Genomic DNA, 57,671 nt, shown 5'->3' with positions numbered 1-57,671 from the left:
CATAGGAATAATTGGAGGAGCAGACGGCCCCACCACCATATTTCTGGCATCCAAAATGGCTCCGCAGCTTCTTGGGGTCTGCGCTGTTGCTGCCTACTCATACATGGCTCTGGTTCCAATTATTCAGCCTCCGGTGATGAAGCTTATGACAACAGAGGCAGAACGAAAAATTCGCATGAAAAAAAGCCGTAAGGTTAAAAAACTTGAAAAAATCCTATTTCCATTGATATCCACCTTTGTGATTATACTTCTGGTGCCTGCTTCTGCACCGCTGATTTCCATGTTTATGCTGGGGAATCTCTTCAGGGAGTCAGGTGTTGTGGAGCGTCTTAACAATGCTGCCCAGAATGAGCTTATGAACATTGTAACAATTTTCCTTGGAGTACCTGTTGGAGCCACAATGAATGCCGAAAATTTTCTGCAACCCAAGGTTATTTTTATCTTTGTGCTTGGGCTTTTTGCATTTATCATCAGCACAATGACAGGTGTGCTTCTGGCAAAGCTTATCAATCTTTTTTCAAAGACAAAAATCAATCCACTGCTTGGTGCAGCCGGAGTATCTGCTGTTCCCATGGCAGCAAGGGTTGTCCACAAGGTTGGCATTGAGGCTGACAAGAAGAACTATCTTTTAATGTATGCCATGGGGCCTAATGTGGCAGGGGTTATCGGCACTGTCATTGCTGCTGGTATCTTTCTAACGCTGCTGGGATAATATGCAAATGGGGTGTACCATTTTAACGCTGTCGAGGTGATGCTAATGGAATTCATAATTTTATCCGGCAACAACAAGAATTTTATCCAACAGCAACAAGAGTTTTATCCAACAACAACAAAAATTTTATCCAACAGCAACAAGGGTGATAATATCATTGAATAATGTCCGATACCTGATATGATGACGTAACATCATATCAGGTAACTTTGCAGGAGGCACATTATCATGCAGGATATTCTCACACTTTTAAAACCCCGTTTCCAGTCTGTTTATAACCAGGGACGCATCTCCTCGGGAGGCATCGGCAAATACAAATATCTCTTTATAACTCTTCTGGGTATCATTTTCTGGGGAGGTGCCCTTTACATCTCATTGCGGGTTCTGAGATACTTCAGCAATATTGAGGATCTTGGGAACATTCTTGCCTGGAAACTTCTCTCCATGGTGATAATCACCATTTTTTCCCTTCTTATTTTCAGCAGTATTTTAAATTCGCTGTCAAAGCTATATCTTGCAAAGGATCTTAAGCTAGTACATGCCATGCCTGTTTCAAGCTATAAAATCTTTATGGCCAGATGGATTGAGACCACACTTGACAGCTCCTGGATGGTTATTCTTTATACTTTGCCTGTTTTTGTTGCCTATGGCTGGATTCATACCACTGGCATATCTTTTTACCCTGTTATGCTTCTCTCCCTTGTTTTGCTTGCACTTGCAGCCTCTTCCATTGGTGCCATTGTTGTAATGATTGCTGTTGTGCTTGTTCCTGCCAGCCGGATTCGCACCATATTTGTTTTTCTTGGACTTTCTCTGTTTATAATGCTCTACATTGCTTTGAGAATATTAAGGCCTGAAAGGATGGTTGACCCCGAAGTATTTTCAGTCACGCTTTTTTATATAAAATCCATGTCAACCCCATCATCTCCGTTTCTGCCCAGTACATGGTGTTATGATGCTCTTATGGCAGCCATCGAAGGATTTTCCGGTGTTGCCTGCTTTCATATGCTTCTGGCCTTGAGCTTTTCGGTTTTCATGGGATTTGTGCTTATGGCGGTGGCGGATATTCTCTATTTTAATGGAGTATCAAGGGCACAGACATCAGCAGCTAGGCTTTTTTCGGCAAGAAGGCTTGATCTTCCCCTTATAAAAAGGCTTTCGGGCCCTGTCAGAGCACTTGTGGACAAAGAGATAAAAACATTTTTCCGGGATCAGACCCAATGGTCACAGCTTTTCCTCATTGCAGCTCTTATAGGCATCTATATCTACAATTTCAAGGTTCTTCCCCTTGACAAAGCCCCCATACGAACCCTCTATCTCCAGAATATGCTCTCATTTCTCAACATGGGACTTGCATTTTTTGTTCTAACAGCCATAACAGGCCGGTTTGCCTTTCCGGCTGTGAATATGGAGGGTGAATCCATCTGGATTATCCGGTCAGGCCCTGTCTCCCTTAGATCTTTTTTGTGGATTAAATATATGATCTACCTTTTTCCTCTGCTTATAATGACACTGGTGCTTATTATCGGAACAAATCTGCTTCTTGATGTGGTACCTTTCATGATGGCGCTGTCATGCATTAATACCCTTCTTATGGTTCCGGGGGTTGTGGCTCTGGGAATTGGCTTTGGTGCTGCTTTCCCAAGCTTTAAATCAGAGAATCCGGCACAGACCATAACAAGCTATGGAGGAATGATATTCATGATTTTAAGTGCTGCATTTATTGGAGCTGTTATTGTGCTACAGGCAGGGCCTGTTTATCATATTCTCCGTTCCCAGTTCAAATCCCGTGCATACAGCACCTTTGACATTACCTGGATGATCTTTTCATTTGGGGCAGCTCTTGTTATATGTATTCTGGTTACTTTTCTTCCAATGCGATATGGCGAAAAAAAGCTTTCAAAAAGTCTTTTTGAGTCATAACAATGGCATCTTTCATTTGCCAGTTTACATTTACCTGAACACAACTCCGGTTTTTCTGGTGGCCTGTTCCGGAAAGTGTAAAGTACTTTCTGCATGATATGAAGGATGCCATAACAATGATGAAAATCTGGAGTTCATGAAACAATAACATTGACAATCATTACCACATCCAGAATATCAACATTTCCGTCACCATTTAGATCGTGATTGAGGGGATTTTGGCCAAGCACGCTGTTAACGCACTCAATCACATCCAGAATATCAACATTTCCATCACCGTTAAGATCATAAATATTTGTTGACTCAGCATATTCATATGCTCCGATATCCGCACCGCTGCCTGAAATATGACGATCATCATACAACTGATCTTTCCTGTAGCTGTAGATAACAGGATGCTCTAAGGCAGCATCTGCATTTTCATATGCATTGTCCACGCAATCTGAATCTGAACTCAATCCAAAGTCATCTGCCCAAATATCAATAAAACCAGGATCTATGCCGGTAATGTTGCCTGTTGACCACAATATATCTGCGGAAGTTGACTCAAATGAGTTGCGGTAATCCTCGGTGATCCAGTTATGAACAAGATTCAGTTGCCCCAGACCATTGGTGAGTGCAAGACGCCCTGGAGATGCTTCAGTATAAATGATGTTGTTGCGGATATCTGCTGTCACATCGCTTGTGGAAAGTCTTATAAGTGTTGTATTGCCTGTCCTTCTTGAGATAACTGTATTGTGATAGAAGTAGAGAGTCCCTCTTCTGTAGAGGCTGGTATCCCCACTGTCACCACCATAGTGAATGATCTGGCTGTTTCCGGCGTCATTAGGTTCTATAAGAATGTTGCCATAGACAAAAGTTTCACTGTAGGATGGATCGTTAAAAAAGGATTCATAATCCGTATCCACAAGGTCAAGCTGCCTGTTTCCCCCTTCAATCCAGTTGTATCGAATAACTGTACCGGCTGACCTGTCTTTTAAATTGTTACCTCCACAACCATCCCTAAGTTGCCCAAAATGGTTGTATTCATATGTAATTCCAAGGCTTTCTGTATATGTATTATGTTCATAGTACCTTCCCTCAATACCGTTATCATAAATATAATTGCCGCTTATAACAATCTGTCTCGTCAGATGGGAGGTGAAAAGTCCGTTTCCACAATCATGGAGTATGCATCCTTTAAGGGTTATTGAATCGCCCTCCTCAATATGCACGGCAGCAGCATTGTTTCTGTAACCTGTTACATCCCCGTATCTGTTGATAAACTGATAGCCGGGTCTGGCTGTTCGTATATCAAGATTTTCAATAAAAATATGGGCTGGTATGTCAGTGTCTGATGAACCGGTATAATTTCCAACTTTTACAATGGAGCGGTCTTCATTTAGATAATAAAGACCAGAAGGAGTCACAGCATCATCACCTGATATTACAGGCAACTTACCATCTTCTGAGACACCTGTAACCACTACAGGTCTGTCAGATGTTGCAGTTGTTGTAATAACCCATTTGCTCTTATAGGGTTCCGCTCTCCAGTGAATTCTTACTATGGTTGAGGGAAGAAGTGTATTCCATGGGATATCAGTTGGTGTTTCAAATTCATAACCAGGGCCGACTTCATAGATATAGTCAAAATCGTTTACATTCCATGATGATGCAAAAAGTGAGGCTGCAATAAACAGTTGAGCAAAGGCTGTAAAAATACAAATATAATATTTACCTTTCATTTTCCCCTCCCCGTGAATTAAAATATAGTGCATTGTCAAAGCTAAAAATTAGGGTTCGTTTAATTGTAGAGACAGGCATGCCTTGCCTCTACGTTGCATATAACCCTAAAATTAAGTCTTGACAGTGCAATAGCCTATTTTGGGAATAACACGAAACGACAACTCAATATACGGATATGCATACCTTGTTTACAAAAAACTGAGCGTTCCTGCACAAAACCCATATGGAGCATTGTTATAACCTCAAAATCGACAGCTACAACCTTTTGAGCCTTGTCAATAGTGTCTGAATCAGGATTCCCAAGATTAACAGGATAAGGCAGGATTATCTATCCTGAGCATCCTATCCATCCTGGTTATCCTGGTTCAGACAACTGCAATAACTTATGCAAAAGCAATAAGATGTCGATTTTGAGTATAACAGGTTTTAGAGAGGGGTTATTGCAAATTGTGTACCGCAACTCATTTGCGATAAAGCCTCAAGCTGTTGCTCACCACGGAAATACTTGACAAAGCCATGGCAAGGGCAGCCAGGATTGGATGCAGTTGACGCAGAAAATCCGGAAAAACTTCAAATGGAGCAAGAACTCCGGCAGCAACCGGAATCAGGATAATATTGTAGAAAAAAGCCAGAAACAGGTTCTGCCTTATTGTTTGCAGGGTCTTACGGCTTATCTCAATGGCTTTTGGAATTCCTGAAAGAGAACCACTGGAGAGTATAATATCGCCTGTCTCTATTGCAATATCTGTCCCTGTGCCAATGGCAAAACCAACATCAGCACAGGCAAGGGCAGGTGCATCGTTAATCCCATCGCCAACCATTCCCACCAGAAAGGGGCGGGATTTTCTGCTTTCAATGGAATGATTGAGATTTGTAGCTACAGTTCCATCCTCATCTTTTACCGTGAAAACACATTCTGTTTTCATGATCGGGGGTGGCCGAAATCTCATTTGGTCATGAGTTTTTAGCATGGTGGATGACTGCAAAGCCTTGATTTTGTCTGCCTTTTCTTCAGGACGTACCTCTGCCTCAATATTTTCTTCATGGATTCCGGCCTCTTTTGCCACAGCTTTTGCTGTTTCAATATTATCCCCTGTCAGCATGACTACCTTCAGTGACTTTTTATGAAGTGCTTCAACAGCTTCTTTGGTTTCTGGCTTGAGAGTATCTGAAACTGATATTATTCCAATAATATTTTCCTTAAGAGGTGAATCATCTATATCTTTTTTAAAAGTTAGATGGTCTATATTTTTTATAAAAGAAAGACGATCTGTATCTTTTGCTAAAGAAAGATGATCCATATCTTTTGCAAAATACAAATGACCTGATTTTTTTATCGAAGATTGTTCTCCAAGAAGCATTACTGTTCTGCCTTTTTTCTGCAGTTCAAAAACCTTTCTTTGGATTTCAGATGGCTTATTATCATCACCATCAACAAAAAACAGTTGTGGCTTGCCAAAAAGAAATCTTCTGTTGTTTACAGTGGCTTCAACCCCTTCTCCACTGCGGACTTTAAAATCCCTGACAGGGTAAAGATCCAATTTTTTTTCCTCTGCAAATTTTACAATGGCCTTTCCAATAGGATGCTCCGAAGCTTTTTCAATGGAAGCAGCATAAATTAGAAGCTCAGACTCAGGATCAATGGCAGATGTTTGAATAAGAGTATTGCTTAGAGTGTTACCTGGGGTGGTGCTTAGAGCATTTTTTAGAGTGTTGTTTAGAGTATTGCTTAAAGCATTCTTTTGACCTGTTTTTTTTGTAGATTCTGTGTCTGTTGCAAAAAAATCATTTTCAGAAGGCCCTTTAATTGAGAAGCCAGCTTGTTCAATCTGATTTATGGGTATGAGATCATTTACCTGCAAGTTTCCCATTGTCATGGTTCCGGTTTTATCAAGAACAATAATATCAAGTTCGGCAGCCTTTTCCAGAGCATCGCTTCTTTTGAACAAAACTCCGTTTTCTGCACCCTTACCGGTGCCGGCCATTATTGCCGTAGGGGTTGCAAGCCCAAGGGCACAGGGGCAGGCAATGACAAGAACTGCAACCATACGTATCATAGCCGGTACAAACTCTCCTGTCACGCCCCACCATATGGCAAAAGTTATAAACGCAATGACCATAACAGCAGGAACAAAAATTGATGCAACCCTGTCCGCCAGTGCCTGGATTGGGGCTTTGCTCCCCTGAGCTTCCTGTACAAGCCTTATGATTCCTGCAAGTACAGTATCTTTTCCAATATGCGTAGCCTTGAATTTAATGTACCCTTCCCCATTGACTGTGCCGCCTGTAATTTTATCTCCTCTCTTTTTTTCAACTGGAAGATGCTCGCCTGTAAGCATGGACTCATCAACGGTGGAGTTACCTTCAATTACAACACCATCCACTGGAATTCTCTCCCCTGGGCGTATAACAACAACATCTCCGATTTGCAGCATTTTCACAGGAACCTTTTTTTCAACACCGTTTTTTTCAATTGTAGATGTTACAGGTTGCAGCCCCATGAGTTTTTTGATGGCAGCTCCTGTTTTACCTCTGGTTCGTGCCTCAAGGAGTTTTCCAAGTTTTATAAGAGTTATGATCACAGCAGATGTCTCAAAATAGACATGAAGCCCAGATGATGGAAAACAGATAACAGCCACAGAATAAAAATATGCCACAGAAGAGCCTGAAGCAACAAGAAGGTCCATGTTAGGACTTCGATTGTAAAGACTCTTCCAAGCTCCAACATAATAATCGCTTCCGGTATAAAACTGCACCGGTGTTGCCAGGATAAAAAAGAGAAGGTTCACCCACGCTGCATGACTCCACTCTCCTGTTATGCCAAAATCCCTCATCATGCTGAGTGTAAAAAGGGGAAAGGCAAACAGCGCTCCAACTACGAATTTACGGGTCTGGGCAGCTATTTCAGCACGCCTTGCCATTGATTCAGGGTCGGAAATCTCCTGCATATCCTTTTCAGAAAGCTCTCCATCAATTTCGGAGAGTGAATCATCAAAGGTTTTATCCGGCAACACAAGATTAAAACCACTCTTTCTGATCTCTTCCGCCATCTCATCCGGTGTAACAACAGAAGGGAGATATTCAACTGTCACCTGTTCCGATGCAAGATTTACAGATGCTTTTATCACACCCTGAATTTTTTATTAAAGGTTCGCTCAACACCGGATGCACAGTTAGCGCAACTCATGCCTGTTATGGGGAAAATCTCTTTTTCACAGGGTATCCTGAATCCAAGCTCCTCAATTCTCTTAACAATGTCAGACAATTCAATCTCTTCCGGAGAGAACGTCAGATTTATCTGCTCTGCCGGAAAATTAACATTTATATTTGTAATGCCAGTAAGTTTACCAACATTCTTCTCAATATTTGCAGCACAATTTACACAGTGCATTCCTGTTACAGGAAGGATAATACTCTGTTTTTTTATAGTATTAAGTATCATATTCACCTGCCTTTATATGAATCAGTTTTTAGCTTTGACACAGAACTACAATGCAAAATCACATTTGCACGATAAAAGGTTAACTACAAAGCTGTGTTTTTCAAGGCACTCTACGCACAATAAAAGTTTTGTCATATTTTTTTTCATATGAAAAAAATCACGACACCATGGAGTTCTTAAAGGCGAAAATTTTTTTTCTTTTAAAAGCTAAGTCCCCCTCAATAACAAGCTTAATCGTATCGTAAAAAGTATCAGCAGAATTTTATTTTCAATGACTTTTTTACTTCAAACCCCTTAATTATTGGGCTTTTATCACTTTTTTTAAACAGATATTAAAAGCTTTTTCTCAAATCAACGGATAAGAATGGCATGTCATATGCATTTTAGCAATGGCATGTCAAAGGCAGTTAAAGATTGCTGAATCTGTAAAAAAAAACAGTGTGTAACTCATCCCTTGAAGAATCCCCTGAAGGGATGAGGGTACAACATATATTTTATAACCTTGTTTTACAGGAGTTTAACGTGTCAAATTCAATCGAAAAAACAAAACCATTTGATCCCATGGTATTCTGGGTGTCAGCCACGCTGACAATTATTTTTGTTCTCTGGTCTATTCTTATGCCGGACAACATGAGTGCTGCAGTCAACGCTGTTTTTAGCTGGACAACCACTTACTGGGGATGGCTCTATCTTCTTACTGCTTTTGCCCTTGTAATCGGGTGCTTTGTTCTGATGGGAAAAAGTTACGGCAATCTCAAACTTGGGCTGCCACATGAAAAACCAGAGTTCTCCAATTTTTCATGGTTTGCAATGCTTTTTGGTTCAGCCATAGCCGCAGGCATTGTTTTCTGGGGACCTGCTGAACCCGCATATCACTACATGAGCCCTCCTCCCTATTTTGGCGGCGAGCCAAACACACCGCAAACCGGTGCAAATGCAATGACATACTCATTCTTTCACTGGGGGCTAAGTGCCTGGGCAATCTATGCCATGCTGACAGTTGCCCTGGGACACGCATGTTTTACACGCAAACTCCCCTTAAAATTTTCCAGCGCCTTTTATTATGTAATTGGCGATAAGATTCATGGCACATGGGGAAAAGTCCTTGATATTTTTGCTGTGTTTGCTACCCTTGGAGGACTTGCCACAACAACGGGACTTGTCGCCCTTCAGCTCTCAAGCGGGCTGAAATATCAATATGGTATGCAGCTTGGCCCCGGAAGCACATACATTATAATAGGTGTGCTGACAGCAATCTTTACATTTTCAGTATATACAGGTCTTGAAAAGGGAGTTAAAATCATCGGCGACATCAATATGTGGGTATTTGTGGCTGTGTGGTTTTTCATACTTATCTTCGGGCCAACCATCTTTCTTATCAACTTGACCACCAACGCAATTGGTCAGTACCTTATCCATTTTATCCCCATGAGCCTTTTTACAGGTCCTGGTTATGAAGGTAACTGGATCGGAAGCTGGACTGTCTTTTACTGGGCATGGTGGATGAGCTGGGCACCTTTTGTCGCAGTATTTATTGCAAGGATATCAAGGGGAAGAACAATTCGTGAAACTGTTGCTGCAACACTTATTCTTCCAAGTATTGGCAATTTCTTATGGTATGGAGTTATCGGTGGTGTCGGTATCAAATATGATGTCACAGGAATTTTAAAAGAGCATGGCGTGGAAAGTGCCATATTTGCCATTGCCCAGCACCTGCCAATGTCCGGAATTCTTTCCATTGCCCTGATTTTTCTCATCGGTACATTTTTTCTGACAAGTGCCAATTCCGCAGCCATATCCCTTGCAATGTTTGTATCAGGCCATGAGAATCCAGGCAGAAACCTAAGAGCTTTCTGGGGTATTGCACTGGGAGCTGTTGCTGCTGTACTTGCAGGCACAGGAAGCCTTAAAGTTATCCAGACAGCATCCATTGCAACTGCTTTTCCATTGATGTTTCTGCTGCTTTTTGCCCTGTACGGCATATTCAAAGGGCTTAATCGCTATAAAAATGAAAATAATCTTTAAAAATTCCTTAAAGGAGAACAAACATGTACGACAGAATGCAGGAGTTAACAAAAGAGCAGATAGAAAAAATCCATGCAGCTTCAATGGATCTTCTGAAAACCACAGGAATTGCATTTAATGACGACGAAGCTCTGGAGTTTTTCAAGAAAAATGGTCAGCGTGTGGAAGGTACAACAGTTTTTTTTGAGGAATCTGATATCCAAAAAGCACTTGAGACAGTGCCTGAAAGATTTACTGTACATGCAAGAAATCCCGAAAACAATGTAGAGGTCGGCCAGGATGATTTTGTATTTGCTCCTGGTTATGGTGCGCCGTTTGTCATTGATCTTGATGGCGAAAAACGGGAAGCCACCATGGAGGATTATGACAATTTCTGCAAACTTATCCAGACATCAAAACATATAAACATGAATGGCTGGATGATGGTTGAGCCATCTGACATGCCACATGAGACAGTCCACCTTGACCTTAACCTTTCCAATCTGCTGCTTTGTGACAAACCTTTCATGGGAAGCCCTGTTTCAAGGCAGGGAGCCCTGGACGGAATTGAAATGGCAGCCATTGCATGGGGTGGCAAAGAGAATATCATGGACAAGGTGGTAACTGTTTCTCTTATCAACTCCCTCTCTCCTTTGCAGTTTTCCGATGAGATGGCAGCATCACTTATTGAACTTGCACGTCATGGACAGGCATGTGTTATTGCATCTCTTATCATGGCAGGTGCATCAGGGCCTGTGACCCTTGATGGGGTTCTTGCCCTTCAAAACGCGGAAATACTTGCTGGTGTTGCCCTTTCCCAGCTTGTAAGACCAGGCGCCCCGGTTATTTATGGATCAACATCATCTGCAATGGACATGAAATCAGGCGGTCTCACAATAGGTGCCCCTGAGCTTTCAAAAAACATTTCCTTTGTCACCCAGATGGCCAGATATTACAAACTTCCCTGCCGTTCCGGAGGCTCCTTGACAGATGCATTGACAGCAGATGCCCAGGCAGGCATTGAGTCTGCCCTTGCCCTTTATACTGCGGCAAGAAACGGGGTTAATTTCATTCTTCATTCATGCGGCATACTTGGTTCATATATAGGAATGAGCTATGAGAAGTTCATCATTGATGAGGAGCTTTGCGGGTTGATCAAGAACATGTTTAAACCCATACAGGTAACCGATGATGCAATTGATATTGAAATGATTAAAAATGTGGGTATTGGCGGACAATATCTCACCCAGCCCAAAACATTCAAGCTGTGCAGAACCGAATTTTTCATGCCAACAATAATGAATCGCATGAATCATGACTCATGGAGCGCATCAGGCAAAAAACGCCTTGACCAGGTAGCATACGACAAGGTCAGCCAGCGCCTTGCAACCTATGAAAAACCTGCAATTGATCCGGAAATTGAGCGTCAGCTCACAGAATTTGTAGAGAACCGGAAAAAAGAACTTAAACAATAAATAAGTCCTTAGTTATACTTCTGTTAAGTTCTCAAAATCGATACCTATAAAATCTTGAGCATTCTCAATACTGTCTGAATCAGGATTCCCAAGATTAATAAAGATAAGGCAGGATTATCTATCCTGAACATCTTTTTTATCCTGGTTATCCTGGTTATCCTGGTTATCCTGATTCAGACAAATGCAATAAATGCCAAGAAAGCCAATAAATGTCTATTTTGACTAAGTTGCCATTTTAGTGTTGTTTTGGCTCTTAACCCCCCACCCTATTCATGAAAATCAGACAATGGATTTTCATGATAATCCTGCCCACCCCATGAAGAGTGGCATCACCTGATGGCTTTATCTGTTTTTTTTAAGGGTGTCACTCTTCATTTTAATACCTTCTCAATATATTTGATATATCTTCAAAGCCGACACCTATGCTCTGTTGAGCCTTGTCACTGCTGTCTGAATCAGGATACCCAGGATGATAATGATTTACAGGATAAAAATCCTGGACATCCTGTAAATCCTGGTTATCCTGATTCAGATAAATGCAATAAATGCCAAGAAAGCCAATAAGATCTCGATTTTGAGTATATCATACACACATGTCAGTTCGCGATTTAAACCTCATAAAATCTTGACCGAAAATTGATGAACCTGTAAAAAGTCAGAAATAGTAAACTTGCTATTAATAATTTCAGCATGTTACAACTCAAAAAATGCTGAAATCTGGCTTTTTACGAGACCATCAAAATTAAGTTCTCCAAATAATTTTTAGATTCAATAACTTTTGAAACTAATGAATCTATAATGTTTTGCTCTTGACATGCTGTGACAATTAAAGTAATCCTGTTATTTAATTATACCACGGCTGCATGATCATCCGTCAATTCAAGGCATTTCATATTCCCGCAGAAAACAAAAAAACGGAGGAAACAAATGGCTATTTCATTAACCAAAGGTGGAAACATCTCTTTGGAAAAAGTGGCACCTGGTCTTACAAGTATTGCGCTTGGTCTTGGGTGGGACCAGATTGAAAAAAAGGATTTTTCGGAAAAAAAAAGGTCAGTGTTGACCTTGATGCATCTTGCCTGCTATTTGACGAAAACAAAAACCTTGTTGATGCTGTCTGGTTCAGGCAACTCAAAAGCAAGGATGGCTCTGTTGTACACACAGGAGATGACCTTACAGGAGGGGGTAAGGCTGGTACACCTAATGAAGAGATCAGGGTCAACCTGAAAACAGTTCCTGAGCAGATAAAATCACTGGCCCTTGTGGTTAACAGCTTCTCTTCTGAAACATTTGATGGAATACCAAATGCATTTTGCGTATTGACAAACCCTGGTAGCAGAGAAGAAATTGCAAGATATAACCTCTCTGTTGAAGGAGGAGGACACACAGGCCTTGTAATTGCAAAGCTTTACAGACACAATAATGAATGGAAATTTAAAGCCCTTGGAGAATGGGGACAGGGCAGAACATTTGACAAGCTGATGCCTGTCATTCTCCCTTGCCTGTAAAAACAAAATATTAGCGAACTCCCTCAGTGCTTCTTCAAGTTTAAACTGTCGGGTGATTTGCGACAGAAATCAAAGGTTAAAGGGATTTTCTACAAGACAATCAAACCTTGAAAGAATATTAAGAACATACGGCGTATCAATAAATCACGGCAACAACATGTCTCTTCTGAAATTTGGGTGGAAAAGACATTTATAACAAATTATTTAATAAAGGAGAAATACCATGGCAGTCTCTTTAAGCAAAGGCGGAAGAGTCTCATTATCCAAGGAAGCACCTGGATTATCTAAAATTCATATCGGGCTTGGATGGGATCAAAGGGCAACAGATGGTTCGGATTTTGACCTTGATGCATCTGTTTTCCTGCTCGACGAAGCAGGCAAGGTAAGAAGTGACAGTGATTTTGTATATTACAACAATCTAAAGGCTGTCAATGGTGCCATTGAGCATATGGGAGACAATTTAACAGGCGAGGGAGAGGGAGATGATGAGGTAATAAAGATCAACCTCAAGCAGCTTGAAACAGAAGATCCTGGTCTTGTTAAAATATCATTTGTGGTAACCATCCACGAAGCAGAAACCAGAAAACAGAACTTCGGTCAGGTTAACAATGCATTTATACGTATTCTCAATCAGGATGACAACAAGGAGATTGTCCGTTATGATCTAACCGAAGATTATTCAATGGAAACTGCCATGATTTTTGGTGAAATCTATTTTAAAGGCGGTGAATGGCGTTTTACGGCAGTTGGCCAGGGCTATGAAGGCGGCCTTACTGCCGCATGCAGGCAATTTGGTATTAATGTTTAATTTTTTCTGCAAATGAAAACAGGAAATTTTGGCATCATTAGATATTACTCAAAGTCGTAACTTCTCAAACATGCCACCATATATTGTGTTTTGATTTGCATCAAAAACACTTTAGGTGGTGGCACTGAAGAACTTATGACCTATGAGGCTATAAATTAAAAGTTAGCCGGAAGGTATAAACCGGAAAATAAAGTATGCCGGAATTTCCCTGATTCTAATTTTTTTTGTGGTCAGGTACTACATCCCGACATGTAAGCTGAAATTAGCAAATTATGTAATTGATTTTAATGATAACAAACCCATTTAACTTGTGAATTGGAGAGGAATTGGTAGAGTTTTGGGCGATTATGCCTCGTTTTTGACTAAACCACAAAACAAATTAGAATCAGGAATTTCCTGAAATAAAAGCAAAGGAGATTTTAAATGGCTGTATCTTTAAGCAAAGGGGGACGTCTATCATTATCAAAAGAGGCTCCTGGATTATCTAAAATTCAGATTGGACTGGGATGGGATGAAAGGGCAACAGACGGTTCAGAATATGATCTGGATGCTTCTGTCTTTCTGCTGAATGAAGCAGGAAAAGTTAGAAGTGACACCGATTTTGTCTTTTACAACAACCTGAAAGCCATTAACGGCGCAGTTGAGCACATGGGAGATAACCTCACCGGCGGCGGTGATGGAGATGATGAAGTTGTTAAAATCAATTTAAAACAAATGGAAAACGAGGCTCCGGATGTTGTAAAAATATCTGTTGTTGTAACAATCCATGAAGCAGAAGCTCGTAAGCAAAACTTCGGGCAGGTTAATAACGCTTTTATCAGGATTGTAAACCAGGATGACAACAAAGAGATTGTCCGTTTTGATCTCACCGAAGATTACTCCATGGAGACTGCCATGATTTTTGGCGAAGTCTATTTTAAAGGCGGTGAATGGCGATTTACAGCAGTGGGTCAGGGCTATGCCGGTGGACTTGCAGCAGCCTGCAAGCAGTTTGGAGTCAATATTTAAAAAAGCGGGGACAAATTTGAAATTTGTCCCCAAAGCAGGCAATCTTCAAATCATACCAAAGCAGAATAATGCCAGCAAATTACCATAACATTCGGGGATAAAAAAATGAGAAGACTTCCTGTGTATCTTCTGCTTGACACCTCCGGCTCAATGTCTGGAGAGCCTGTCAATGCATTAAAAAACGGTGTTCAGTTACTGGCTTCAACTTTAAGGCAGGATCCATATGCCCTTGAGACCGTTTTTGTAAGCGTAATTACATTTAACACCGAGGCCGAGCAAGTTGTACCGCTTACAGATCTTATCACCTTTCAACCTCCGGAAATCAACGCATCTGGCATCACATCACTTGGAGCAGCACTGAAACTTTTGAGTCAGAAAATCAAAAATGAAGTGGCAAAGACAACTCCTGAAAAAAAAGGTGACTGGAAGCCCCTTGTATTTATCATGACAGATGGTGCCCCCACAGATGACTGGAAATCTGGCCTTGAAGAGCTGAAACAGATTAAAACCGGCATGATTATCTCCTGTGCCGCAGGAGAAGGGGCTAAAATTGATGTTTTAAAACAGATATCTGAAATAGTTGTAAGCCTTGACACTGCCACATCAGAGACAATTCAGCAATTTTTCAAATGGATTTCTGCCAGTATATGCACCACAAGCCAGAAAGTTGATCTTACCAAAAAAGAGATTACAAAACTGGATGAACTGCCTCCACCCCCACCCGAAGTGAATATAGTTACATAATCAGGAGATGTTATGTCACGAAGATTACCTGTTTACATTGCCATAGATACATCAGGGTCAATGTATGGGGAACCTATACAGTCTGTCAATGTGGGGCTTCAGGCAATGGCAAGTGCATTGCGTCAGGATCCCCATGCTCTGGATTCAGTAGCTCTCTCTATAATTACCTTTGATATCAATGTAAAGGAACTTTTTCCCCTTACTCCACTTGAAGATGTCCAGATTCCGGAAATCAAGTGCCCAAGATCAGGCCCGACATACATAGGAGAGGCCCTTGCCCTTGTTGTTGACAGAGTAAAAAAAGACATTGTGCTGAGCACCAGTGACAGAAAAGGTGATTGGCGTCCCATGCTCTTTCTTATGACAGATGGCTCACCTTCCGACATTGCGCGATTCAATGAAATTATTCCTAAGCTTAAAGAGTGCCACTTTGCAAAAATTATCGCATGTGCTGCTGGCCCAAAGGCAAAAAAAGAATACATGAGACAGATAACAGATACGGTGGTAAGCCTTGACACAACAGACAGTACAGCCTTTGCAAGTTTCTTTAAATGGGTCTCAGCAAGTGTGGAGATGAGAAGCGCAAGTATCGGTGCCGGCACCAGCAATGAGCTGCCCCCACCGCCTGATGAAATCCAGATTGTAATATGAACTCAAACAATTACCAGTTTGCTATATCAAGGTAAAACATTCATGGTAAAAACCAACGATCATCCCTCCGTTCATGAAAACCATGAGGAATATTTTTACGGTAAACGGGCATGGCTGCCATCCAGCCACCCCCGAATATTGAAAATTGTATCCATTTCCACGGTAAAAAGTTTTTACATCAATAACTTTTAAATCAAGCAAAATGGTGTAATAAGCGAGGCAAAATGAGACGCTTACCTGTTTTTTTATTACTGGATGTATCAGATTCCATGATTGGAGAGCCCCTTCAATATCTTGAAAAAGGTCTGGATACCCTTATTTCAAAATTGAGACAGGATCCCAATGCAATTGAAACAGTTTTTCTTTCCATAATTGCGTTTGCCGGAAAGGTTAAAACCCTTGTTCCCCTTATGGATTTGCCATCTTTTTACCCGCCACGCCTTCAGGTTGGGGCAGGAACAGCTCTTGGGCTGGCGATTGAACACCTTATGAAGGAAATTGACAAAAATGTTGTCAAGACAACCCGTGACCGCAAAGGTGACTGGAAACCCCTTGTCTATCTCATGACAGATGGAAAGCCAACGGACAAATGCGATTCCGCAATTGAAAAATGGAAACGCCATTACTCCGTAAGAGTAAATTTGATAGCCATTGGCCTTGGGCCACATGCCTCAACAGAGACTTTCCTGAAATTTGCAGACCATGTCCTGAGCTATAACGGAGAGAATGAAACTGATTTTGCCCGTTTTATTGAGTGGATGACAATGTCAGTGAGATCCCAGAGTATCAAGGTTATGGACTCTTCAAATGAAGATAGTTTCAAAGTATCCCTTGAAAAAGCCGGCAATGTCATTGAGCTTGCCAAATTCAGGCCATCTCCAGATGATGACCATGTGATTCTTGTGGGCAGATGCCAAACCAGACACACTCCTTATCTGATCAAATTTGACAGAATGAATTATCCCCCTCCATTCCGCAGAAACCAGCTTTATCCATCTGAACATTCAGCAATAACATATATCATTTCAGGCTGTTTTCCTGTGGATGAAAGTTACTTTGAATGGTCAGGTTCCTGTGCAGATATTGACCCCAAGGTTTCAATCTCCTCACTTTATGGAAGCGCAAGTTGCCCATGTTGCGGAAACCCCATTGCCAATGGTTTTTGCGGATGCGGCAAAATGTTCTGTATTTCAGGAACAGGCCCTGCACTTTGCCCGTGGTGCGGCAGGGAAGCTATTATGGAGGTAATGGAGGATGGGGCAGATCTTGAAATTGCAAGGTCACGGGGATAAAAAAATGAAAAAAAATGAGACCTCAGCAGACAATATAAAATCTGATTCATCTACCCATAACAACCTTGAGAGATACCACAAATATCAATCCCTGTGCCATGAACTTTTAAACCTTCATGACCTTGAAGAAACTGATATTTCCGAGATAAAGAGCTTTATACAGGAGCCTTCAGCAACTGCCTTTTTTAAGAATATGGCCCAGCATTTCATTGAGCTTTGGGAAAGCTGGCAGAAAACATTTGACAATTACAGAAAATCAGAATCCGCTCTGGAGTTTAAGGATGCTCTTGATACAAAAAATAGAAAAAAATCTTACGAATCACAGAATAACAAAAAGCGTGACAAGAGCAAAGCTGTCAGAGAGATTGAGAGCATAAAAGAAAATCCCAATGTTAAAGACACTTCAAAAGGCGTTATTCAACCTGGCTTTTCAGCCCCCTGTAATAAAAAGACGGATAAGGAGACATCATTGGATACTCCTAAAGCAGATCATAATACAACATCTTTCCCTGCAACCGAGAATGATAAAAGTTCTTCCTCTTCAATTGAGGATGATAAAGACTCATCCACTGCAACCGACGATGACAAAAGTTCTTCCGCTGCAATTGAGGATTATAAAAACTCATCCCCTGCAACCGATTATGATAAAAGTTCTTCCTCTGTAATTGAGGATTATAAAATATCTTCCTCTGCAACTGAGGATGATAAAACCTCTTCAAATCGTTTGCTTATGCCTGCCTTAAAATTTCCAAATGCCACATGTGGAAAACCTTATAGTGAGAAAGTTGAGGTAAGCAGGCAAAGCGACCATGAAAAAGCTTTTGGAAAATCATCCGATTCTTCAGAAGATCATATTAAAATCCTTTCAATAAAAGGACTGGAAGCAGCAGGTCTTTCTTACAATGCAAAAGAGCAGCTTATCAGTGGAACACCATCTGCAAGCGGCGAAATCAAACTTGAAATAACTTTTGAACTCTCTTCATCAGAGTCAGAAAAAACCTGTACAACAGAATCAATTTTTATCGTAAATCCAGACCCAAGATCATTATGGCAAAACAAACCCTCTGATAAATCGGTACTTTTCTGGAAGGAAGATGAGTACAAAGAGGAGATTGTCACAGCAAAAGGATGGAGCATCACCGGAGCAAGCAAAAGGGGGCGCTCCCACGCCCATGAAGGCAAAACAAGGGATGATCATTTTTTCATATCAACCGACAGTTCAACAGAATGGGATATACTGGCCGTCGCAGACGGAGCCGGAAGCGCATCTTTATCCAGGGAAGGAGCCAAAACAGCAGTGATGGAGTCAAGTCGTATCCTTAAAGAAAAACTAAAGGAGTATGATACTGAAATTATAAATCTTCTTTTAGGGTTAGGTGATAATGATTTCCAAAAAGCTCAAGGGTCAGAAGAAGCTCAGAACTCCGGACAAACTAAGAACTCCGAAAAAGATAAAGGTTTTAAAAAAGAGGACGATTCTGCAAAAAACCAGGAAAAAAAGCTGAAAAACATTCTATACAATGTATTCAGCCGTGCTGTTTATGAACCTGTCAAAGTGATCCATGACACAGTGGAAAACCTGAAAAAACAAAAGTCTCTGCATGAGAAAACTACGTATGAGAAAACTACGTATGAAAAAACTGCGAATGGAAAAACTACGAATGGAAAAACTACGAATGGAAAAACTGCGTATGGAAAAACTGCGTATGAAAAAACTGCGAATGGAAAAACTGCGTATGGAAAAACTGCGAATGGAAAAACTACCTATGGAAACCCCTCTCATGAAATTGAGCCAGAAAATATAAAATTTCGGGATTTTCATACAACACTTCTTCTTGCAGCTCATAAAGAGATTGAAGGAAAACATTTTATTGCATCCTATTGGATAGGAGATGGTGCTGTTGCTGTTTACTGCGAGGGTAAATCAATAACAATTCTTGGAGAAGGAGACAGCGGAGAGTTTGCAGGACAAACACGTTTTCTTGATAACAGTGCAGTTACCAGCGAAGATATTTATAAACGCATCCAATTTGACTTCAAAGAGTCCATAACCGCATTGATTTTGATGACAGATGGCATCACAGATCCTTTTTTTGAAACCGACCACAATCTTAATCAGATTGATTTTTGGGATGATCTCTGGAAAAACCAGTTAAAACCCCAAATTTCAGGTATAAAAGGAGAAACTGCCCAAAACATTCTTAACTGGCTTGATTTCTGGTCACAGGGTAATCACGATGACAGAACAGTGGCAATGCTTTTCAAAAAATCAGAGTGACAAAAAAGCGGAGGTCAATTGAGATGAACAATATTGCCATTGCCAGGACAATGGACGGAACTGAAATTGAGTATGTGGATAACTTGATCGCTTCCGGTGGCATGAAAGATGTTTTCTTCACACCTGACAGACAACATGTTGTGGCTTTTTTCCGCGAAGATCAGAACCGACAGTCACTTGAACGCCTTGAGATGATCACAGGTCGTTACAGGGAAAATATCTTTGAGAAGGAGGGTGGCAAATTCTGGGAAAACTTTTTCAGGTGGCCAATACAAATTGTTGTCAGGCAAGATAATAAAGTGGGAATTCTGGTGCCGGTCTATCAAGATCACTTCTTCTTTTCCCATGGTTCTGTAAACGGTGATTTTCTAAATATTAAAGGAAAAGAAAAAGAGGGGAAATGGTTTGCATCCCCCACCAACAGAAACAAATACCTTGCCATTGAAGAGAGGGGTGACTGGTCAAGCTACATAAAAATTTCCATTGCCCTGAGCCGGACAGTAAGGCGTCTTCATGCAGCAGGTCTTGCCCATTCAGATCTCTCATATAAAAATGTGCTCATTGATCCTGTAAAAGGCAATGCCTGTATCATTGACATTGACGGCCTTGTTGTACCCGGAAAGTATCCGCCGGATGTTGTTGGAACACCCGACTTTATTGCACCTGAAGTTATTCAGACAGCTCACCTTGAAAGAGATGACCCATTACGTAAGCTGCCATCCATATATACTGACCGACATGCACTTGCTGTACTGATCTACATGTATCTTCTGCTGCGCCATCCTTTGAGAGGGGACAAGGTTCATGATATTGATGACCCCCAGAAGGATGAAGAGCTTTCCATGGGTAAAAACGCTCTTTTTGTGGAGCACCCCCATGATCACTCAAACCGCATCAAAAAAGAGTACCTGAAACCTTCTGAACTGCCATGGAAAGATACACAAGCTCTGCCATATGGTATCACAGGCCCTTATCTTTCCGCTCTTTTTGAACAGGCTTTCATTGATGGTCTGCATCAACCGGAAAAAAGGCCAACCGCTGATGAGTGGGAGCAGGCACTTATCAAAACTGTTGATCTTATACAGCCATGCAAAAATCCTGACTGTGAACAGAAATGGTATCTGTTTGATAATACCCGAAAGCCTGTGTGTCCTTTTTGTAAAACACCATACAATGGAAAGTTGCCGATATTAAACCTCTATTCATGTCATTTAAAGGGAAAATTTCAGCCAGATAACCACAGGCTTATGGTATATACAGAGCAGTCTCTTTTTAAATGGCACATAAACCGGAAAGTTGTCCCCAATGAAAGGTTGAGCCTGGAAGATAAAAAACGGGTCGGCTATTTTATTTTTCATGATGGAAACTGGCTTCTTGTAAATGAAAATATTCCGGATCTTTATGATGCTGTAAAAAAACAAGCCATACCTTTGGGAAAAACAGCTCTTCTTGAAGAAGGGGCACAGCTTCTTTTTTCCAGAGAAGAAGGGGGACGCCTGGCGTTTGTACAGATGGTGGATGGGCAATGACTTATGAGTCTGATCTTATAGAAATGTGGAATACTCAAGAATTTCGGAAACTTCCTCCTTTGAAATAGGTGACAACATGAAATATCCTACAATAAAATCGGTTCATATTATTGATGACAATTTACTTATTGTGGAGTTTTCTAATAGAGAGAGTAGAAAATATGATGTAACTCCCTTATTGAACAAAAAAATGTTTTCTGAATTAAGCAATCCTGCATTTTTCAAAAATGTGAAGATTGATCAGGGAGGATATGCCCTGATATGGAATGAAGATATTGACATAAGTGAATATGAAATATGGAAGAATGGTACGCCAATATAACGTACATGGCGGATTCACGCCACAATCGAAGAGATGAAAGTCGTTTTAAAAACAGGCTGTTACCGAGACTTTCATATAAACTGTCAAATCCTGCGGGCACAATTAACATTGAAAAGCAAAAGTAAAGCCTTTAAAAAACAGTCTTTTGTCGAGGCTTTTATCTAAAAGGAATAATTGGTTATGAGCAAAACATCATGGATATCAACAACCTCGAATCATAAGAATGGAAATGAGAATTGTAATGAAAAACCACATCTTCATTTCAAGGAAAGAGTAAAAATTATAGCAGGCTCCGCCTGTTATCTTGGATACCTGCCTTTAATGCCGGGAACCTTTGGCGCCCTTCCTGGGATTTTGCTTTACTATATTCTCTGGAAGTTTTTGCCCCCTGAATTTCTATGGATGGGGCTGTTTGTATCGGTTTTTCTCATTGCTTTGCTCAATTATTATCTTACCCCCTGGGCTACAAAATACTGGAAATCAAAGGATCCATCCCAGTTCATACTTGATGAAATTATAGGTTTTCTTTGCGTGCCGCTTTTCTATGGTACCCACGATTTTGCAACAACTGCCCTTTGGGGATTTATTCTTTTCAGAGTGCTTGATGTTATAAAAATTTTTCCGGCAAGCTATGTGGATAAAAATGTGCCGGGCTCCACAGGAATCATTTTTGATGATGTGATTTCAGCAGGATATGCTGCGTTATGTCTTGCACTACTTGATTATTTTCAGTTTATTTAGCTCTGTTTCTTAATTTTTCAAAATCGACATCATTGATTATTTTTTGAGACTTTTCTGTTTCACTCAATATGACAATAAAAGGATTTAATGGATGAAAACTATTATTCATGGCCAGAGAATAAAACTTGTTGATGTAACTTCTGACCATCTTATTAAGGTCGGGGTCAATCTTTCTTTTACACAGTCAATCATCGTTGATATAAGCTGTTTTGGTGTTGATGCCCAAAATCAGCTCTCTGACGACCGCTACATGATTTTTTATAACCAGAAACAATCTCCTTGCGGTGCTTTAAGTATTGTCAACGATAAGACACAAAACAGTCATACTTTTCAGGTTGACCTTAAAAGTCTGCCTGACAGAATACAGAAACTTGTGTTTACTGCAACCATTGATGACACTGGAACCATGAAGGATTTGGAAGCAGGAGAAATAAATATCGTTGACAGCAGAGGAGTTGCAGCAGAGTTCAAATTTGATAAAGGCAACCTGAACCAGGAGAAAGCGTTAATCATAGCGGAAATTTATCTTAAAGGTGAATGGAGATTTGCTGCAATTGCCCAGGGGTTTAACGAGGGACTGGGAGCATTGCTAAAGCACTTTGGCGGCCAGGAAGCTGAAGAAACCTCATCAGGGGCAAACGATCCACCCACACCCAGATCAAAACAATCTTCTGCTTCGTCATCAGTGGCTTCTCCTGCAACTCCTCCATCTTCATCGGGTACGGCATCCTCTTCTCCTGAAGCACCTTCTGCACAAAAGAGAGTTGACTCCCCACCATCGACATCTTCTGACAATGCTGCTTCTAAAATAAGCCTGAGCAAGATAACCCTTGAAAAAAAGGGTGATAAAAAGACAATCAGTCTTAAAAAGGCCACAAAAAATATTATCCATATAAATCTGAACTGGGATGCACCTGAATCAAAAAAGTTCTCATTTTTTGGAAACAGCGCACCTGATCTTGATCTTGGCTGTATGTTCAGACTGAAAAACGGAGAAAAGGGCGTAATTCAGCCCCTTGGCAACTATTTTGGAAACAAGGATTTTCCACCCCACATTCTGCTGGATAGAGACGACAGAAGCGGAAGCTGTGTCCAAGGGGAGAACCTGAGGATATACAAACCTGAAAACCTTGATTTTATAATGATATTTGCCATGATTTATAAAGGCGCAAAGAATTTTACCACAGTAAACGGCAGGGTAACTGTTACAGATCAGGAGGGAAATGAAGTCTATATTAAACTTGATGCCCCTGACCCACGATATGCCTTTTGTGCAGCATGCAGTTTTAAAAATACCGGTTCAGGCCTTGACCTTACCAAGGAAGAGCTATATTTTTCGTCCCACCGTGAGGCAGACAGACATTTTGGATTTGGATTTGACTGGGTAAAAGGATCAAAATAAAATTTTTACAGGTTCATCAAAATGGAGACTAAAAGATGACGACAATCGTTTTTATAGCACTGGCAGCATTTTCAAGCTGGCTAATCGCAAAATCGTGTGACGGATTTGAAGATGCTGCCGATTATCTTGGCAGAAACATGACAGAAGGCACAAAAGGAGCTACTATCAATGCTGTTGGAAGCTCAATGCCTGAATTGTGGGTTACTTTTATATATCTCTTTCTTTTCAGAGATACAACAGGATTTTCAGGTGGAATCGGAACCACTGCCGGAAGTGCTGTTTTTAACTCAATGGTCATACCTTCACTTGTAATTCTTGCAGTATTGATTAAATCCAGTGACACCGTAATTCAGGTTTCAAAAAAGGTTGTTCTAAGGGATGGATTAACACTTATTTTTGCTGAATTAATCCTCATTGTAACACTTGGAGACACTCTCTACTGGTATCATGGATTCATGTTCATGATGATCTATGTTGCCTATGCTATCTACATCATTATCCGCCACAGAATTAACAGAAACGGTAATGCTCAAGCTCATGATGAAACAGGGGAGGAAGAGAACGATGAAGATGATGAGGAAGAATTTTCAGGTTCAAAACTCAAAGCATTTCTAACAGTTAACCTTACCCATGCAGTACTTGGCAATGACGAGATAAAAACATCAAATGCAACTATTCTTCTTGCTGTTTCAACAGCCTATATTGCTACTGCATGCTGGATTCTGGTTTATGCCTGTGAACACATCGGCATATCCCTGGGAATTCATGGATATTTTGTTGCAGTTATTCTTGCTGCTGCTGCAAGCAGCGTCCCTGATACCATCCTCTCCATAAAAGATGCCCGCAAAGGAAACTATGACGATGCTGTGTCAAATGCGCTTGGAAGCAATATTTTTGACATATGCTTTGCACTTGGAGCCCCTCTTTTCCTTTACACTGTGATTTTTGGGCCAATTGTCATGCCTCCGGAAATGATAAATCATATTGTAGAGCTTCGTATTCTGCTGCTGCTGTTGACCATAGCAACCTTTATTGCATTCTTAAGTTTTAAAAAGATGACAAAAGGTATGGCATATCTTCTTCTTTTTATGTACTCCCTGTTTGTGCTATATGTGGCTGGAAGAGCAGGAGAAGTGGGTATCGCCAACAGTGTTGCAGATATGCTTCATTTTATTCAAGGTGTAATTCAATAAAATCATTCACTTCTGAACATTGATTCCTTTTCCATATTTGGTAAAAGGAATCATAATTTATAGTTTTCCAGATAATTAATTTGGCAAGCACAATGTAGGGTCAACCATATGTGGTTGACCTTTAAAATTGAGATGGAAAGATATTTTTCTGGAAGTCTATAGAGAGATACACTCAAAATCGACATCTTATTGCTTTTTGACCAGTTATTGAATTTGTCTGAACCAGGATGAAAAGGATGCTCAGGATAAATAATTCTGCCTTATCCTGTTAATCTTGGGTATCCTGATTCAGAAATTGTTGACAAGGCTCAAAAAATCATAGCTGTCGGCTTTGAGGATACAGGTAATCTGAAAATTCTTTCATCCGATAGGGAAAAAACAGAAAGTGAAAGATTTTTATCATCTTAAAAGAGATAACAACCCCCTTAGAGAGGATGCCTTTACGCTTTCATGTCTTGGCAAACTTTTTCCTGCCTCATCTTCAGATTTTAACAGGTGTGGAGATCTCCTGGCAAGTTTACTGGACAAAAGCCTGCTTGAGCATCATCTTGAAGACCGAATTTTGATTGTTGGTTTAACGGAATCAGGCATTATACCAGCCTTTCTTATGTATCTTGAGGCTAACAGAAGGGATCTGAATCCACACCTTGTCTATTCCACCCGAAGACCCATACCAGGAATTGCCTTTAACGAACGCCACTCCCATGGCCCTGATCATATCCTTCCACTTACAGACTGCTGCTTTAAAGAGATCTGGATAGTTGAGGATGAAATCACAAGTGGCAATACAGTTCTTGATTTAATCAATAAACTCAATGAATATCTTGAAATTGAACGTGTCAGGATATTTGCATTTGCTGATTTCAGAAGCAGTCAACAGTCCCAGCATCTCATATCATACGCTGAAAAAATCAATATATGCTGTACTGTTCACACCCCTGCTCTATTCAGAAAACAAAAACAGAACCCGAAGGTGGAAGCGAAACATCAGAGTTTGAAAATGGAGATGAAACAACAAAAGTTGAAGATGGAAAAAAAACAGCAAAAATTGAAGATGGAAAAAAAACAGTAAAAATTGAAGATGGAAAAGAAACAGTAAAAATTGAAGATGAAGAAGAAACAGTAAGACTTGAAGGCCAGACCAGAAAACCTCAAAGCATTACAGGAGAGCTTGAGAAACTCCCCGAAGAGAAAGATATTGGAGAGAGTGCAGAAAACTGGCATTTACAAACTAAAAGACCTGCCCTTGGGGTCAAATCCGGCAATTTCGCTGATGCATCAATGTGGACTCTTCCTGAAGAGTACTCAACAGGAACCCTGCTTGCTGTTGGTGAATCCGTTGATATTGCAGCCTGTATAGCACTGGCAAACGAAAAAATCTCGTTTCAGCAAATATCGTTAAGCCCATGGAAGGTAGATCAAAAATCAATTTTCAGCAGAATAACCTTTGATGATAGATACTATCTCTATAACCATGAAAATCTTGCAGAGCCGCTTTTCATCCTCTGTGATCCCATTGATAAAAAGATCGAAAAAGAGGTCATTGAAAAACTTAAAATTAATGATATCCATGTAGAACCGTTTTTACCAATAAACGTTTAATAATAATCAAATATGACACATATAGTATTCCAGATAATGAACTTAGCGCCCTTCGGGCGGGCTTTTCCATAACCACTTGCTTTTGCAGGATAAAAATGGAAATTCCTATACTATTAAATTAACTCTACCCGACAATCAAACCTTGAAAGAACACTCAGACAAAAGCAATAACTACCATAAACGCCTTCAAGATGTCGATTTTAAGTAACATAAAAAATGAGGAGATCATTATTCTTAATACCCGAAAAAACCAGGGATTCCAGCCCATAAACGGCCTTCCATGGAAACAGACTTTCTATCTTAACCTTGAGGAAGAGGTGCATCCATTCAATGATAAAGAGAGATTCCGTCCCTTAACTAAAGCCTACACTGGTAATAATACCTTCTGGTCAACCCCATCCCCTGAACCTGACCTTAATAACACCTTCTGGTGTGATGTCGAAAATGCCTTTGTCAACGACAATACATTAAAAGAGGCAGCCCAGGCTCTGGCAGGTGCAATAAATGAAAAATATCCTGATCCTGAAAAAATATTGTTTGTTTCAATTTTAAGGGCAGGCGTTCCTGTTACAGATTGGCTTTGCAGACTTCTTCCTGGTTCAAAGGGCGTTGCCATATCACTTTTTGTGGGGCTTGGCATAGATAGTGTAGCATTGAAGCAAATACGAAAAGATTTTCCCCATCGTTCCATTATTTTTGTTGACGGCTGGACAGGTCGAGGGGGTGTGGCAAAAGCAGTTGCATCCCTTAATTCAGGGCCACTTGCAGTGCTGATTGATCCATGGGGATGGGCTGATTTTTCCGGCATCCAGGAAGATATTTTCTGCCCATCTGCCTGTTTTACAGGCCTTGCAACCCTTGGATTTTCAAGAACTTTTTTTGTGGACAACAGCAATTTTTTCTCTGCCTACCGTTTTTCTGATATATTTGCACAACAGAGCATGATAAAAAAATGGCAAAGCTGCTCACCCCAGACACATGTATCACCTGAAACAAAAAATATTCATCGCTTTTTTGCAGAAACACCTCTTCGCATTCACAGCAATGAAGTGTGCAGGGCATTGATAAATGCATCACCAGAAATGCTATATTTCAGAGAAGAAAAAAGTGTTGTCCAAGAAAGATTTCATCTTCTTCTAAAACTTGCTGATCAAAGATCTGTGCCAGCAGAGTTTAAAGTGCAATCACTGGTAAAAATAAAAACAAGGGTTGCCTGCTCTCTTATAACAACTGCCTGAAAGAAATCCAGAAATATTTTTTTACAACCCCGCCGTCCCTTGTAATGATGAAATACGTTAATTTCCCTGGTGATGATTGATGTGCAATTAAGTGCATATACAAATATTTCTTCCAGTTAAGCCTCAAGAAATAACAGGAAAAAATTTATGCCCAACTACTTAATTAATGCTGTTGTATGTGACCTTGATGGAACCCTGCTTTATCCACAAAAAGAGGCTATTCCTGTTGCAGGCAGATCAGGCGTAAGTTATCTTGGAAAGGAAGCTGCAAAGCTTCTTGTAAAAATTAGCCAAATATGCCCTGTTGTCATTGCAACTGGCAGAAATGCCGTTGGTACAAGAAGACTTGTAAGGCAATTGCCTGATGTTCTTTTTAAAGGCTTTGTATTTGAAAACGGATTTGTAGTAAAACGCAATATCAATGAATCAACCCACTACAATAGAAAATGGGAAAGGATAGCAGCACTTTTTCCAGAGTGGGAACGCCTTGCTTTTTATGAAAACTGTGCGGGGTTCATCCCCCCTTTGCCTGAAAGGGAGAGTGCGGAAAAGATGGCAAAGACCCTTTTAAAAAAAAGGGTTACAATGATCTTGTAATCAGGGAAAAAAAGAAAATTTTTATATATCCCGGTGATATGGATAAAATGAGAGGTCTTGCCATTCTTGGTGTTCATCCTTACATTGCCATGGGTGATGAAATAAATGACATTCAAATGCTACAGGCCAGCACTTTTCCTGTTACATCCTGTTCCGGAGTTGATAAGTTAAAGCGCATTGTCAAATACAAAAATGGTTTCTGTTCCATGAAGAGCTCGCATGAAGCTGCCTTTGAAATGCTTCATTTTGCATATAAAACCCTTGTTGATCAAGGCATGGGAGAAATGAAATAAAACCCATTTTTTCCCATGCAATAAAAATTATTTTTTACCGTGGAAATGGATACAAATTTCCATATTCGGGGGTGGCTGGATGGCAGTCATGACCGTTTACCGTGGAAATGGATATTAAATTTCCACCTTTAGGGGTGGCTGCACCTCAGCCATGCCCGTTTAATGAAAAGGAGGCGTCAATGGGATTTCTAAGTAAACTGAAAGAAGGTGCTATGGAGCTGCAAAGCCAGTTATCTTCCCAGGTAAAGCAGTTCAAAAACAAAAATTTTGCAGACGGTACAATGGCTGTATGTGCCCTGGTTGCTGCTGCCGACGGCACTATTGATCCAGACGAGAGGAGAAAAACTGCAAGTTTCATAAGTTCAAATGACACACTTGCAGTATTTGATGTAAGCCAACTTCAGAGTACATTCAACTCTTTTTGTGATAAACTGACAAAGGATTTTGATTTTGGCAAAATTGATCTTCTGCAGGTGATTTCAAAACTTAAAAAAACACCTCCGCAGGCTCGTGCCGCCATACAAGTCGGCATTATCATTGGAAATGCCGATGGCAATTTTGATGCTGAAGAGAAAAAAGTTGTTCGTGAAATCTGCCAGTCACTTGATATTGACCCATCAGATTTTGATCTTTAAGAATTAATGAATCTGTAACAAAAAGATTCTAACGCTCAAAATCGACATCTTATTTATTTTTCAGCAGTTATTGCATTTGTCTGAATCAGGATAACCAGGATGGATAGGATGTTCAGGATATACAATCCTGCCTTATCTTTGTTAATGCTGGATATCCTGGGCATCCTTCATTTGACCTCAAAAGTACTTTACACTTTTTGTGAGAAATTCCCGCAACTCAGAGTTTTCTATCTGGAAAGTGTAAACTGGGAAATGAAGCTTGCCATATCCTGATTCAAAAAGTATTGACAAGGGTCAAAAGATCATAGGTGTCGAATTTGAGGAATCAATCATAGATTTTCTCGGTGAACACCCAACATAATATTTCCAAAACAATCCAGGAATATTCAATTTTATTGATGAGGCGATTATGACAAAATGGCACATATCCACAGATGAGCATATTAAGTCGGACTTGCCAACAGATCAGGCTCAAGCTTTTGTTCGCGAAAACCACGGAGCTTACTGCTGGCAACCCTCTTTCAGTGACTGGAGACCTGCCCACGCAGTCCCTGAGATTTGGCCATTAAAAAAAAATGGCACACCTTTTCCTGCCCCGCCCCCTCAGATGATGTCAAAAAAACCTGTTCAGATACCGGTTACCTCCGGGCAGACAGGCGGTGCTAATCCTGGACAAACACATGATGGCTATTCCACTCAAAATATCTCTAAAAGCGACAACACTCCTTCACTGAAAAATAATAAAGATTTTACAGATAACAGCCGGCCGGCCAGCCAGAATCGCTCCAGTGGATTTGGCACCAATGATGTAACAGAAGGAATAGATTTTCAAATTTACGGCCATGAAATGCAGTACGTGGAGGTTGAGCTTGACCCAGGTGAAAGCGCCATTGCCGAAGCTGGAGCATTGATGTACAAAAGCGAAACCATTGACATGGAAACTGTTTTCGGAGATGCCACATCCACCCAGCAATCTGGTTTCATGAGCCGTCTTTTAGGTGCGGGACAGCGTCTTCTTACCGGAGAAAGCCTTTTCATAACGGTCTTTACCCAGAACAAACATGGTAAGGGAAGGGTTGCTTTTGCAGCTCCGTTTCCGGGTACCATTATTCCTGTAAATCTCTCGGAGCACCATAACAAGATAATATGCCAGAAAGACAGCTTTCTTGCCGGTACAAAAGGGGTCAGGATAGGTATTTTTTTCCAGAAAAAGATATTGACGGGTCTTTTTGGAGGTGAAGGCTTTATAATGCAGAAGATAGAAGGTGATGGATGGGTCTTTATGCATGTTGGCGGTGCTGTAAAAGAGATAAACCTTGGCCATGGTGAGGTTCTACATGTAGATACAGGATGCCTTGCGGCCATGTCCTCCACGGTTGATTTTGATATCATGCAGGCCGGTGGCATCAAAACCATGCTGTTTGGAGGAGAGGGGCTCTTTTTTGCCAAAATAACAGGTCCTGGCAAAGTCTGGCTCCAAAGCCTGCCTTTTTCAAGACTTGCCGGAAGAATGCTTGCATGTTCGCCTTCTGCTGGCTCAAGACGACAGGGAGAAGGATCAATACTTGGAAGCCTTGGAGATCTGGCAGGTGGCAGATAGTTGTTTTCTGCTCTCTACTCAAAGTAGCCACCTATGATTTTTTGGGTTTTCTCAATCCCGTCTGAATCAGGCAGGATACCCAAGATTAACAAAGATAAGGCAGGATTATATCTATCCTGAACATCCTATCCATCCTATCCATCTTGGTTATCCTGATTATCTTGGTTATCCTGGTTATCCTGGTTATCCTGGTTATCCTGGTTATCCTGGTTATCCTGGTTATCCTGGTTATCCTGGTTATCCTGGTTATCCTGGTTATCCTGGTTATCCTGGTTATCCTGGTTATCCTGGTTATCCTGGTTATCCTGGTTATCCTGGTTATCCTGGTTATCCTGGTTATCCTGATTCAGACAAATTCAAGAACTTCTGAAAAAGCAATAAGATGTCGAGTTAGGAAAAGAGTTAAACTACCTTCCAGAGTTCCTGAATCAGATCTCGGCTCAAATCCAGATATTTGTGCTGCATATTCGCATCATTGCAGAATATTTCCAGGGTAATCGTACCATCGTAACCGGTTGCCTTTAATGACTCAACTGCTTTTTGCCAATTCACATTTCCTACACCAAGAGGCATATGGTCATCGGCTCTTGCCCGGTTGTCAGAAAAGTGGACATGTAAAATCTCTTCTCCCAGCTCCCGACAAAAAACATCATAATTATCGTTGCCAAAATTTAAATGTCCGAAATCGAGATGCAGTTTTAAACCAGGCACTTTTGTCAACATCTTTTTAAAGGTAGAAACCCTGTCAAATGGGGCTTTATAGTTTTCAAGTACCAACGTAAGCCCATATGATGCAGCCATTTCAACAACAGGTTGCAATGCCTCTATATTGAATAAGACCAAATCCTTTCTCATGGCTGGCGGACAAAAATAGCAGGGGTGAATATTCATGACCTTTGCCCCCAGTGTGGCAAATATCTTGGCACATCTCTCCAGTTCATCAAGACAAGCATTCCTTACTCCCTGTACAGGATACGCATATGGAAGGCAGGGGTCTGTATGGCCTATGACAAATAAACCGCTGGACTCAAGGATGGGTTTCAATTGAGCAACATCAACGTTTGTGGCTTCAGGTCCTTCGATGGTTAAATCTAAAAAGTCGAAACCGGCTTTGCCACAAAAAACAGCCTCATCATAGACTGATTTTGACGGATTGTTCATTATTCCTGTTTTCATTGAGCTCTCCTTAATTTGGCGGGCACTAAAGCTGTGCTTTCATGGGCATCCCTCATATTATCCCAAAAGTTACCTTGCCTTTTTTGGCATGTTTCATTTATCGGTTACACTTTTTCTGAACCATGATTTTCATGATTAAGGGATTAACCTGATTATTAAATCATGTTAATTTTTAAATCATGTTAATCCTTAAATCCTTTACCGTGAAAATGACTATCATTTTTATATTTGGGGGTGATTGATACGCAATCATGCCCGTTTAATCATGGTTCAATATTTCCCCAATATCCTATTCTCTAAAATCCCCAAGAATTGAATAGAGCGAAGGCACCACAAGCAACACAAGAACTGTTGATGCCAGAAGTCCAAAGACAATGGAGCATGCAAGGGGAATCAAAATCTGTGCCTGCATGCTGCGCTCTGCAAGAAGTGGTAAAAGCCCTGCAATTGTGGTGACGGAAGTCAACAATACAGCCCTGAATCTCTCCCTGCTTGCAATCCTTGCTGCAATGGCTGCCCTCTCCCCGTTTTCCATGTTGCTCTTAATGAATGTTACCAGCAGAATTGAATCATTGACAACAATACCTGCAAGGGAGACAAAACCCATGATACTTGGCATGCAAAGGTCAATGCCCATCAATATATGCCCCCACACCACACCAATAAAAGCAAATGGAATGGTAACCATCACCACCATAGGCTCAATATATGATTTGAATTGAAAACTCAAAATGCAAAATATTCCAAAAATACCAATAAGCAGAGCCTTTATCATCCCGCCCATGGACTCCTTGGTCTCTTTTTCTTGCCCTTCAGTAATTACTTTTATATCTGGAAATTCCTTTTGAAGCTTGGGAATAAATCTTTGACGGGTGTCATTGATAACCTGTGATGCATTGGCAAATCTGGTATCCACATCCCCTGTAACTGTAACTGTTCTCATGGAATTTATGCGCCTTATCCCTGCATATCCTCTGGTCTGTTCAATTGTTGCCACAGATACAAGCGGAACTTTTTCACCATTTCTACCAATTACATAAAAGTTTTGAAGAGCAGGGATATTATCTCTGTCACTCTCTGCAATACGGACATTTACCTCATAGGATTCATCTCCAACAAGAATTTCATTGGCTGTGGAACCATAAAAGGCGCTTCTCAACTGAGCGGCAATGCTCTTTGCATCAAATCCTCTTACCCTGGCTCCTGGTTTAAGGCGAATCTGGATCTCAGGTTTTCCGGGTCTTAGATCATCATCTAAATCTTGAACTCCTTCATAGGCATACAACCAGTTGATAAGCTTGGTTGATGCAAGTTTCAAGTCATCAAAATTTTCACCCTGAAGGCGAATTTCAATGGCAAGACCACCAGGGCCGATGCTTGGCTCCTTGTAGGCAATATTTATACAATCTGGAACATCACCTGTTATTTCACGCCACCTTGCTGTTATGTCATCCATTGATGTGGTTCTCTTTTCAGCACTCAACATGTCAAGGGATATTGTTGCCACATGTGGACCGTTTTCTCCGGCATCTGCATTTGTGCTGAAAATAGCTGATATGTTTTCAACAAGATCAACACCTCCTGGCTGGGATGGCTTAAATTCACTGTTCACCTGCTCTGCTGCTGAAACAAGCTTTTGCACAACAGCTTCTGTCCTTTTAAGGGGAGTTCCCTGTGGAAGAAGTACTCTTGCCTGGAGAACATCGCCGTCAATATCAGGAAATGCCCTGATTTTAAGATGCCCGCCAACAATCATTGAGATGGAGAGAATAAACACACAAATGACAATACCAACAAAAAGATATCGCCATGAGACCACAACATCCACGATATTTCCCAAAATTTTTTCCCGCAGCCAGTCAATCAAGATATCCATCTTTTTGCTAAAAAAATTTTTGGGCATACCGGAATCAGCATGCCTCAATGAATGGAACAGATGATTCGGCAAAATACAAAAAGCCTCCACAAGGCTCACGGAAAGGGTTAAAATCAAGACAACCGGTATGGCATAAAGTACCTTTCCGATATCTCCGCTCATGCTTAAGGCAAGTGAGCCAAATATGAAAAGGGTGGTAAGATATGAAGAAAAAACCCCTGCTGCAACCTCACTTATACCGTCAACAACAGCATTAAAAGCCTTTTTACCCTTTTCCAGATGAGCTGCAATATTTTCAGCAATGACAATTGCATCATCCATCAGAAGTCCAAGCCCTATTAAAAGACCGACCATGGAAAGCATATTTATTGAAAAGTTTATATGCTTCATGAAAAAGAATGTCATAAAAAAAGAGACAGGTAATCCCATTGTAACCCAGAAAGAGAATCTGAACGGAAAAAAGCAGAGCATTGCAATAAAGACAAGAGTCAACCCCTGAATGCCATTCTTTACAAGCATCTGAAGACGATCCCGTACAACTTTTGAGACATTTTGAGTTATAACAAAGGATACTTCGGGAGGTGCCATAAGTTTTTCTTTATCAATAAAAGCTTTGACCTCATCCATAATCCTCAGAGAATCTTCCGATTTTGTCTTGTTTATCTGAAGAAGTCCTGCACGTCTTCCATTGAAAATAATTTTGTTTTCATCATTGGTATATTGATCAGTGATACGGGCTATCTCTCCAAGTTTTATTTCAGCTCCGTTTGAAGTTGAGACAATAACAAGTTCCGCCAGTTCAGGTATGCTTCTTCGCTCCTCTGTAAATCTTATCAAAATATCATTTTCATCGGTCTCAAGGCTTCCGGCTGGAAGATCAATACTCTGTGCAGCAACAGTTTCCCTGATATCAGAGACAGAAAGCCCCAGGCGCATCATTTGATAGAAGGGAATCTCTATTAAAAATTCGTGATCAGAAAAACCAAGCAGGGTCACTTGTGATACAAGGTCAAGCTGCTTTATTCTGTCCTTTAGCGATTCACAGTAAAGCTTAAGGTGAAGATCACTCATAGGACCTGTAACAGCAACGGATACCACTTGATCTGTGCGGTTAATTCTCTTGATCACAAGCTCTTCAACTTCATCAGGAAAATCACTTATGGCTTCCACATCTGTCTTAATATCATTAAAAAACTCAATGACATCACCATCTTCTTTCATCTCAACAACAACGCTTGCCGAGTTCTCCCGTGCCGTACTTTCAATTCTGTCAATATTGCTTACCTGCTCTATGGCATCCTCTATGCGCCGACACACCGAAGATTCAAGATCCTCGGCAGTGGCACCAGGATATATTGCAGTTATCTCCACAGCATCGGTGGAAAAGTCAGGAAAGGTCTCACGCCGAAGATCTTTAATTGTGATAAGACCAAGGGCAATAAAGAGCATCATAAGAAGGTTTGATGCAGTTGGATGGGCACACAGAAAGTCGATGCCGTTTTTAATGGCCTTCATATCAACTCTCCTTCCCTGTTGCAGCAAATTTTTTTATTCTTTTTTATCTGCCTCTGATGCTGTTTCTGAGATCTTTGATGTTATTCCCGATGCCGTTGATGTTATTCCTGAGGCATTTGGTGTTATTTCTGTTGCCTCTGATGTTTTTCCTGACGCCTCTGATTTTATTTTATTTTCAGTAGTTATATCCCGAACAGGATTTAAAAGCATTCCCTCTATTGCAGGAACAAGATCGCTTGTCACAAGGAATTCGCCTTGCTCCAAACCCATGAAATCCTGTTCAAGAACAGCCATATCCTTAATCCTGTAGGCAACATTAACTTTTCTTGTTTTAAGTCTATTTTTGCTGTCTGCAATATATATTACAGAGGAGCTGCCAACTTCTCCTACTTTCCTTGAAATATTCTTGCTTCCTTCATCAGCTACTTTCATATCCTCTTCATTGGATATATTGCCGGTTTCAACTCCTTCATGAACCGCAGAAGATGGAACAACATAACGTTCCGGCACGCTTTTGCCGCGAAGTTCAACCTCAACATACATATTGGTAATCAATGGAGGGCGTTTGCCAGGTATTACATTGCCATAGGGTTCATCCACTGTGACAAATATAGTTAATGCCCCTGTGGTCAAATCCATTGATTCGCTTGTACGCGAAAAAAGCCCCTGCCATGTAATTTCCTTCCCCTGTATAGGAAGACGCACCAATGCTGAAATACCTATTGCTTTTCTTATGGTTTCAATGGAAAGCTCTCCTGGCATAAAGGATTTATCTATCTTGGGTAAAAGTGTCATAAATGTCTGTGGTGTAATCTGGACAGGTATTTCAACGCTGTGGATGCTTTCTGCTCTTAAAAGAAGGGAACCTGGTGCTGCATACTGATTAAGTTCAACATTTACAAGTGAAAGACGGCAGTCAAAAGGTGCTATGATTTCTGTTTTTGCAACGTCAAGCTGGCGCTCTGTAAGGGTAAGTTCTCCAGAATCCTTTCGTGCAAGAAGAGCCTTTCTCTGGGCTGGAAAAAGGTCAAGGGAGTTCTGAAGGTTATTTACGGTTGTCTGCTGGGCAAGAAAACGCTTCTCTTCATTTTCCATCTCTGACTCAGATATGTAGCCCTTTTTGAAAAGCCCTCTTTTCCTCTCCAGCTCCTGGGCTGATATGTTTAAAGATCGTTTTTCAATTTCAAGAAGTCGGCGGGTATTCTCGCGGGATTGTTCAAGTTCCTTTAGTTGAGCATCAACATTCATAACCTCTGCCTTGCCCCTGGATTCAGCAAGGCCATAGGTTGCAGTATCTATTCTAAGAAGTCGCTCTCCCTTATTGATAAAAAAACCTTTTTTAAGATATGGATGAACCTCAATAACCTTGCCGCTGACCTCGGATATTGCATCCCATGACTGGGCAGGTTCCACATACCCATAGCCTGTTGCACGGGGGATGACATCCATCTTCTCAAGGGATATCACCCGCACAGTTCTTATCCTCTCCTTTGCATCAAGCCTGACCGGAACAGTTCTGTTCTTTTTCATGTACATGAAGACCATGATGCCGCAGACAATCGGGATAACAATAAGTAGTTTTTTTGCTGTTTTCATAAAAATTCTCCATATAACCAACATGGCGGATTACCGCCACAATCGAAGGGATGAAAGTCGTTTTTAAAACAGCCTATTACGGAGACTTTCATATAACGTACATGGCGGATGTCCGCCACAATCGAAGAAATGAAAGTCGTTTTAAAAACAGCTATTTATTGAGACTTTCATATAAACGGCCATGGCAGACACACCTGCCACAACGAAGCATGAAAGTCCTTAGAACCTTAAAAGACGGGGACTTTCTTATAAAAACGTACATGGCGGATGCCCGCCACAATCGAAGGATCCTGGGCATCCTGATTTAGACAGTATCAACAAGTTTTAAAAGACAATATGTGTCGATTTTGAGTCATTCAGATATGTCATATTGAATCTTCAAGGGAAATATTATTCTCTTCAAGAGTGTTTCCAACAGCCTGATAAAGGGTTATCAGGGCTATCTGACAGGCAATTTCAGCTTCCACCTCTTTAACCCTTGCATTTGTAAGATCTCGCTGATAAAGTAAAACATTGTAACTTGTGGAGAGACCGTTTCTGAATTTAACCTGCTCTGCATCTAAGGACTCGCTTGAATATCGGCTTGCAAGGCGGGCTGTCTCGTAGCGTTTTACAGACGCTGTAAGATCCCTGAGAGCTGTCCTGACATCAAGGATAATAGCTGATTTAACTGCATCTCTGCTGATTTGAAGCTGTTTTTTGCCAAGCTTTGCAGAGGCAAAGCTCGCCTTTTCGCCTTTAAGTCCCCAGGGAAACGCAAGGGTCACCCCAACACCGCCATAGTAATAATTTTTATATTCACCTGAGTCATAAGCCTCGTTGTCTGCCTGTGCATCATTAACTACAAAAGAGGCGCCAATATCAAGCTGGGGCTGCATCTGATTTTTATAATAGACAAGATTGACATCCGCAGAATCAAGGTCAACTACGGTTGACAGATAGTCGGTTCTAAGTTCAAGCGCCATGTCAATCAGCCGTGCTTCGTCAAACCCCTCAATTGCCATTGATGGTATGGATGGAGGGGTTATGCACTCCACAGCCACATTGGGGTCTGCCTCTCCATAAATATAAGTGAGCAGTGTCTCTCTGCTGTTCAGCACATTATTGCCGGCTGTTATGACTTCAGTCTCCCTTGATGCAACTTCTGATCGTGCCTGGAGAATATCAAGACGGGCAGCACTGCCCATTTTTACCTTCTCTTCAACTTCCTTAATAAAACGGCGGGCAAGTTCAAGGGACTGTTCATACACCTTGAGAGAGTCAAGGGTGTTGTAGTAACTCCAGTAGAGTGTCTGGGCAGTTGAAAGAGTATCAATTACAGCCTGCTTCAACTCCATTTCCGATTTCTGATACTGATTTTCAGCAAGTTTTATATTTCGCCTGTTGACATCCTCTCCCCTGTTTTTCATAAGAGGGTGACTCACTGCAAGGGCTCCTTGAACGTAACTGCCGCCTGTGTCACCAACACCTTCTGTCTCTGCTGTGCTGTCTAAAGCCTTAAGACTCAATGAAACAGTTGTACCGGAAGGCATGAATTTTGATACAGAAGCCTCACCTGAAACCTTAATGGCATCACTGTCAATGGGCTCATTCCATGTCTCCTGGTCATCTGCATTTACTCCGGCTGTGACTACAGGATCAAAAATGGATTCCGCCACCTGAATATTCTCTTTCTCCTTTTGCGGAGTCATACGGGATACCTTCAGTGCAAGATTGTTTTCAATGGCATCCTTCATTACAGTTTCAAGATCAAGTTTTAAAGCAAGTGAAGATGTTTCATCAGCTAAAGCAGTTGAAGTATCTGAAATTCCAGGAGAGAAGAAGATCGTCAACACAGTTATAACTGCAATGCAAAAACTGACAAAATCAACTATTGCAATAGATGAAACTCCCAAAATATTTTTAGTTTTAAAGAAAATAGCTCCCAAAGGTTTAAAAAAAGATTTTTTCATCATGATTTGTTCCTGTTTTTATTGGTTTAAAGATATACTCCATATCCTTATTAATTGTTTTTTAAGAACTTGTTTTTTCACTTCACCCCAGCCTCCTCTCCAGTAATGTAGAGGGGGAGTTTGGGTAAGTTTATCAAAACCTATTAATTAAGAAGTTGTTTATCATTTTTATGGGCAAAAGATAGCAATTTTAATTCTTTATGTCTTTTGAAAAGTCTAAAAAACCAGAATTGCTATTAATAATTTCAAAGAGTTAGGTATTATTAAAAAATGAAATCGTATTTTTAATAGGTGCATCAGAAATTTATCAAATGAAGATAACATATATACTTATTTTATTCACCTGCTTTGTTATCAGTCAATATGAACATTCAATATGAACATAAAATTTCCTTTTTTTATATGAATAACTTTGTAAGAACTTGTTTTTAGAAATATTTTCATATAAAAGTCTTGAAGGTCAGGCAATGAATTCCGAATTTTTTTATGGATGAATCAGGCAGGCCAACAAGTTCAGGATTCTTTCCAAAATCACTATTTAAAGAGAGGTATCAAATGCAAAGAAAAATCAGAGCAAATTCAATGAAGGCAGTTCTTGTGACAATTATATTGTGCCTTGTTTCCACATCATGGGCAATGGCCGAATCTGTTTACAAAATTGGCGGAATATTCTCATCCACAGGCAGGGCATCATTTCTCGGAGATCCTGAACAGAAAACCATGGAGATGATGATTGAACAGATAAATGCAGCAGGTGGTATTGACGGGCATATGCTTGAAGCAATAATCTATGATTCCGAGGGAGATCCTGCAAAAGCTGTAAGTGCTGTCAACAAACTTCTGCACAAGGATAACGTGCTTGCAATCATAGGCCCAAGCACCACCCCGACAACCCTTGCCATTGTCAATTTTGTTGAAAGAGCACAGGTTCCCCTTATAAGCTGTGCCGCAGGCGTTGCAATTACTTCTCCTGTCAAACCCTGGGTATTTAAAACTGCCCAGAGCGACCTTCTTGCTGTGGCTGCTGTCTATAAACAGATGCAGGCCAGAGGTATAAAGAAAATTGGTATTATAACCGTTGCCAATGCATTTGGAGAAAGCGGCAAAAACCAGCTTATGGAACAGGCATCAGCTTTTGGCATAGAGGTTGTTCTTGCAGAAAGTTTCGGAGCCAAGGATACAGACACCACTGCCCAGCTTACAAAAATCAAATCAGCTTCTCCTGATGCCATTGTCTGCTGGGGAACAAATCCAGGCCCTGCTGTTGTTGCAAAAAATGCAAAACAGCTTAAAATTGATATCCCCTTATATCAAAGTCACGGTGTTGCATCTCCAAAATTCATCGAACTTGCAGGCGATGCTTCAGAGGGCATAATGCTTCCCACAGGAAAAATTCTTGTAACTGCTCTTCTTCCGGATGATGATGCCCAGAAACCTATTCTGGAAAAATATGAAGCTGACTATAAAGCCAAGTATAACAGCAATGTATCTGGATTTGGAGGATATGCCTATGATGCTGTAAACCTGCTTGCAAAGGCCATTAAGGGCAGCGATGGAGACAAGGAAAAATAAGAGCAGCCCTTGAATCCATCCAGAACCATGTTGGTGTCAGTGGAGAATTCAATTTTTCAGATTCCGACCACAACGGTCTTTCATCAGATGCGTTTGTAATGGTTGAAATTAAAGATGGAACATGGAAAATTATTGAATAAAACAAGACTACCAGGCATCCTTCATATCAGCTTAAAAGTAGTTTACACTTTTCTTTAATTATCTGAATCACGGATTGCCACAGATTACTCTGATTACACAGATTTTTTCAATCAGTGTAATCTTTTAATCCGTTTAATCCGTGATTCAGACAAAAGGATAAGCCTCAAAAACTGTAAACCGATAAATGAAAGATGCCGACTTCCATGGCCTTTATATAGCGGTATGTTATGGAGACTTTCTAATAAACCCAAAAGTAATTTACAGTTTTGGAAAATTTTTGAACCATGATTAAAGGATTTAAGGATTATCATGATAAAAAATCAGGATAATCCCTTAATCATGAAAATCATGGTTCAGAAAAAATGTAAGATAAGGAAAAAAATGCAGGAGCTCCTTCAATATATTTTTTCAGGTATAACAACCGGTGCTATTTATGCTGTCATTGCAGTCGGGCTTTCCATGCTTTACAGCTCAACGGAACTTATAAATTTTTCCCATGGCGAATTTGTAATGCTTGGAGCCATGGGTATTGTTACCCTGTGGGTTCATATGGCGATGCCTCTATATGTGGCATTTTTTCTGACTGTCGGGGCTGTCTCGCTAATGGGCCTACTGTTTGAAAGGCTTGCCATAAGAACAGCAAAAAATACAGGCCCAATAGCCCTTGTGATCATTACAGTTGGAGCATCCATTTTTCTTAGGGGCGTTGGAATGATTGCATGGGGCAAGGATCCTTTCAGTGTTCCGGCCTTTTCATCACATGATTCAATAGAAATTGCAGGTGCTGCCCTGCTTCCACAAAGCATTCTCATTGTTGCTGCAGCCCTTGTGCTTGCAGGTGGTATCCATTTTTTCTTCAAACAGACCCTTACAGGCAAGGCAATGGTGGCATGTGCCGTCAACAGAAAAGCTGCCTGGCTGAGCGGAATTCCATCTTCCACCATGGGAATACTTGCCTTCATGATAAGCACCGGAACAGGAGCTGCTGCTGGGGTGTTTATTGCACCAATCACCATGAGCAGCTATGACATGGGAACCATGCTTGGTCTTAAAGGCTTCTGTGCCGCCATGATAGGCGGACTTGGCAGCCTCTGGGGGGCATTTGCAGGAGGCCTTCTTCTTGGAATTATTGAAGCCCTTGGTGCCGGCCTTATCTCTTCGGCTTTAAAGGATGCCATAGCATTTATCCTGCTTCTTTTAATTCTGTACATACGTCCCGGGGGGCTTTTTTCTGCAAAGGAAGCTAAAAGGTTTTAGATTTGTGTTACTCTTTTGAGTGTACCCTTTTTGCATTATTCTCCCCCTCTCCAGCCATGGAGATGTAGTCTGGGGCTGAAGTTTGGCCTACCGAGTGATCAAAAAAGGCTACACTCTACTCTTTTCCCGCATCCATAATTTTCCGACTGACACTTTCCCTAACAATCATTCCAAATTTTCAGGAAAACTCAATCCGGAAAGTGTAAAGTATCTTTACCATGAAATACATTCTGTTTTCATGATCGGGGGTGGCCGAAACTCGGCCATGAGTGTTTGGGAAGATGTAAAGGGTGCCTCTTTTTCAAAATAATTTTAATCCATAATTTCTGGAAACATTGTGAGTTATTTAAAAAAACCGTTAATTGGAAATGCCCTGTTTGTAATGGCAGTGCTGATATGTGGGCTTGCTGTTCAAAATACATATTATCTTCAGATAATGACATTTATAGGTATAAACACCCTTCTGGCACTGGGACTTAACATGCTCATGGGATATGCCGGACAGGTCTCATTGGGCCATGCTGCATTTTACGGTATCGGAGCATACACAACAGCCATCCTTTCAGGGACATTTGCCATATCTCCATGGGCAGGGCTTTTGTGTGCTGTCGTAGGGGCTGTACTTGTTGCGTTTATTGTTGGTCTTCCCACGCTAAAGCTTTCCGGTTACTACCTTGGCATGGGAACCCTTGGATTTGGAATGATTGTCAATATCATATTCAGGGAGTGGAGCAGCTTCACAGGAGGCTCATCAGGTTTTGTGGGTATCCCCATGCTTGAACTTGGTCCGATATCTTTTGTCTCAGGGAAAAACTACTTCTTTCTGGTCTGGTTTGTGGTTTTTATTGCCATTGTTCTCTGCCAGAGAATCCTTTCATCTCGTATGGGAAGAGCCCTTCGCTCCATCCATGACGGTGAAAATGCATCCATGGCTGTTGGCGTAAACACCCATTTTCTTAAACTTCAGATATTTATGTTCAGTGCTGCACTGGGTGCAGTTGCAGGCTTTCTCTATGCACATTTTGTTCTCTTCATAAGCCCCGAATCATTTGGATTCATGGTATCCATAAAAATGGTCACAATGGTTGTAATAGGAGGAATGGCAAGTGTCTGGGGGGCTCTTTTCGGAGCATCTCTTCTAACCCTTCTGCCTGAAGTGCTTCACGCATTTGCTGAATATGAAATGATTGTCTTTGGATTGATCCTGATGCTGGTCATGATTTTCATGCCCCAGGGTCTGACCCGTGGACTTATTGACATATATGAACGATCAAAAAGGGAAAAAAAGACTCACGGGAGAGTGATTGTGCCTCTTAATGCATCTCAAGATCTTCAACAGATCAAGGTATCACAGGGAAATTCTCAATCAGGCAAAGAGTTGCCGGAAAATTTTGTTCAAGGTTCTTTAACTGCTCCTGAAGAGATACTTAAAGTTTCATCTCTTACTAAAATGTTCGGCGGAGTCAAGGCCCAGGACAACATTTCATTTTCCATTGAAAAAGGAATCGTGTGCGGTCTGATAGGCCCAAATGGTGCCGGTAAGACAACCCTGTTCAACCTTATTACCGGCATCTATTCCCCTGATGCAGGGGAAGTGCTATTCAAGGGGAAAAACACAAAAAAATATGCTGTGCATCAACTTGTCAGGGAGGGTATTGCAAGGACGTTCCAACATGTGGAGCTTTTTGGCAGCATGACACTTCTTGAAAATGTACTTGTTGGAATGCATGTAAGAACCAGAAGCGGATTCTGGGGAGCTATTACAAGAATGCCCTGGGTGATAAGAGAAGAGAAACGATCAAGGGAAAAAGCATGTGAAATAATTGAATTTACAGGACTATCCCAATATACACACCGACCCGCAGGGGATCTTCCCATTGGCCGCCAGAAAATGGCTGAAATTGCAAGGGCACTTGCATCTGAACCATCTTTGCTTCTGCTTGATGAACCAGCCGCCGGCCTGAATGCTGTGGAGACTGAAGCTCTTGGAAATCTCATAAACAAGGTAAGACAAAAGGGCATCACAATGATGCTTGTTGAACATGACATGAGTCTTGCAATGGGAATTTCTGACAAGGTTATTGTACTTGATCGAGGTAGAAAACTTGCAGAGGGTTCACCACGGGAAATACAGAACAACCAGGATGTAATGGATGCATATCTTGGCAGAGGATAGAGATTATATATATTCTCAAAATCGACATCTTGTTGGCTTTTTTGGCATTTATTGCATTTGTCTGAATCAGGATAACCAGGATTTACAGGATGCTCAAGATTTTTATCCTGTAAATCCTGATTATCCTGGGCATCCTGATTCAGACAGTATTAACAAGGCTCATAAGGTCATAGGTGTCGTTTTTGAGTATATTTCCAAAGAAAAAAGAGGGCATGTTTCATTTCCCGCTTTACACTTTCTCAAGTGAAATCCCCATTTTTCAGAATTAGTCATCAAAAAAGTGTAAACTAATTTCATGGTCATATGAAGAATGCCAAAAAGATCTTAAAGAAAAAAGTGATAACCTTTTTGTAGTTGTGGTAAAAATAGTTACTTAACTAAAGACAATTATAAAATTTCTATTAATGCTTACAAAAGCCAGGGGAGAGCAAATTGCTCAGAATAAAAAATCTTAAATGCAGTTACGGAAACATCATGGCTGTACAGGGGGCAAGTCTTTCCGTCAACAACGGAGAACTTATATCCATAATAGGTGCCAATGGTTCCGGTAAAAGCACCCTGCTTCTGGCCATATGCGGGCTTTTGACATCCTGGGAAGGTGAAATAATATTCAAGGAAAAAAATATTAAGGGCCTTTCACCACCTTCAATTGTAAAATCAGGTATCAGCATGGTACCGGAAGGCCGCCAGATTTTTTCACCTTTAAGTGTTATTGATAATCTCAAGATGGGCGCCTACACCATGTACAGGAAGGGAATGAAAAAAGAGGTCTCCGATGATCTTGATATGATAATGGAACTTTTTCCCATTTTAAGGGAAAGAGCAAACCAGCTTGCAGGCACACTTTCAGGTGGTGAACAGCAGATGCTTGCCATTGGCAGGGCACTTATGGCAAGGCCACAGCTTCTTGTACTTGATGAGCCGTCAATGGGACTTGCTCCCAAAATTGTTGACATGATTTTCGGGATCATTAAAAACTTAAGAAAAGAAGGGGTGACCATTCTTCTGGTTGAACAAAATGCAAGGGCTGCGTTAAAGATATCAGACAGAGGATATGTCCTTGAAACAGGTAAAATTGTACTTCAGGGAAGTGCAGAAGAGCTTCTTGTTGATGATGATGTAAAACGTGCATATCTTGGCAGAGATTACGGGGATTTTTATGACGGAAGATAGTAAAATGCACAAAAGGGCTTTGCCAGCTTGATTTTGTGGAGTATCAGATAACATAATTACTCAATCACGACACCTATAATCTTGTGAGCCTTGTCAACAATGTCTGAATCAGGATGCCCAAGATTAACAGGATAAGGCAGGATTATCTATCCTGAACATCCTTTTTATCCTGGTTATCCTGATTCATACAAATGCAAAGCTTCTGAAAAAGCTATCAGGGTGTCGATTTTGAGTCATTAGCTAAAGTACACATTGGTAAAAAATCGTGATGACAGGAGGAAACAAGGGATGAGCAATACCCAAATGCCGAATCTGAATATTGGGGAGAAAAACCAGCTAAAACTGGAACGACTCCAGAGTACATTGAACCGTGCCTGTAAAAATGTCCCTTTTCACCGCAACCGCCTGATTGAAAAACATGTAATGCCCGAAGATATAATATCTTTAAGGGATCTTGAAAAACTTCCATTCATGGAGAGAACCCACCTTGGACTCAATTATCCATATGGCCTTTTTGCTGTTCCCCTGCGGGACATTGTAAGAATTCACACAGCTCCGGGTACCGGCACAAATCCTTCTATAAGCGGCTATACCAGAACAGACCTTATAATATGGCAGAAACTTGTGGCAAGAAGCCTTGAGGCAGCAGGTGTCACTCCCATGGATATTCTCCAGATCAATCTTCCGCCAGGTCTTGCCAATTGGGGCAGAGATTACAAGGATGGGGCTGAAACCATGGGAGCCGGAGTTATTCCAAACTCTCCTTTATCCCTTGCCAAAAACCTGATGGTTCTGCGTGACTACAAGACAACAACCCTTGTAACCACAGCTGCCTTTGCAGAACAGCTCATGGATCATATGTTTGATAATGAACACAACCCAAATGAATTGAATCTTAAACGAATGGTTCTTGTTGGTGAACCACTAACACTTGCTCAGACAAAACCCCTTGAAGAGCGACTCCATGTAGATGTCTGGCTCAATTATGGATTAAGTGAAATTCCAGGACCTGCAATTGCATTTCAGTGCAGTGCCCGCTGCGGCATGCATCTCAATGATGATCATATACTGCCTGAAATCATTGACCCTGAAACTCTTAAGCCAGTTCCATATGGACAAAAAGGAGAGCTCGTCTTGACAACACTTTCTGCAAGGGCTTTTCCATTGATTCGCTTCAGGACAGGAGATATGGCACAGTTCATTGAGGCACCCTGTGAATGCGGCTCTCCTTTGATGAAAATGGAATGGCTGCCGGAGAGAAGTGACAACATGATGATCATATCAGGAATCAAGATATCCCAACACCAGGTAAGAGAGTATCTCAAAGATGCCCTTGGCACAGATCAGCCGGACTGCAAAATGGAAAAGTTCCGGCATGGAGGAACTGAATCCCTTGGTATTTCACTTGTAATTGATGACAGGCTTTTTTCAGATGAAATAAAATCGCTGGAGCGCCTAATAAACGAAACTGCGGAACAACTGGCAGAAAAAATCGGTGTGGGTGTAAAGCTTACCCTCACTGAAAAGGAGCATAAATCCTGACTAAGGAACCCTTAAAAACCTGAAAGCTACTGAACATCTTGCAAATTTCTGCCCATGTTTTAGATTTTTATTTCTGATTTTCGGCATCCTTCATTTACCGGTTTACACTTTCTGGGATACATGCCCATTTATCGGGAATTTCCATCAAAAAAGTGTAAACTACTTTTGGGATGATATGAAGGATGCCTGATTTTCGTGTTATTTTGGCATGAGAATCAGAAAAACCCTTTGTTCTGGCTTGTCCAGCTTAGGAATCTACCTTTAATAACTTGCCCACTTACCTCACTCCCTACCCCCCAATGCTGTTGACTTAAGCTCGTGGGGGCACCATCAATGCTGGCTTGTGATGACCAAAAACTCCTTAAGGCAACAGCATTGCCCTACCCTCCTCTCCATGCTCTCCGAAAAATGTAAAGCGGGAAATGAAGCATGCCAAAATCGCTAATAATAATTTCAGTATGTTATAACTGACAAAATGCTGAAATCGAACTTTTTACGAGTCCATCAAATATATTTTTCAAAATTTTACATTTATCTGACATTTCAAATCTATAATCACAAAAAGTTTAAACGAGATCTTTTCAGGTCTTTTGAAAATGCAAACCTAACGCCTTGAAATTAAACAACAAAAAATCAGATATTTAACTGTTATCTCCCATGTCTGTTAGGTACCTTCTTATGCTGAATCAAGCAACGCTATTATCATTAATGATTTTATTTTTGGGATCTCATTCATTTGCGGATACTGAGATTTTCTCAAAAGAGAAAATTGAAAGCCACAAAGAAAATGTCAAGAAAAGTAATGTAGAGAATCTATTTCATAGATATTCCAGATTAATAAGTAGCTCCACTGTAGATGGTTCCGCTAATTGTGATGATTATAAAAGATTTCCAGGTTCCATCTTAGGTCAGTGGGACTCTGCCCCAAAGTCTCTTTTTTTTCATAACTGGAAATACAGACAAGAGACCTATGAGATGCTTTTTGCGACAAAAGCAGATTTAGCTGAATCAATTTACAGCATAGCCCTACACACTAAGGATTTGGATTCAACTGTTTCCCTTTCACGATTCAAAAGAGGGGCACAGGGGTTCCACTATTCAATTTCCCAAGTTGTTTCATGGGCAAACTCATTTGCCAGAATTCCGCAAAAGAGTCATTTTGCGGGATCTGAACGTTTTTTATCCTTACTTATCGAGGAGAAAATTGTAATCCGATTCTCTGAGAGGTTTCGCGCCTTCGGGAAAGTTTCACACATCATTGGCGCAGCACCCGGCATAAGACGAAGTCTGGAAAAAAATCTTAACCACGAACGATGGCATGTCACATGGGATCATGATGTTTTATTCAAGAATTTTTATATCAGCAAATGGTGTGCTCTTTCTGAGTCTGAAAAGGAGAGTATCACAAAATCATTTACAGGATACAACCAGGATTTTGAATCTCAAATCATTGAAGAATGGGCAGTCAAACAGAATGAAAAAAATCCTATTCCATAACTCGTTTCGTAAAATCAGGGAGGTGATATCTCAATTTAATCATCAAATGTTGGCATCTTTCATTTGTCGGTTTACACTTTTTTTGAACCACGATTTTCATGATTAAGGGATTACCTTGATTTTTAATCGTGTTAATCCTTACTCGTGAGTCATATGTTCTCGATTTTATAACTACATATAGTGCTTCATTAAACTAAAACGGCGCATATATCATATATGCTATGCCAAACGAGAACTTACAACTCTTGAGATCCTTAAATCCTTTTTTTAATCATGGTTCAGAATTTTTCGAAAAGTGTAAACTAATTTTAAGTTGATATGAAGGATGTCCAAATGTTCAGTCTTGAAGAATATGTTTTTAACTGGCCTACACCGATACCAAATCAAAAAAGGAGATTTTTATGAAGCGTTTATCTTTTTTTACTTCTATTATTTTGTTTTTTTTCGCTTTTACGATGATAACTTTTGTTGATTACGCAGATGCAAAAAGAAAAACCCGTGACTTGGTTTTTGAAGAAGATGAGGAAGTTCTTTCCAGCGCCAAGAAAGAAGATGGTACCCCTTTGGAAACCATAGCCGTAAAAACAACCATTGAACTTTTGAGAGATGGGGAAAAAAGCACGGTGCTTCCAACCCACGAATTCAAATCAGGGGATAAAGTAAAATTCATTTATACCATTAATACTGATTGCTACGCGTACTGGCTCTCCCAGGGTAGCAGCGGGAAATACTATATGCTTTTTCCTCATGCAGGCAGGAGCATGGACAACCTTGTTAAAAAAAATGAGGTCTATACGATCCCTGTTAAAGGCTCCTTCAAATTCGACGAAACACAGGGAGTCGAAAAAATACTTGCGGTTCTTGCAACCGAAAAAGTTCCAGAGTTGGAGGAAGCAGCCAGAGAGGCTGCCGCCAGCAAGGGAGAGATATCATCATCCGCAGCCCCTGTGCAATCTGTAGAAAAAAAGCAGGAGAGCAAACGCAAAACTCGAGACCTCGTATTTGAAGAAGATGAAGATGAAGATAGCGGCATTTCCACAAAAAGCCAAAGCAATGAGAATGCCGCTGAACCTTTTGTTGTCTATTACGAACTTGTTCATAAATAAGCCTTGTTGATTTAGCCAACATTTAAAAAATTCACCACAATATGATTGTTTCTTGATTATTTCAAAATCATTATATTGTGCCAAAGTCAAATATGTAAGCACTTAATCAACAGAGTCATAAATAGAAATTTGTTTTTTAAAAGAATCGAATTGACTTGAGGAACTCTAATAGAATGAAAAACAACATAAATAAGCGCAAAAAGAAACTACTGATTATAGGAGCAATACTTCTGGTAGCGGCCATTGCATGGGCAGCATCTGAACTGTCAGGGCAAAGTAATGCTATGGCCCAAGACGCTGGTAGTAATTCGGCAGAACTGGAGATGATAACCCTTGATACATTGAAAAAGCCCTCAAAACAACCTCCACCATGTGATTGGCAAAAAGAAAAGAGTCTGCGCCATGAGATCGAGGAAAATGACAAGCAATACAAACCCTTGGTTGAGAAGGCCAAAAGTGAAATGAACAGCTCCGGAAAAGTGAGTGATGCTACCCAGAAAAAAGTAATGGGGCAGGCCAATGCATACAAAGAGCTTCAGGATCAGTATGCGGCCATGTGGAGTGAATGCAACTGTAAAACCCGTGCAAACCTTGCAACTAATCTTGGAAACACAAGAATCAAAAGCGCTGATGTAGTTGTCAGTGAGATTGATCAGGACAAATTGAATGAAATGAGTGCAGCCCAGGAAGAATTAAGATTGGCCAGGCGGGAATATGTAAACGAAGCTGCAGAAAAAGATGAGTTAAGCAAAGAGGATAAAAGAGATATTCAGGCGAACGTTATTCCACAAACAAATAAATTGCTTGGAACTATGCAGGCATTTGTTCAACAAGTTTTTGGCCTCATGAATGAAGTACAGGAAGCAGCAAGTCAGGTAAACTCAGCAAAGAGCGGCGGCATTACAAGTATCTTTGGTTCAGCTAAATCCCTGCTTTCAACTGGGCCTGCTCTTTTTAAAAAGGTGCAAACCCTTTCAACTGTCTCAAAAAGCATGCTTACCAACACTCAGGACTTGATGTCAGATGCTCAAACTCTTAGTAACACAAACTAAAGGTATTATCCTTTATTCGATTTAGTAAGTGTACCAAATGTACAGGAGGCTAAGTTCTCCTGTACATAGCAATCTGCACCCGTTATTTCAAAAATGGATGCATCATCAATGGATGCAGATTGCTATGTTTTTATGGTTCACTCAACATGCAAAAAAGGAATCTTGCTCATGAAAAGTATTAAATCGTTCGGAATCACCGTAATATTTTCAATTCTATTTGCTTGTTATGTAAATGGGGCAGATCTCAATACTCATTTAAATGCCGCGAATCAACATCTAAAAAAAGGGGACTCTTCAGCTGCTATTGCGGAATTTGAAACGGTTGTTGATATATTGAAGAAAAGCAAGAATCCGGCAGGTGCTCAACAAGTACAAATGAACATCGGTATTCTTTATTTTCAAGAAGGTCAGTTTTCAAAAGCTGTCCAGGAGCTGGAAAGTGCTTTATCGCTCAATAAAAAACCGAGCAAAGCATTGGACATTAAGCTAAATAAGACTTTGGCATCAGCTCACTACAAGATGGGGCACTACGCTATTAGAGCATCAATTCTGGAATCTTTATTGGAAAAATACAAAGAAATTGATCTAAAAACAAAAGCCGATATTCTTGCAGAGCTTGCTGACTCATATAGAAGAAACGAGATTTATTCTAAAGCCATTGATTGCTACGCAAAAGCCTTAAAATGTTACAAAGAATTAAAGAACACAACAAGTGAAGCCATTGTCCTTACTGCAATGGGTCTTTCGCAGGCCAAACTCGGCGAATTTGATGCAGCGATAGGCAGTCTTGAAAAGGCATTGCCAATTGCGGAAAAAACTGGAAAAGCACAAAATATATCGGAAATCTACAGTAATCTCGGCATAGTTTACTGGGATTCCGGAGAATATTCAAAGGCCCTTGATTACTTCACAAAAGCCAAGGATCTGGAGAAGAAAGAAGAGCTAAAAGCCAACTTGAGCGCTGATTACAACAATGAGGGGCTGGTTTACAAGAGTGCCGGTAATTATCCCAAGGCACTTGATTCCATAGAAACCTCCATTGAGATTGCCAGAGAAATAAAAGATGAGAAATCCGAAGCTATCGCACTTAGCAATCACGCTCTTGTGAATCGAATACTTGGCAAAAATGACGATGCTATGGATGATTATCAGAGTGCATTGGAAATTTACTCCAGGGTGCAATTCAAGGAGGGAACGGCAAGTTGTTACTTAGGCTTAGGTAAGCTTTATGAAGTTGACAGTCTCGATTACCCAAAGGCATATGAATATTATGAAAAAGCTCTGAATATTTATCGGGAGCTTGGCAATATTGCCTATCAAGCGGAAACACTGAACCAAATTGGGCGTGTTCTTAAAAAGGGAATTGATCGTAAACGAACCACTCGGGATTTGATTTTTGAAGATGACGGGCCGGTCTTCATTGACATGGAACCAGATGAAGCAAAGACTGCATCACTCAAGGCTTACGGCGAAGCCTTGGAACTTGCGGAAAAAGTGGGCAAAAAAGAGGCGATATGGAGTGCGCAACAAGGTATCGGTTATGCACTTAAAACACAGGGCAAAGAAAATGAAGCCTTTAAATATTATAATGACGCAATTGAGACGGTTATCAGTATCCGTGGGAGTGATTCCGATTCAGAACTTATGGGGGATTATCTTAAGGACAAGGAAGACCTGTTTACAGAAGCCATTGAGGTTGCTTCAATACTTTATGCGAAAACCAACGAAAAAAAATACCTGAGTTCTCAGATGGAGTATCAGGAGATTTACAAAAATGAGGTCATGAAGAATGCCATCATGACTGCCAAACCTCTTTTTCAAGAACCAGAGAAAGCAGAAATTTTCACATCTTTAACGAAAGCTCTGGCCGAAAAAAAGAAAGTGGATGAAGCAAGTTCCCAGCTTATGAGCGGCATATTGAAGAAAAAGGAACCCAATACAGAATCAGAAAAAGCGGAATATGTTAAAAAGAAGAAGGCGGTAGAGGAAGAATTCAAAAGGCTTTCAGCCAAATCACAGAAGCTCGAAGTCGCATTTACAAAACTCTTAGACAAGTGGAAAAAGCAATATCCAAATGATGCAGGTATGTTTGAAAGCGCTGCTAAAGTTGATTTACAAACCATTCAAAAAAGTCTTAATGATGATCAGGCTTTAATACAATATTTTCCACTTAGTGATATGTTATCTATTATTTGCGTTACAAATAAAGAGATCAAGGCCGCAAATGTCAATATAACCTATGAAGATTTAGCAAAACTTATCCGTGATGATTATACCTATAAGCAAATTGAACTATTTGGTCATGGAGAGTGCGATGATGAGGAGCAGTGTTATACTGAATGTATTCAGGTGATGCAACGATTGCATCAAGCATTAATAAATCCTGTTGAAAAAGAAATTGCAGGAAAAGAGAATTTGATCATCGTCCCAAGTAAGTACTTAAGCTATGTCCCTTTTTCCGCTCTTGTAAAAGGTGTTACAGAAAATGGCGAACCTGAATTTCTTGTCTATAACAAAAATATATCTTATTTAAGGCTTTCTTTTTTTGATAATTATAAAAGCAATAAAGGGAAAACATCCGTTCTTCAGAATCCAAAAACAATATGTGTTGCTAACCCTGATCATAAATTCTTGAAAACTGCTTTGGCAGAGCTGCCTGGTACAGAAAAAGAGGTGGAAGGGGTTAAAAAGGCAATAGAATCAAAGAAATTAATTGCACCTGACATACTGAGTAGAAAAACGGCCACTGAAGACAATTGGAAAGAAATGATAAGTAAAGGAGACTACTCTGTATATTATTTTGCCACACATGGCGTCCCCTTCGCAGAAATCCTTCAAGACTCCAGAAAGATTGAAAAATATGTCGATAAATTGTCAAAAAAAATGGGAGACGAAAAGGATGAGATAAAAATCGATAAATATAAGAAAAAGATCGATAAATATTCCCCCTTCGTAAGATTTTGCAAAGAAACATTCAATACAAAATCACCCCTTTATGGATTTTTGTATATGACATATACCGGAAAGGAAAAAAATGACGGTGTATTAACTTTAAAGGAAATTATGGAGTTACCTGATAGCTCATTTAAAAATGCCAAACTCGCTGTGCTTTCAGCTTGCAACACTGCCGTCACTTACTCCCCGAAAATTGATCAAAAAACCAGACAAGAACTTCAGGAAGGAGATATTAACAAAGAATTAGTTAAATCCGGTTGGACTCCGGGGGTTGATCAGGTGTGTTTGACGGACACTTTTATGAAACGTAATTTTCAAAGCGTTCTTGGTACGCTTTGGTTCGCCGATGATGCTGCAATGGGATTTATTGGAAGTCGCTTTTTTGACGGCTTGGATCAATTCTCACCTTCAGAGTCATTGCGTCAGGCTCAAATTGCATATTTGAAAGCTCCCCCTTTTGGTTCGGATTATACCAAAGCTCCTAAGCACCCCTATTTCTGGGCAGTTGGTGCAGTATTTGGACAGTAAAAAAGATAATTTATATAAATTTTGATAAAAGGATCATCAGCAACATTAACAGTTTATATGTTTGCCACTAAATTAGATGGATTGTTAATTTACAATCTATAACGTATTAATTCTAAATTTGGAGAAAAAAATGGGTATATTAATTTCTGTTCCTCAATCTCATGTCGTTGTTCTCACTCGTTTTGGCAAATATTCTAAGACGTTGACGGAAGGTCTTAGATTCAAGATGCCATTTATACATAAAATTTATCGCGTTGACCATTGGAATGATATTGCCAATAAAAACGGTTTTGAAATCGAACTTTCCGAACAAAATTTCAATACAAAACCTAATGAATGTCATACAAAAGATAATGTCCCTGTGACCGTTGATGCGTCAATCTATTGGAGAATCACAGATGTTAGAAAAGCAGTTTTTGAAGTTGACCACTTACCTGAAGCAATTATAGATTCCTGTTTAAACACTTTGCGAAGTAAAATAGGCTCTTTAACTCTTGATGATATTCTTAGAACAAGAAAAGAATTAAATGAAAAAGTTACGATAGACTTATCTAACACTGCCCAGAAATGGGGTATAAATATCAACCGAGTTGAAATTAGAGAACTAAGCACATCAGATGAGACTGCAGAAGCTATGCGTCAAGAGATGGCCGCGGAGAGAAAGAGAAGAGCATCTGTTCTTGAGGCTGAAGGTTTGGCAGAAGCTACAATTAAGGTGGCAGAAGCAGAGGCTGCTGCATTACTCCATAAGGCTGATGCTGAAGCAAAGTACATCAAGAAATTATCAGAGACATTGGGAGAAGAGATCATAGGTAAAATATTATTGGCAGAGAAAATCATGGAATCTTACAAAAGCATTTCAAGTAACCCTGCAAACAAAGTATTTCTTCCGAGCAATATTAGCACCCTAATGTCTGATCAACTGGCAAATTAAATTAATATCTAAAAACATAAAAAATCTTCAAAATGGCAACTTGATAAAATTGGACATGCTTCATATCCTCATAAAAGCACTTTACACTTTTTATGAAAAATTCCCGACGATCAGAATTTTTTATCCGTAAAGTGTAAAATGGTAAATGAAGCATACCCCAAATTAATCCAGTATTTTGTTGTAAACGATTCTTTATGATTTTTTTTATTGGGTACTTATTTTAGGTTACACTTGCAGTTAATGTCTAATGCCTTTTCCCATGAAAACTGAAATATCCTTTTCCGGAGATACCATGGTTTATAAAATAAAATGTGCTTGGTGCGGAAAAATTTTGGGGTCAAAAGAGTGTGCAAGTAACTATATGCCTGTTGCTATTAATAAAAATGAAGGCTCTTGTGTTACTCACAGCATTTGCTTAAAATGTAAAGAAAAAGTGTTAAATGAAATTAGGAATGAGGACGAAATAACTTCTCCATTTAATATCGGTATGCACCGACCAAAATGAAATGTCCAAGTTATTTCATCCCCGTTCATTGGAAATAAAACATTAGAAAAAATATAAAATTTCATTACCATGATTGAAGAAAAGACGATGCCTTGTAAAAAATATTTTTGAAATTAAAAGATTTAATAATTCAAGAAGTTTATAGGAGAGCCTTTATGAGTAGAATGCGTCAAATTATCATTTTAATGTCTTTATTTAGTGTTCTATCAATTGCCCAAAATGCATTATGTGAATCGTCATATCTCTTTGAATCCTGGAATGAAATTCATGACAAGCTTTCTGAATCAATAGATTTGATTACCGAAAAATCTAATGCTCCGGAATCCTCTTGGGTTCCCTGGAAAAGCGATCAAAAATCTATTGACAAAGAAATCAATGAGCTGGTTGACGATGCCCTTGATCTCTTGGGCAAGACTAAATTTACTGAAATCAAAAACAAAATAAATGAACTTCAGCAGAACATTTCCAAGTCAAATAAAAAAATAGCTGAGTTGCGGACCATACTTCTTGGCGCTCCAAAGGATGTTGCGGCGTGGAAGGTATGGAAGAAAGATACTGCCGATTATGAGCAAGATATCATTGATCTCAAAGGCAAAATTGAAGCAGACAAGGAAGAAATCAGTCATCTGAAATTAAAAATGATTGAAGAATTCAAAAGTATTGGCGTAGTCCTGGATCAAGAACAGATCGATACTCTGGTCGCAAGTATTACGAGCGACGATGACATTCAACTCATATCAGTTTTCAACAATATAAAAATTCTTACTGTAAAGCTGAAAGATCTCACTGTTGAATCAAGTGAAAGTCCTGAAAATGCTAAAAGATATTACGGTATGCATACTATCCTGCTCAAAATACTTATTAGGCTTCACGAACACTATGTTGGTAGGGTTGAAAATGAATATCTTCCAAAGCTGGATGGAATTATTGAGAAAAACATTGACCTTGGAAAGAAAACCAAAAATCTTATGTCTGAAGCAGATGAAAAGCACAAGTCCATTTACCAAGCTAACTTTAAGGCTCAAAAAGTTACACATAAAACAGCCACTCTTTATGAAAAGTATCTGCAAGACAATTGTGCCAGAGTCAAAGAAGCCCATGCCAAGCTGATACCTGAATATCAAGCTGCATTAAATACCTACAATACCGTATCCACTGCCCACGACCTAATCAGCTTGATGAAAAGTGCAAATAGTATGTTCAACAATCTTTCTGAGTTGCAGACACCGAAGCTTCTCATTTTTGAAAACAAAGAAATGAAGAATGAGTTTAGCAAGATTACCATGCAAATGAAGGAAGGTTTGGAGTGACATTCGACTATCACTTTTTAAGAATTTTGGCACAACCAAGGGTGCAAATGATTTGGGAGATAGGATAAGTTATGAAAGCTAAAAATATGTTTATTAGCAATTTGTTTTTCATTTTGATCATAGTTTTCTTGGCTGACCCAGTTTTTTGTCAAGAAGAAGAAAAGGAACAGATTGTTTCTTCAGAGGAAATCGTCAAAGGACTATCGAAGAGTACATCAAAATTTGAATTTCACATCAGCGGTAAAAAAACGGGGGTAAAAAAACTTCGCAGGATTACGTTTTATGAAGAAGCTGAGAATGGAGAATATATAAAAAAAACAAAACTGATTTTTGAAGACTTTGCTGCTCCAAAGGGTGTTGCTATCAAAGTTGAATTTGACGTTAATGCTTATACCATAAAACCTCAATCTCACAAGGTTTTAGCTGAACTTGGCAAAGCTTTGAACAATAAACAGATAGAGCATGAGGGTGTGTTGATCAGTGGTCACACAGATTCGGATGGGGATGCTTCTGAAAATATCGAATTAAGCTTTAAGCGGGCACGATCGGTAAAGGAATACCTGATCTCCAATTATGACATAGAACCATCCAGACTGAAGGTTGCCGGTTTTGGTGAACAATGTCCGCTTGTTCCCAATTCCAGTAAGGAAAACAAGCAGAAGAACAGGCGTGTTGAAGTTGAATTGATTCAATAGATATTAACAAATTCAAGAAAGACATTTGTAATGACAAAAGTAAAACTTATTGTAATTTTTATAGCTGGATTTGTAATTGTGGGAGTTGTCAATGCGGCAAGTTTTGATTGTAAAAAAGCAGGCTCAATTATTGAGCATATAATTTGTAGCAATGAAGAACTTTCAATACTTGATGAAGAGTTGGCAAAAGCATATAAAAATGCAAAACAACATACAGATCAAAAAGTGCTAAAAAAAGAGCAGATCAACTGGATCAAAACAAAACGTTCAGATTGTAAGGATGTGCAATGTTTGCGTAATGTTTATGTGCAGCGTATAGAACAGCTAAACAGTTACAATACAACAAATAACTTTGTAAATGAAATGTTTTTAGGTGAATGGGTAAGCGGCA

Annotated in this window: 44 protein-coding genes and 2 pseudogenes (1 of these 46 only partly in view); 39 read left to right on the top strand and 7 right to left on the bottom strand. The window is 40.2% G+C overall.

Features of this window, described 5'->3' with window-relative positions; all coding sequences use genetic code 11:
- A protein-coding gene (locus MTBBW1_RS19930) for a sodium ion-translocating decarboxylase subunit beta (protein ID WP_087881806.1) crosses the window boundary here: on the top strand, window positions 1–712 show its 3' portion. It extends 407 nt beyond the left edge of the window; the window shows 712 of its 1,119 coding nt (coding positions 408–1,119); its start codon lies beyond the left edge, outside the window; its stop codon occupies window positions 710–712.
- Between the two features lie 228 nt (window positions 713–940).
- Entirely contained in the window at window positions 941–2,635 is a 1,695-nt protein-coding gene (locus tag MTBBW1_RS19925) for a putative ABC transporter permease subunit (protein ID WP_080806409.1), read from the top strand.
- 134 nt (window positions 2,636–2,769) lie between these two features.
- Here MTBBW1_RS19925 and MTBBW1_RS19920 read toward each other — a convergent pair whose 3' ends face one another.
- From MTBBW1_RS19920 to MTBBW1_RS29725, 3 genes are all read right to left on the bottom strand, one after another.
- The gene (locus MTBBW1_RS19920; RefSeq protein ID WP_080806408.1) at window positions 2,770–4,359 is read right to left on the bottom strand and encodes a dockerin type I repeat-containing protein; all 1,590 of its coding nucleotides are present in this window, start codon (window positions 4,357–4,359) and stop codon (window positions 2,770–2,772) included.
- Between the two features lie 462 nt (window positions 4,360–4,821).
- A complete protein-coding gene (locus MTBBW1_RS29730; RefSeq protein ID WP_139786832.1) occupies window positions 4,822–7,488 on the bottom strand; it encodes a heavy metal translocating P-type ATPase in 2,667 nt (888 codons plus the stop codon).
- Window positions 7,485–7,802 carry a heavy-metal-associated domain-containing protein gene (locus tag MTBBW1_RS29725; RefSeq protein ID WP_139786831.1) on the bottom strand — a complete coding sequence of 106 codons (318 nt, stop codon included), beginning with the start codon at window positions 7,800–7,802 and terminating at the stop codon, window positions 7,485–7,487. The genes MTBBW1_RS29730 and MTBBW1_RS29725 overlap by 4 nt, the downstream gene beginning before the upstream one ends.
- Window positions 7,803–8,324: 522 nt before the next feature.
- Between MTBBW1_RS29725 and MTBBW1_RS19905 the strand changes: the two genes are divergently transcribed.
- The 22 genes and pseudogenes from MTBBW1_RS19905 to MTBBW1_RS19800 all read left to right on the top strand — a co-directional run bounded on the left by MTBBW1_RS19905 (window position 8,325) and on the right by MTBBW1_RS19800 (window position 30,722).
- The gene (locus MTBBW1_RS19905) at window positions 8,325–9,827 is read left to right on the top strand and encodes a BCCT family transporter (RefSeq protein WP_245809484.1); all 1,503 of its coding nucleotides are present in this window, start codon (window positions 8,325–8,327) and stop codon (window positions 9,825–9,827) included.
- A gap of 23 nt (window positions 9,828–9,850) precedes the next feature.
- Window positions 9,851–11,281, top strand: a complete 1,431-nt coding sequence (locus MTBBW1_RS19900) for a trimethylamine methyltransferase family protein (protein WP_080806406.1) — start codon at window positions 9,851–9,853, stop codon at window positions 11,279–11,281.
- 927 nt (window positions 11,282–12,208) lie between these two features.
- Window positions 12,209–12,301 (top strand): annotated as a pseudogene (locus tag MTBBW1_RS30435) (TerD family protein); the annotation flags it as partial.
- Between the two features lie 59 nt (window positions 12,302–12,360).
- On the top strand, window positions 12,361–12,789 hold the full coding sequence (locus MTBBW1_RS29715; protein WP_245809485.1) for a TerD family protein: 429 nt from the start codon (window positions 12,361–12,363) through the stop codon (window positions 12,787–12,789).
- 223 nt (window positions 12,790–13,012) lie between these two features.
- Window positions 13,013–13,597: a TerD family protein gene (locus tag MTBBW1_RS19885; RefSeq protein ID WP_080806400.1), complete on the top strand. Its 585-nt coding sequence runs from the start codon at window positions 13,013–13,015 to the stop codon at window positions 13,595–13,597.
- 423 nt (window positions 13,598–14,020) lie between these two features.
- Window positions 14,021–14,605 carry a TerD family protein gene (locus MTBBW1_RS19880; protein WP_080806398.1) on the top strand — a complete coding sequence of 195 codons (585 nt, stop codon included), beginning with the start codon at window positions 14,021–14,023 and terminating at the stop codon, window positions 14,603–14,605.
- Window positions 14,606–14,710: 105 nt separating this feature from the next.
- Window positions 14,711–15,349: a vWA domain-containing protein gene (locus tag MTBBW1_RS19875; RefSeq protein WP_080806396.1), complete on the top strand. Its 639-nt coding sequence runs from the start codon at window positions 14,711–14,713 to the stop codon at window positions 15,347–15,349.
- Window positions 15,350–15,361: 12 nt separating this feature from the next.
- Window positions 15,362–16,000, top strand: coding sequence for a vWA domain-containing protein (locus MTBBW1_RS19870; RefSeq protein ID WP_080806394.1), 639 nt, complete (start codon window positions 15,362–15,364; stop codon window positions 15,998–16,000).
- A 224-nt stretch (window positions 16,001–16,224) separates the two neighbouring features.
- Window positions 16,225–17,292 (top strand): TerY-C metal binding domain-containing protein, encoded by a 1,068-nt coding sequence (locus tag MTBBW1_RS19865; RefSeq protein WP_080806388.1) that lies wholly within the window; start codon window positions 16,225–16,227, stop codon window positions 17,290–17,292.
- Window positions 17,293–17,296: 4 nt separating this feature from the next.
- Window positions 17,297–19,570 (top strand): PP2C family serine/threonine-protein phosphatase, encoded by a 2,274-nt coding sequence (locus MTBBW1_RS19855; protein ID WP_245809483.1) that lies wholly within the window; start codon window positions 17,297–17,299, stop codon window positions 19,568–19,570.
- A 23-nt stretch (window positions 19,571–19,593) separates the two neighbouring features.
- Entirely contained in the window at window positions 19,594–21,099 is a 1,506-nt protein-coding gene (locus tag MTBBW1_RS19850; protein WP_080806380.1) for a helix-hairpin-helix domain-containing protein, read from the top strand.
- A 76-nt stretch (window positions 21,100–21,175) separates the two neighbouring features.
- Window positions 21,176–21,421: a DUF2442 domain-containing protein gene (locus MTBBW1_RS19845; protein ID WP_080806378.1), complete on the top strand. Its 246-nt coding sequence runs from the start codon at window positions 21,176–21,178 to the stop codon at window positions 21,419–21,421.
- Between the two features lie 180 nt (window positions 21,422–21,601).
- Window positions 21,602–22,162, top strand: a complete 561-nt coding sequence (locus MTBBW1_RS19840; protein ID WP_080806376.1) for a phosphatidylglycerophosphatase A family protein — start codon at window positions 21,602–21,604, stop codon at window positions 22,160–22,162.
- Between the two features lie 91 nt (window positions 22,163–22,253).
- Complete coding sequence (locus tag MTBBW1_RS19835) at window positions 22,254–23,564, top strand: TerD family protein (protein ID WP_080806374.1); 1,311 nt, start codon at window positions 22,254–22,256, stop codon at window positions 23,562–23,564.
- Between the two features lie 35 nt (window positions 23,565–23,599).
- Window positions 23,600–24,757 (top strand): sodium:calcium antiporter, encoded by a 1,158-nt coding sequence (locus MTBBW1_RS19830; protein WP_080806372.1) that lies wholly within the window; start codon window positions 23,600–23,602, stop codon window positions 24,755–24,757.
- Window positions 24,758–25,142: 385 nt separating this feature from the next.
- Window positions 25,143–25,631, top strand: a pseudogene (locus MTBBW1_RS19825) (phosphoribosyltransferase domain-containing protein); the annotation flags it as partial.
- 44 nt (window positions 25,632–25,675) lie between these two features.
- On the top strand, window positions 25,676–26,359 hold the full coding sequence (locus MTBBW1_RS29710; RefSeq protein ID WP_245809482.1) for a hypothetical protein: 684 nt from the start codon (window positions 25,676–25,678) through the stop codon (window positions 26,357–26,359).
- 191 nt (window positions 26,360–26,550) lie between these two features.
- The gene (locus MTBBW1_RS19820) at window positions 26,551–27,597 is read left to right on the top strand and encodes a cysteine protease StiP domain-containing protein (RefSeq protein WP_080806367.1); all 1,047 of its coding nucleotides are present in this window, start codon (window positions 26,551–26,553) and stop codon (window positions 27,595–27,597) included.
- 147 nt (window positions 27,598–27,744) lie between these two features.
- Window positions 27,745–28,194 (top strand): HAD family hydrolase, encoded by a 450-nt coding sequence (locus MTBBW1_RS19815; protein WP_080806365.1) that lies wholly within the window; start codon window positions 27,745–27,747, stop codon window positions 28,192–28,194.
- 38 nt (window positions 28,195–28,232) lie between these two features.
- Window positions 28,233–28,487 (top strand): HAD family hydrolase, encoded by a 255-nt coding sequence (locus MTBBW1_RS19810; protein WP_080806363.1) that lies wholly within the window; start codon window positions 28,233–28,235, stop codon window positions 28,485–28,487.
- 179 nt (window positions 28,488–28,666) lie between these two features.
- The gene (locus MTBBW1_RS19805; RefSeq protein WP_080806361.1) at window positions 28,667–29,122 is read left to right on the top strand and encodes a tellurite resistance TerB family protein; all 456 of its coding nucleotides are present in this window, start codon (window positions 28,667–28,669) and stop codon (window positions 29,120–29,122) included.
- 409 nt (window positions 29,123–29,531) lie between these two features.
- On the top strand, window positions 29,532–30,722 hold the full coding sequence (locus MTBBW1_RS19800; RefSeq protein ID WP_080806359.1) for a TIGR00266 family protein: 1,191 nt from the start codon (window positions 29,532–29,534) through the stop codon (window positions 30,720–30,722).
- 402 nt (window positions 30,723–31,124) lie between these two features.
- Here MTBBW1_RS19800 and MTBBW1_RS19790 read toward each other — a convergent pair whose 3' ends face one another.
- The 4 genes from MTBBW1_RS19790 to MTBBW1_RS19775 all read right to left on the bottom strand — a co-directional run bounded on the left by MTBBW1_RS19790 (window position 31,125) and on the right by MTBBW1_RS19775 (window position 38,840).
- Complete coding sequence (locus MTBBW1_RS19790; RefSeq protein WP_080806357.1) at window positions 31,125–31,898, bottom strand: sugar phosphate isomerase/epimerase family protein; 774 nt, start codon at window positions 31,896–31,898, stop codon at window positions 31,125–31,127.
- Between the two features lie 289 nt (window positions 31,899–32,187).
- Window positions 32,188–35,289: an efflux RND transporter permease subunit gene (locus tag MTBBW1_RS19785; RefSeq protein WP_080806352.1), complete on the bottom strand. Its 3,102-nt coding sequence runs from the start codon at window positions 35,287–35,289 to the stop codon at window positions 32,188–32,190.
- Between the two features lie 33 nt (window positions 35,290–35,322).
- Window positions 35,323–36,885: an efflux RND transporter periplasmic adaptor subunit gene (locus MTBBW1_RS19780; RefSeq protein WP_080806350.1), complete on the bottom strand. Its 1,563-nt coding sequence runs from the start codon at window positions 36,883–36,885 to the stop codon at window positions 35,323–35,325.
- Between the two features lie 365 nt (window positions 36,886–37,250).
- Window positions 37,251–38,840, bottom strand: a complete 1,590-nt coding sequence (locus MTBBW1_RS19775) for a TolC family protein (protein WP_080806347.1) — start codon at window positions 38,838–38,840, stop codon at window positions 37,251–37,253.
- A gap of 552 nt (window positions 38,841–39,392) precedes the next feature.
- Here MTBBW1_RS19775 and MTBBW1_RS19770 point away from each other — a divergent pair.
- The 15 genes from MTBBW1_RS19770 to MTBBW1_RS19695 all read left to right on the top strand — a co-directional run.
- Window positions 39,393–40,409: an ABC transporter substrate-binding protein gene (locus MTBBW1_RS19770; RefSeq protein ID WP_245809481.1), complete on the top strand. Its 1,017-nt coding sequence runs from the start codon at window positions 39,393–39,395 to the stop codon at window positions 40,407–40,409.
- A 480-nt stretch (window positions 40,410–40,889) separates the two neighbouring features.
- Window positions 40,890–41,807: a branched-chain amino acid ABC transporter permease gene (locus MTBBW1_RS19765; protein WP_245809480.1), complete on the top strand. Its 918-nt coding sequence runs from the start codon at window positions 40,890–40,892 to the stop codon at window positions 41,805–41,807.
- A 337-nt stretch (window positions 41,808–42,144) separates the two neighbouring features.
- Window positions 42,145–43,983, top strand: coding sequence for a branched-chain amino acid ABC transporter ATP-binding protein/permease (locus MTBBW1_RS29700; protein ID WP_080806342.1), 1,839 nt, complete (start codon window positions 42,145–42,147; stop codon window positions 43,981–43,983).
- A complete protein-coding gene (locus MTBBW1_RS19750) occupies window positions 43,961–44,230 on the top strand; it encodes a hypothetical protein (RefSeq protein WP_080806339.1) in 270 nt (89 codons plus the stop codon). Before MTBBW1_RS29700 ends, MTBBW1_RS19750 begins: the two co-directional genes overlap by 23 nt.
- Before the next feature lie 185 nt (window positions 44,231–44,415).
- Window positions 44,416–45,156, top strand: a complete 741-nt coding sequence (locus MTBBW1_RS19745) for an ABC transporter ATP-binding protein (RefSeq protein ID WP_080806336.1) — start codon at window positions 44,416–44,418, stop codon at window positions 45,154–45,156.
- A gap of 288 nt (window positions 45,157–45,444) precedes the next feature.
- Window positions 45,445–46,698 carry a phenylacetate--CoA ligase family protein gene (locus MTBBW1_RS19740; protein ID WP_080806334.1) on the top strand — a complete coding sequence of 418 codons (1,254 nt, stop codon included), beginning with the start codon at window positions 45,445–45,447 and terminating at the stop codon, window positions 46,696–46,698.
- Window positions 46,699–47,418: 720 nt separating this feature from the next.
- Entirely contained in the window at window positions 47,419–48,195 is a 777-nt protein-coding gene (locus tag MTBBW1_RS19735; RefSeq protein WP_139786830.1) for a hypothetical protein, read from the top strand.
- Window positions 48,196–48,596: 401 nt separating this feature from the next.
- Window positions 48,597–49,301: a DUF4384 domain-containing protein gene (locus tag MTBBW1_RS19730; RefSeq protein ID WP_080806329.1), complete on the top strand. Its 705-nt coding sequence runs from the start codon at window positions 48,597–48,599 to the stop codon at window positions 49,299–49,301.
- Between the two features lie 173 nt (window positions 49,302–49,474).
- Complete coding sequence (locus MTBBW1_RS19725) at window positions 49,475–50,353, top strand: hypothetical protein (RefSeq protein WP_080806327.1); 879 nt, start codon at window positions 49,475–49,477, stop codon at window positions 50,351–50,353.
- Window positions 50,354–50,521: 168 nt separating this feature from the next.
- Window positions 50,522–53,836 carry a CHAT domain-containing protein gene (locus MTBBW1_RS19720; protein WP_186441536.1) on the top strand — a complete coding sequence of 1,105 codons (3,315 nt, stop codon included), beginning with the start codon at window positions 50,522–50,524 and terminating at the stop codon, window positions 53,834–53,836.
- A 130-nt stretch (window positions 53,837–53,966) separates the two neighbouring features.
- On the top strand, window positions 53,967–54,770 hold the full coding sequence (locus MTBBW1_RS19715) for an SPFH domain-containing protein (protein ID WP_080806323.1): 804 nt from the start codon (window positions 53,967–53,969) through the stop codon (window positions 54,768–54,770).
- 292 nt (window positions 54,771–55,062) lie between these two features.
- Window positions 55,063–55,275, top strand: a complete 213-nt coding sequence (locus tag MTBBW1_RS19710) for a hypothetical protein (protein WP_080806321.1) — start codon at window positions 55,063–55,065, stop codon at window positions 55,273–55,275.
- 155 nt (window positions 55,276–55,430) lie between these two features.
- Window positions 55,431–56,585 carry a hypothetical protein gene (locus MTBBW1_RS19705; RefSeq protein ID WP_080806318.1) on the top strand — a complete coding sequence of 385 codons (1,155 nt, stop codon included), beginning with the start codon at window positions 55,431–55,433 and terminating at the stop codon, window positions 56,583–56,585.
- A 71-nt stretch (window positions 56,586–56,656) separates the two neighbouring features.
- A complete protein-coding gene (locus tag MTBBW1_RS19700) occupies window positions 56,657–57,280 on the top strand; it encodes an OmpA family protein (protein WP_080806316.1) in 624 nt (207 codons plus the stop codon).
- A 30-nt stretch (window positions 57,281–57,310) separates the two neighbouring features.
- Window positions 57,311–57,671, top strand: a 361-nt coding sequence (locus MTBBW1_RS19695) for a lysozyme inhibitor LprI family protein (protein WP_139786834.1), incomplete at its 3' end; no start/stop codon positions are given.

It is taken from the genome of Desulfamplus magnetovallimortis (assembly GCF_900170035.1).
Classification (GTDB): Bacteria; Desulfobacterota; Desulfobacteria; order Desulfobacterales; family Desulfobacteraceae; genus Desulfamplus; species Desulfamplus magnetovallimortis.
Note: the sequence above shows the minus strand (reverse complement) of the source record. Positions and strands in the feature narration are given on the sequence as shown.

Coding starts and splice junctions, on each gene's coding strand:
- MTBBW1_RS19810 (WP_080806363.1), top strand. CDS start 28,233: ATGGATAAAATGAGAGGTCTTGCCATTCTTGGTGTTCATCCTTACATT.
- MTBBW1_RS19700 (WP_080806316.1), top strand. CDS start 56,657: ATGAAAGCTAAAAATATGTTTATTAGCAATTTGTTTTTCATTTTGATC.
- MTBBW1_RS19845 (WP_080806378.1), top strand. CDS start 21,176: ATGAAATATCCTACAATAAAATCGGTTCATATTATTGATGACAATTTA.
- MTBBW1_RS29710 (WP_245809482.1), top strand. CDS start 25,676: ATGCTGTACTGTTCACACCCCTGCTCTATTCAGAAAACAAAAACAGAA.
- MTBBW1_RS19840 (WP_080806376.1), top strand. CDS start 21,602: ATGAGCAAAACATCATGGATATCAACAACCTCGAATCATAAGAATGGA.
- MTBBW1_RS19880 (WP_080806398.1), top strand. CDS start 14,021: ATGGCTGTATCTTTAAGCAAAGGGGGACGTCTATCATTATCAAAAGAG.
- MTBBW1_RS19900 (WP_080806406.1), top strand. CDS start 9,851: ATGTACGACAGAATGCAGGAGTTAACAAAAGAGCAGATAGAAAAAATC.
- MTBBW1_RS19750 (WP_080806339.1), top strand. CDS start 43,961: ATGCATATCTTGGCAGAGGATAGAGATTATATATATTCTCAAAATCGA.
- MTBBW1_RS19925 (WP_080806409.1), top strand. CDS start 941: ATGCAGGATATTCTCACACTTTTAAAACCCCGTTTCCAGTCTGTTTAT.
- MTBBW1_RS19855 (WP_245809483.1), top strand. CDS start 17,297: ATGAAAAAAAATGAGACCTCAGCAGACAATATAAAATCTGATTCATCT.
- MTBBW1_RS19785 (WP_080806352.1), bottom strand. CDS start 35,289: ATGAAGGCCATTAAAAACGGCATCGACTTTCTGTGTGCCCATCCAACT.
- MTBBW1_RS19870 (WP_080806394.1), top strand. CDS start 15,362: ATGTCACGAAGATTACCTGTTTACATTGCCATAGATACATCAGGGTCA.
- MTBBW1_RS19820 (WP_080806367.1), top strand. CDS start 26,551: ATGTCGATTTTAAGTAACATAAAAAATGAGGAGATCATTATTCTTAAT.
- MTBBW1_RS19830 (WP_080806372.1), top strand. CDS start 23,600: ATGACGACAATCGTTTTTATAGCACTGGCAGCATTTTCAAGCTGGCTA.
- MTBBW1_RS19770 (WP_245809481.1), top strand. CDS start 39,393: ATGCAAAGAAAAATCAGAGCAAATTCAATGAAGGCAGTTCTTGTGACA.
- MTBBW1_RS19740 (WP_080806334.1), top strand. CDS start 45,445: ATGAGCAATACCCAAATGCCGAATCTGAATATTGGGGAGAAAAACCAG.
- MTBBW1_RS19920 (WP_080806408.1), bottom strand. CDS start 4,359: ATGAAAGGTAAATATTATATTTGTATTTTTACAGCCTTTGCTCAACTG.
- MTBBW1_RS19720 (WP_186441536.1), top strand. CDS start 50,522: ATGAAAAGTATTAAATCGTTCGGAATCACCGTAATATTTTCAATTCTA.
- MTBBW1_RS19710 (WP_080806321.1), top strand. CDS start 55,063: ATGGTTTATAAAATAAAATGTGCTTGGTGCGGAAAAATTTTGGGGTCA.
- MTBBW1_RS29725 (WP_139786831.1), bottom strand. CDS start 7,802: ATGATACTTAATACTATAAAAAAACAGAGTATTATCCTTCCTGTAACA.
- MTBBW1_RS19725 (WP_080806327.1), top strand. CDS start 49,475: ATGAAAAACAACATAAATAAGCGCAAAAAGAAACTACTGATTATAGGA.
- MTBBW1_RS19835 (WP_080806374.1), top strand. CDS start 22,254: ATGAAAACTATTATTCATGGCCAGAGAATAAAACTTGTTGATGTAACT.
- MTBBW1_RS19775 (WP_080806347.1), bottom strand. CDS start 38,840: ATGATGAAAAAATCTTTTTTTAAACCTTTGGGAGCTATTTTCTTTAAA.
- MTBBW1_RS19885 (WP_080806400.1), top strand. CDS start 13,013: ATGGCAGTCTCTTTAAGCAAAGGCGGAAGAGTCTCATTATCCAAGGAA.
- MTBBW1_RS19815 (WP_080806365.1), top strand. CDS start 27,745: ATGCCCAACTACTTAATTAATGCTGTTGTATGTGACCTTGATGGAACC.
- MTBBW1_RS19730 (WP_080806329.1), top strand. CDS start 48,597: ATGAAGCGTTTATCTTTTTTTACTTCTATTATTTTGTTTTTTTTCGCT.
- MTBBW1_RS19800 (WP_080806359.1), top strand. CDS start 29,532: ATGACAAAATGGCACATATCCACAGATGAGCATATTAAGTCGGACTTG.
- MTBBW1_RS19850 (WP_080806380.1), top strand. CDS start 19,594: ATGAACAATATTGCCATTGCCAGGACAATGGACGGAACTGAAATTGAG.
- MTBBW1_RS19865 (WP_080806388.1), top strand. CDS start 16,225: ATGAGACGCTTACCTGTTTTTTTATTACTGGATGTATCAGATTCCATG.
- MTBBW1_RS19765 (WP_245809480.1), top strand. CDS start 40,890: ATGAAAATCATGGTTCAGAAAAAATGTAAGATAAGGAAAAAAATGCAG.
- MTBBW1_RS19875 (WP_080806396.1), top strand. CDS start 14,711: ATGAGAAGACTTCCTGTGTATCTTCTGCTTGACACCTCCGGCTCAATG.
- MTBBW1_RS19705 (WP_080806318.1), top strand. CDS start 55,431: ATGAGTAGAATGCGTCAAATTATCATTTTAATGTCTTTATTTAGTGTT.
- MTBBW1_RS19780 (WP_080806350.1), bottom strand. CDS start 36,885: ATGAAAACAGCAAAAAAACTACTTATTGTTATCCCGATTGTCTGCGGC.
- MTBBW1_RS19790 (WP_080806357.1), bottom strand. CDS start 31,898: ATGAAAACAGGAATAATGAACAATCCGTCAAAATCAGTCTATGATGAG.
- MTBBW1_RS19715 (WP_080806323.1), top strand. CDS start 53,967: ATGGGTATATTAATTTCTGTTCCTCAATCTCATGTCGTTGTTCTCACT.
- MTBBW1_RS19805 (WP_080806361.1), top strand. CDS start 28,667: ATGGGATTTCTAAGTAAACTGAAAGAAGGTGCTATGGAGCTGCAAAGC.